Below are 57,671 nucleotides of genomic sequence, written 5' to 3'. Positions count from 1 at the left end.
CGGCTTTTTGCAAACCCACTCGGCGTATATAACACTGCCCAGCAGAGTTTGGACTTACAGTTTTCCTACAATGTATCTGAAGACTTCGTGTTGACCTTTGATGCGACGAACCTAACAGATGAGGAATTCCATAGCTACTATGAATATCCTGAGACTCACAATTTTGGCAACTGGCTTATCAGCCGTACCTTCGCTCTAGGCGCACGGTACTCCTTCTAAACTGGGGGCAGTTTAGTTTGAATAATGGGGGGAGCGACCACTTCGGTGGTCGCTCTGTTTTTGTGTAACTGTTTCATTTTTTGTTGAATTAAGACTCCGCTGCTTCGGTTTTTTGTGAGGTAAATTGCAGATAAAGAATAGGATAGGGTGATTTGGGTTATGTCTGTAAAAAGTAAAACAGTTTAGCAAAATATAAAACAGTTGACTTTAGGGTGTGTGGATGATGGTCTCCGAAACACTGAATCGTAAGATCGATACTCTTACCCCAACCGGTCGGATGGTGCTTTGAATCATCTCGAGGCCGTGACCATTGCCTAAGTCGTGCCATTCGAAAGCGGCATTGGTGTAACTAATAATAGGATACGGAACATGCTTTGTGCCGTGCGATAGCTATGCCTAATTTTTGCTAACAACTGAAACTAGAAAATCATGACAACCCCAAATCATACTGTACAGAAACGGTCACGTTCGGTGGCTTGCATCTTGGCCGGTGGACTTATTGCCAGCCAGTTAACTGTGGCGGTTAACGCTCAGGTAGAGGAAGATGAAGACGTATTTACTCTATCCCCATTTGAAGTGGTCGCTGCGGACGACCAAGGATATCGAGCTCAGAACACTCTAGCGGGAAGCCGCTTAAATACATCTCTTAAGGATACCGGAGCAGCGGTATCTGTTTTGACTAAAGAGTTTCTGGACGATTTGGGCGCGACAAGCATGAAGGATATCATGCTCTACTCGAACAACTCGGTCCCTGAGTATGGAGATTCAGCTCCTAACTTCAATGGTAACCCGATGATTGGGAATGAGGAGTGGCAGTTGCGTATCCGCGGATTACCGGCAAGTTATGCCCGTAATTACTTTGATTGGGAAACTTCGTCTGACTTCTACAATGTTGATCGCGTTGACCAGTCGCGTGGTCCGAATTCGATTCTGTTCGGTTTTGGATCTGCAGGAGGTATTGTTAACACAACTACAAAGAAGGCGATTCTCGGAGAAACCCAGGATGAGTTCTCCCTTTCTATTGGAAGTTGGGATCGCTTGCGTGGAACAGTTGATTTGAACCGTGTCCTCGTGGAGGACAAATTTGCCCTTCGCCTCAACGCCATGAAAGAGGATAGCGAAAGTTGGCGTGAATTCGAATCTTACGACGCGGAGCGTATTCACCTCGCTGCGACGTATCAGGTTAACGAAAAGAACAAGATTCGAGCCGAGTTCGAATCAGGCAACGTAGAGGATAACGTAGCACGACCATGGCTTGCTATCGACCAAGCTTGGGCCTGGCGCGAAGCCGGACGACCGACTTACGACGGAGCTCAGTGGGATTGGCCTGTAAGCGACTCGATTCGACAAACATGGAGTGAGCACCTCGTTTACATTGAAAATGATGGTACGCTTATGAACTGGCAAGGAATGCCCTTCACGTACCTTAACAATCAAAGTTGGGGCCACCTTGAGATGACCGAGGAAAACCTGCAGATTGTTCCAATCGAATCCAATCTAGGAGGCCCAGGCGCTCAGCGGGATACGGATTATGTAACCTACACCGCAAACTTCGAGTCGCAGATTTCTGACGATCTCACCCTAGAGCTATCGTTTAATCATCAGGATAGCGATTTTCGTGGATACGATCCAAATGCGGGGAACATGACTCGCTACGGCTATTTGGGAGATGCTACTAACATCTGGGGCGACGCTAGCAACTGGCTGCCAACTTGGGAAGCGAATCCGTATGCAGGACAGCTTTACGTGGAAAACAATTGGACCCGCCGTACCCAAATCACGGATATCGACAATCTTCGTGGTACTCTCGCATATAACTTTGAAACAGGTGAATTTGCTACACATCGCTTCGCTCTCATGGCTCAGCGTTCGTGGAGAGACTATCATAGCCAAGAGGATGCGGAGGTTTTTGTAGGAAACCCATTCGACAGTGCTGCTGAGTTTGACTCCAATCGCGTATTCCGTCGCTACTACTTCGAAGAAGGTGTGTCCTCCGATATCCGTGCGTCATCTTGGGAAACCGGACTCGTGGGCGTGACGGATCCTGTAACGGGTCAAACGCTGACCTCGGGTTGGGCTCCAAACCAGGAAATAAACAACTCGGATCAGGAGCAGGATACTCTGCTTGCCGCTTTACAGAGTCATTGGCTCGATCGCAAGCTCGTGACTACGATCGGACTACGACGCGACGAGTTATCCTACCGTAGTTTGGAGTCGATGCGTGACTCAAACGGAATGTGGGCTTTGGATCCTAACAACGTCACTACTGAGGATTTCGCGGCAAACACGCGTTCTCTCGGTGCTGTGTATCACATAAACGAAGCCGTTTCCCTCTATGCGAATCAGTCGAATAGTCGTCAATTGCCGAGCGTTAACCAACGCATTATCGGAATCGGTTTGCCTCCTATGCCGGAGGGAAGCGGAACCGATGTTGGTGTTAAGTTCGATCTTTTCGAAGGAAAGTTGTATGCGACTCTCAACTACTACGAAACCGATTACGACAATACTTCGGAGTGGGGGAACATCAACGCGGATATCACAAGCCGAAACAACCGCTTCTTGTGGGAGTTTTTCAACGACGGGTTGATCTCGGCTGCGGATCGTGACGCACGCATCCTCGATGCGAATGCGTACCTCGAAAACCGTTCCTCAGAAGGTCTCGAACTTGAGATGATTGCCAACCCGACGGATAATTGGCGTTTTGTCTTCAATGTTTCCAAGACGGATGTCGTGAAAAACGGAATCATGTCCGAAGTGGCTGCTTGGGCTGACGAAGCGACAGCGTATTGGGTCGATGTCGCTGGAGCGGACTACAACTTTGGTGGAGGTGACTGGGATACGCTTGGAAACCACATCGGTTGGATGATGGATTATGTGAACCAAGAAGTGTCGTTTAACGGGCTCTCGGCTCGAGGCGAACGTGGTTATGGTTCGAGTCTCTACACTAACTACACCTTCACCGATGGGGCTCTTAAGGGAATGTACCTCGGCGGGGGTGCGCGTTACCAGGATGAGAACGTGATTGGGACGGTTAATGGCGAGACCATCACAGGCAATAGCCTATTCCTTATGGATTTCTCAGCGGGGTACAAATTCGAGACTGAGTTTTTTGGAAAGACGACTGACGTGAGTATGCAGCTCAATGTGAGCAACCTGCTAGACGAGGACGAGCATCAGGTTTACACTGTAGCTTGGTGGGATTCCACCCGCCCAGAACGCATAGGCCTGCAAGAGCCTCGTAAGGTTGTCTTCACTACAAAGTTCTCCTTTTAATAACATCGATATGAAACCGGCCTAGAGGTTTGGCTGAAAGGTCAGCCTCTAGGTTTTTAAAGCATGAGCAATACGAGCACAGAATCCTCAAAAGCGTCGCAGTCAGCAAATGACGGAAGTCGCGTTGGCTTTTGGGAAAAGACTGCTTTAGGATCCGGGTTTCTTGCTGTCTTTTTCGGAACGGCAGGGGTGAAGGGCTTTGCAATCCCAGTTTACCAGATGACCATGGGGGTGAATCCCGCCTTATTGGGGCTCGTGCTCGCTTTGCCATCGTTTTGGGATGCGATTACGGATCCAATCGCTGGGTACGTTTCCGATAACCTGAAGACGCGTTGGGGACGGCGTAAGCCCATGATCGTGCTGGGGGCGGTGCTGCAAGCCATTGCCTTTGGCGCTATTTGGATGGTGCCTAGCGGTTTTAGCGAAACCCAGTCGGTCGTATATCTCGCGGTGACGCTGATCGCCTTCTACACCTGTTTCACGATCTTCTCGGTGCCGCTGATGAGTCTGACCTATGAGATGACTCCAGATTACAACGAGCGTACTCGAGTCGCTTCTTTCGGGGCGTTCTTCAGCAAGATCGGAGAGTTTCTCTACCAGGGGATGTTTCCGTTAGCGGGAATGCTAGTGGTGTGGGGTCTTGTATCGGAAGGAAACAGCGTTCTGGTCGTTGGTTGGCTCGTTGGTATCCTCATCTTGGGGACAGTCGGTGTGTTGCCCGGTTTGTTCGTAAAGGAACGCTATTTCAAAAAGGCGACGCAGCAAAAGAAAGTTAGGCTTTGGCCAAGCGTGAAGGCGACTTGGAAGAATAAAGCGTTTCTAGTGCTCGTAGGACTGACCTTGTGCCAAGTTCTGGCTGGAATGGTCGCGAGCAGCACGGACTACTACTTGTTGGTTTACTACATGTGCGATGGAGACATCGTGGTGGGGTCGAACTGGAAGTGGGTTTTATCGGTAGGGTATGCCGCCGTAGGACTCGCCTGGATCTATCCGATCAATTGGCTTTCTTCACGCTACGGGAAGAGTGTGACCATGGCGGTTATCTTCGCCTTGGTACTCGTGGGGGCGATCGTTAAATGGTACGTTTATACGCCCGGTAACATGTGGAAAATCCTGATTGATCCGATCTTTTGCGGTCCGGTTTGGATGGCCCTGAGCATTTTGACTCCCTCGATGTTTGCCGATATTTGTGATGACGATGAGCTACGCCATGGCTTCCGACGTGAAGGCATGTTCGGGGCAGTCTTCTCGTTTTTGCAGAAGTTCGGGTTCTCGTTGGCGTTTTTCGGAACTGGGTTAGCCTTGAATTGGGCTGGTTTCAACGAGGAGCTAGGGGGAAATCAGAGCGAGGAGACAATCCTATCGCTTCGGTTGTTTTTGAGCATTTCGACTGCAATCTGGGCTTTATTTGCGATCGTGCTTCTGTTTGCCTACCCAATCTCAAAGAAACGTGCGTACGAGATTCGAGCTGAACTGGAAGCTCGTCGCGGAACGATTTAGGAAATGGATACGAGTAGCGAAAAAGGAAAAGTTGAAGAGCGAGGATCGGGCAAGAAGGTCACTATCTACGATCTCGCCCGTCACACTGGCTTTTCTCCTGGTACAGTAAGCCGTGTCCTAAACAACAAGGATCGGGTTAAGGCGAAGACGCGCGAAATCATCTTGGCAGCTGCGAAAGAGCTAGACCTAAAGCCGCAAGTTTCTGCACGTTCGCGTCAGGTGGCGATTATTACGGAACCGAACTTTACAGACCGGATTGAAGGATACGCAGCGACGTTGAACGCGCATCTAGCCTTCGCCTTTTCGAAGCGTAATATTGGTGTTTCGATTCCCTCGGATCCTGTGAAGCAACTGCCCAGCATGTTTTTGGACGGCATCGTAGCGGTCACCTATGACGAGGAGACTCGGACTTATCTGCAGTCTTTGGAATCTAAGTTGCCGGTCGTCTACATGGATTTGTTTGAGGAGCGGAAGGGCGTGTATCGTGTTTGTTCCGATCACTACAAATCTGGTGTTTTAGCCGCTAAGCACTTCATCGAAAAAGGCAAGAAGCGCTTGGCTTTCCTCGGCGGTGAAGGGCACGCCTTCGAGGAACGTTTGAAAGGCTATCGGGATGCGATTGTTGAAGCGGGATTGGAGGCGGATGAGAATCTGTTTGTTCAAACTTCGGATGTTGCCCATACCTCCGTTGTTCCGCGTCTGGTTCGTCAGAAGGCGGATGCAGTTTTCGTCCCGGGCACCAGTTATCAAGCGCTGCAGTGCTTGCACCTTTTAACTTACATCATGAACAAGGACGTGCCGAGTGATATCGCAATCATTGGCGGTGAAAACGATGGTGTGTCCGAACTGCTTTATCCTCCGCTGACCACAGTCGCTGAGCCTTTGCGCGAAATGGCGGAATCAGCGGTCCAAATGTTGGATACGCTTACATCAGGAAAACGAGTGAAAGCGAAATCGGAGGTTCTTCCTGTTTCGCTGATTGAGAGAAATTCTGTAGTGTAGTTTAGAGAAAGCTGAGGGCTTTTTCGCGCACTTATTGTGTCAATACATGAGCAATTTGATAGAGAAAATGTGCTCATCGGGGCAGCAGACTGTCCCGATGAACGATGGTTGGACCTTTTCCCGTGACGATGAATCGGGGGAACAAACTGTAGATCTGCCACACTCGCCATTTGCGTGTGGTTTAAATGGCGAAGGACATTGGCAAGGGATTTGTCGGTACCGTCGTGCGATCGAAGTTGAACCGTTGGAACCAGGTGAGAAATTGTGTCTTCACTTTGGAGCGGCTATGCACACAGCGGTCGTACGAGTCGGTTCCCGAGTACTCGCTGAACACAAGGGTGGGTATCTTCCGTTCGAAGTAGATTTGAGTGAGGCGTTGGATAGGAATGGGAGTTGTGAGGTCGAGGTCGAGTTGGACAATCGTGATACGCCTGACGTCCCTCCTGGAAAGCCTCTAGCGGAGCTCGATTTTTGCTGGTACGGTGGTCTGTATAGGGAAGTCGAGTTACGTCGTTATCCGGCGGTGCGGATTACTGATGAAAACGCTTCAAACACGGTTGGCGGTGGCGGCGTATTTCTTCGTACGTTGGAAGCAAATACGGATCAGGCCCGTGTTTTGTGCCAGGTTGAAGCGGAGAATGCGAGTGCGGAACCCCGGGTCGTATCCTTGCGAGTGTTGTTTACCCACAATTCAGGCAGGAATCTTTTGGCGCAGGGGCACACTATTGATCTTCATCCAGGGAAATCCGAGAACTCTTCATTCGTTTTGAATATCGATAAGCCAAGGCTTTGGAGCGTTTCAAATCCGGAGCTCTATCAGGTTCTAATTGAATTACTGGACGAGGGGGGAAGGACGCTTGACCAACGAGAACTCCGTTTTGGTGTGAGGCAGCTGAAGATCTCTCGTAGTGGGGGGCTTGAACTCAATGGTGAGCGTATCCGTCCGAATGGTACAAACCGTCACCAAGATTTTCCAGGTGTTGGATATGCCTTGCCGCGAGCGGCCCAGTATCGTGATGCCCGGTTGATCAAAGAGGCTGGCTTCGATTACGTTCGTTTATCCCACTATCCACAGTCGGCACACTTCATGAATGCCTGCGATGAATTGGGACTGCTCGTGATGAATTGTATCCCCGGTTGGCAGTTCCTGGGAGGAGGTGAATTTCGCGATCACTGTTATCAAAATGCCCGAGAGTTGATTCGACGGGACCGAAATCACGCATGTGTGATCCTGTGGGAGCTTTCACTCAACGAAACCGAGATGGATTCCGAGTTCATGGAAACCTTGCATGCTATCGGTCACGAGGAATTCCCTGGAGACCAGATGTATACCTGCGGCTGGCAGGATTCGTGTTTCGATGTCTACATTCATGCCCGGCAACATGGGAAGTTACACAGTTGGTCGAATGGAGACAAAGCAATGGTGGTCTCTGAATATGGAGACTGGGAATTCTATGCGGCGAACGACGGTTTTGATCAAACGACAGGAGCGGGGCTGCTGGAGGATTGGGCGAATAGCAGAGCCTTTCGAGGTCATGGCGAAGCCAAGCTACGTCAGCAGGCGCTGAACCACGCGATCGCTCACAATGATACGATGGGATCGGATGCAATTTGTGATGGGCAGTGGGGATTCGCCGACTACCCGCGAGGATACCACAAGACCAGAGCGGCTTGCGGTGTAGTGGATTTCTTTCGTTTACCGAAGTACTCCCACGCTTTCTATCGAAGCCAGAGGCGAGTGGAAGAGGGTGCAGAGGATTTTGTGCAGATCGCAAGTGGATGGACGCAGGATGCGAATCGACGTGTCTTTGTGTTCGGAAATGGAGATGAGGTGAGATTGGTTCTTAACGGCAAGGAAGTGGCACGTCAGGAGCCGAGTAGCTTATGGTACACTCAACATCTAAAGAGTCCCCCGTTTGTATTTGAATTGCCGGAGTTCGAACCAGGCGAACTGTGTGCTATATCCTACCGAGATTGTTTAGAGGTGGCACGGGACATCGTAAGGACACCTAGCGCACCAGAGTGTTTGGCTTTGGATGTAGTGGTCGGCTGTGACCACCCCGCCAAGGGAGAAGCGGATGTTGTTGCGATTCACGCACGTGTCCTAGATGCAGGTGGAAACCTTTGCTTGGGCTTCGAGGGGCGTGTTCATTTCGAAGTGAAAGGGGCTGCGGAACTATGGACGCCCGCAGATGTTAAGGCTGAATCTGGGATCGCTTCTGTAAGCTTACGTTATCGGAAATCCGATGTGCCGGTTGCTGTGGAAGTATGTAGTGAAGGTCTGGCTACGGATAGAATTGAAATTGGAGGTTAATGAGGATGATTAGGTTTTGTAAGGGAATATCAGTTGGTTGCACATTGTTAGCCGGTATCGCTCAGGCATCGGCCGGAACACCGTTCTATTTTGGCAACGACTTGTCCTATGTGAACGAAATGGAGGACTGTGGTGCTGTTTTTCGGGAGAATGACGAGGTGCAGGATCCCTTTGCTTTGATGGCTGTTAAGGGAACCAACCTGTGTCGGGTGAGATTATGGCATGATCCCTACTTTCTGGAATCGGTTCCCAAAGTCAGTCCTGAGGTGAAAAGCCAATACAGCAATCTAGAGGATGTCACCAAGACCATCCGTCGTGCGAAAGAAGCGGGGATGGAAGTCATGCTTGGTATCCATTATTCGGACTTTTGGGCGGATCCGGGAAGGCAGGTTATTCCCCGAGCATGGCTGGAGCACGCTGCCAACGATGATAAGCTGGCGGAATTGATCTATGAATACACGAAAGAGGTTCTAGAGGGGCTCGAGGCCCAAGGGCTTTTGCCGGAGATTGTCAAATTGGGTAATGAGTCTAATGGAGGGATTCTTTTGCAGGACGAATTACACGTCACCGATAATGGGGATGGAACATTCGAATACGAAGGAGGTGGAACTTGGCGTGGTTCAGATGAACGACTTTCCAAGCTTTGGAATGCTGGCATCAAGGCGACTCGCGAAGTCGGAGCAAAATCAGTCATCGATCCGAAGATCGCTTTGCATGTGGCGGACCCGAAAGACTTTATTTCTTTCTATGATCGGATGGTGCGTATCGGGGTTACGGACTTCGATATTGCTGGCTTCTCCTACTACTATGCCTGGCATGGAGGTACTATCGAGAACACGGGTGATGTCATTCGAGCCTTCAAGGGAAAGTATCCACAATATGAGGCCATGATCGTTGAGACCGGCTATCTTTGGGATGACAAGAATATCGACGGTCTTGTGAATATCATTTCCGAGCCGGACCCGATGTATCTACCAGTTGGGCAGGAGACACAGTACCGCTACATGGTGGACTTGACCCAAGAGGTGATCGATGCCGGCGGCAGCGGAGTGATCTTTTGGGAGCCATTGTGGGTTTCGACTCCTTGCAGGACCCCTTGGGGAAGAGGGTCGTCTCACGAGCACGTCGCCTACTTCGATCATCGAAACAACAATAACCTCCATATCGGCGGAACTTGGATGAGTGCTGACTACACCGGTTTGACTGAAAGCGTACCGAGTGAAGTTAGCCTAGGAATCGATGAGGACTCCGGACGGTTATCGTTGTTGCTCGATCAATCGAATGGGACAGATTACACGGTGTTGAGTTCTGAAGATTTGAAGAAGTGGGAGTTGAAGCGTTCGTTCAGAGCTCGCGAAGATGGAGAGGTGTCAGTGCCTCTGGGATTTCTCTCTAATCGATCGTTGTTCGGGAAAGCGAGAGAAGTCACTCGGTAGTCTTCAACGTGTTGCCGCTGGAGAGGCCTAGGAGCTCGCACACTTTGAGGGCGTAGTCTGGAAGTGGGTTTTGTGCTTCCTCGCTTTTCTCCGGCCTCGTTTGAAATACATGATCGTTCCGGTGATACACAGTGCTGCTGGGCTAAATCCAGCAATGCACCAGAGGATCTTAGTGGTGAGCCCACCGAAGTTGCCGAAGTGGAGAGGTTCAAAGGTATCTGCTATTTTTGTCCATGTATGCGCTTTTCTTAGATCCTGCATATAGGTGACTTCACCTGAAATGGCGTCGACCCAGATGTGGCTACCGTAAGGACTGTTGAAGACTCCAGCCCCAGGGTGCTGCCCATAGAGGTAGAACATCGGCTCCTCTTCCCGAGGAAAGTAAATGTAGTTTAGCGAGTAGCCTGGGAGAGTTGTGTCGGCAAGATCAGGAAGCTCTGCTATCCGTTCGCGATAGGCAGGGTATTCGCTTTCTAGGTGATCGTGGTCCTCTTCGGAGTGTTCGATAATTTCGTGCACGAGGTGGGTGATGTTCCAATAAGCTCCGGTGAATCCGAATATGAAGTTCATTGGGATCGTAACTATTCCGATCGCTTTATGAAGGTCGGAAAAGAAAATGCGTGAGCTCGCTCTGATCCTGAGTCGAAAGAGAGCTTTGAAAAACGGTTTGTGCAAATAGAATCCGGATACGCTCAGGAACAGAAATCCCAAGGCGAAGATGCCTGCGATTGCCATCCCGATGTGGTCGGCGAAGAACGTGTAGTGAAGATCTACGAACCAACCGTAGATTGTTTGATCAGTCTTGATCGGAGCGTGTGAAGTAGCGGCCGTGTAGGGATCCACGTAGAGGAGATACCACTCTTCTTCCCCGTGCCTCATAACGTACGCCTTGTCACGCTGTGGAGAGTCGTAATTGAAGAGCCAGCCGCGTATCCAAAACTCAGGAAATTTTGATTCAACTGTCTCGCAAAGCCTGTCGATAGGGAGCCGTTGGGCGTTTGGTGCTGTGCTGGAGTTTAAGGTTTCTTCGGGGTAAACTGAGTTCGCTATTTCCTGATGAAACACGAGTACGCTTCCTGTTAGGCCGATGATGACGAGTGCAAGTCCGCAGAAAAGACCGATCCAGGAGTGGAGTTGCCAGAGCTTTTTTCTCATACTAACAAAAAAATAAGACCACCTGCAGAGAATGCAGGTGGCAGGTTTAGTAGTTCTAGGACTGAGAACTAACGTGAGGCTAGTATTTCCACTTGAGGGACAGCAGGATGTTTCGAGGCTCACCAAAATTGGCGTAATCCAAGTTCGCGAAGTAGATTTCGTCGAAAGCGTTCTTAGCGCTGAGTGTGGCTGAGAAGTTATCGCTGATTCGGTAGTTCGCGTGGAAGTTCGCCAAGAGAAACGATTCTTGTGTGACGGGGTTCCAGGAGCTTCCGGTGAGTTCACTTTGCCAAGTCAGTCCACCACCGATTGCGAATCGATCAAGCTCGCCTGGTAGTACATAGTGAGTCGAAAGCTGAACGAGTTGTTCGGGAAGGTTGGTCCAGATTGGATCGTCATCATGACGCGATGTATCGTTGTATGTGTATCCGAAGATTACTGATAAATCTTTCGTTGCTTTACCCGAGAGCTGGAGCTCAAAGCCCTCAGTCTTTGTTCCATCGACTGCTTTGTAAACGTCAGGAGTGTTCGGGATGCTCGGGTAGTCGAAATCGCGAACTGCGAAGTTGTCTTGCTCGGTTTGGAAAACGGCAGCCGTGAAAAGAGCCTTTCCATTTGCGAAACTGGATTTGATGCCGAGCTCCAAGTTGACACCATCGACCGCTCCGATGAAGTTTTGGTTAACGTCGAGTTCACTCTGAGGCTCGAAGATCGACGTGTAGCTACTGTAGAGCGTCGTGTTTTCGCTGAGATCGTAGGTGAATCCGATGTATGGAGTGAACTCCCTGTCGATGTCGTAGGTCGCGGCGGCTCCATAACGGTTTTGGTCTGTCTCCCAACTTGTGAGACGTCCACCGGCAATCGCCGAAAAACGGTCTGAAAGTTGGAAACGTGTGGAGGCGTAGAACCCTGTTTCATCAGTGATGATGAAATCATCTCCATCAATGTAGTTGAAATCGAATTCTGGGGCGTTTCCGTCCCAATCGTAGATGTTGGGAATCTCATAGGTCCAGGTCGACCCACCGTCGTTGCTCGGAGAGAGCATGTCGTACTCGGAGTGGCTCAGTCCAAAAATGAGATCATGCGAGCGACCGAAAGCACTGTACTTTCCATTGACGTAGATGTCGATGTTGTCTCGCGTGTCTTTAGAATCCCAATACGAGCCTAAGAGGCCAATGCCGCTGCCGTCAGTTTTGTCGAGACCAGGCGCTCCAGAACCTCCCCAGGTGTCGGCGTATACGCTCTTGCTGACTTCGTCACCGGTTGTGTGGTTGTAAGATGCTTTGAGTTGCCAGTTATCACCCAGCTTTTGCTCAAGGTTGACGAAGAGCGTGCTAGATTCCCGCTGCCACTTGGCCCAATTAGTAGCGAAGTTTGTAGTGTGTGGCAGATCAGCCGGTGTTCCGTCTGCGGCGAAGAGAGGGATCGTTCCCCAAACCGATGCAGTCGGATTGTTGTCCTGCATTTGCCAACCGACAGTCAGAGTTGTGTTTTCGGTTATGTCACCAGCGAAGGAGGCAAGGAAGGCGAGCTTGTCCTCTTGATAGCGCTCGCGGAAGCTCTCGCGATCTGTATACGCTGCCACGAAGCGACTGCGGTATTTACCTTCGGAAGTGAGGGGAACGCTGATGTCCGCTTGCGTGCGAAGGTAGTCCCAGGAGCCAAGGGATTGCGTGAATGAAGCGTCGAAGTATTTCTTTGGCTGCTTACGGTGAAAGTTGATGGTTCCGGAGGGTTTGCCGGATCCGCTTAGAAGCCCGTTAGCACCGCGAACGATTTCGACACGTTCATAAAGAGCGGTATCGTATTCCTGGTTCGTTTCATTGCTATAGGTTGGAATGCCATCCACTTGCACATCGGTGATTTGGAAGCCCCGAGAGAAGTAGAGTCGGCGTTGTGTGTCATATAAGGATACACTAACGCCTGTGACGTTTCTCATCACATCGTCCATCGTGAATAGGTTCTCAGCTTCTAGACGAGAACTATCGATCAGGCTGATTGTTTGCGGTGTTTGTCGCTCTGTTAGCGGCATTCGCGTTGCTGCTCCAACAGCTTCGTATTGCTGACCGAATACAGTGAAGCCTGAGAGTTCGAATGCATCGTCTTCAAGAGTAGGTGAGTCGACGCTGGTTTGAGCGGTAGCGGAGAAAGCGAATCCAAGTGCGACTCCAACTGTTAAGCCAAGGTTCTTGAGGGAATTTGAATGGTGTCGTTTCATTTGATTTGAAACCACACCATATAGCAAAGGACACCGGCTTTCCGCCCCGAGCGGGATTAGCAGCGCTCCAAGCGGGATTATGTTGCGGAGTATGAAAAAAGAAAAAGCGACCCGGGTTTGGGTCGCTTCGATTCTTTAGGTGCGTCGTATTCCTAGAGAGTTAGTTTAAAGAGTACGGAGCTAAGGGGCGGGGCTTGGAAGCCGTTTGCGAGGTCGACTCCTGTTTTTTCGTGGATGTCTACCTGGCGTTCTTCACCCGGTGCGTTGCGTGCGCGATGATGGTCTCCGGTGATCGTCCAACTCGTGGCTGTATCCGGAATCTCAATTCCTGTTGCCTTAAGGCTGAGAGTGGCCGCTTTGTCGGTTGGGTTGACGATACTAATTGTGATTGTTTTGCCGTCTTCGGAGCGGGCGGCTGCTATATCGATGTTTTTATCGAGTTCTGGCAGTTCAAGGGGTATGTCTTCCCATTCGGCTCGGTAGAGTTTGAGGGCGAGACCGGTGGTGGCGAATTCGGCCTCCGTCTTGGATGTTTTGATACAGCCGATGACATTTACGGTTTGGGCGTAGTTTGCGATCTTGATGAGGTCGCTTTGGCGATAGAATTCGTGGAGGGCGACGACGGTGCCGAGGGCGTCCTTGAGGTCGTAGACGCAGCCGAGTTCGCCGTATTCGTATTGGCGGTGCCAGTAGTTCCATTCGTCCATCGCGATGGGCATTGTTTTGCCATTAAGCTCCTTGATTCCGGGCTGGAGGCGACGGTGTTCGTCGGTGATGCGGCGAATCTCGGTTTTCATGAGGGGAACGTGTTCGAGTGGTTCACGCTCTTGGGCATCAGTCCAAGGTGTTTGGCCGGAGTAGAAGTGTTCGGAGATGAGTTCCATGTGGTCGCCGCTGCCTTCGAGCATGCCGACGGACCAGAGACGGTTTGCTTTCGCTTGGTCAGGGTCGTGGGCGGCATTGATCTGGTCAACAGCTCCTACGCCAATGAGCACGAGGTTCGGATCGGCAGCCCGCATGGCGTCAGCGACTTCGTTGTGCTTGAGGATGTATTGGGAGAGCTGCATGAAGCCGAGTTGCCAAGGACCCCACATTTCGTTTCCGACGCACCAGTATTTGACATTGAAAGGCTCGTAGTTGCCGTTGTCGACGCGCCATTGGCCGCCGATTGTATCGCCAGTGGAGTTACAGTAGTCGACCCATTGGGCTGCGGAATAGGCGTCGCCGAAGCCGGTGTTGGCGGCGATTGTAGGCTCAGCGTTGATGAGACGGCAGAATTCGATGAACTCATCCGTACCGAAGTCGTTGTGCTCGATGCCAGTCCAGGCTGGATTCTTACGAGGTGGGCGGCGGTCGCGGTCGCCGATGCCGTCGCGCCAGTTGTACCCGCTGACGAAGTTTCCACCAGGCCACCGATAGATTGGGGAATCGAGCTCCTTGAGAAGTTCCAGTGTGTCCGCTCGCATGCCTTGAACGTTGTCCTCAGGCATGAGGGAGAGGGTGCCGACGTAAACGGATCCGCTTTCGACCTTCACGGCGAGAGTGGCAGTTTCCGAATCGGAGGTTGCTTTAAAACTGTAAGGGAACTTTTGGTAGTCGCCAGCGGTGACGGTTAGGGTTTGGGTTTGAGAGCCCTTACCTTTGAGATTGTGAGCGAAGGTGACAGTAACTTCGCTTCGTCGCTCGGATGTGTTTTTGAGCCAAATGTATCCGTCGTAAGTTTTTCCGGATACGACTGCGAGGTCTCGTTGGCGAATGCCAGTGCCGGCGGCTAGACTTGGTGTGTATTGACCGACAAATGAATTGTCGGTCGTCATCGCGAGTCCGGCGGCGTTGTCGGTGATTTCCCATGGCGATGCCCCGACAACAGGAAAGGCCGTGTCTTGGAGTTTTTTGTAGGGGTCGTAGTCTTCGGTGACAGGGAAGTAGAATTTCCGGTCTTCGAGCATTTCCGCCCAAATGCCGCCGTAGATGCAGCGGCCAAGGTGTTCGATAAATTGACCGTAGATATAGGGGCTTATCGGTTCGCCGGTTTTTTCGAGATCCAGCGTGGCTGAGATCTTCTTCGCAGGTGAGAGACTGCTTGAGCTGAGAGCTAGCACGAGGGTCAGTATTGAGGTTGTCTTTAGCTTCATGAAACGTGGGATTTCGATTTCACAGTTGGGTGTAGTAAAGCTGTCCAGTTTCTGGGAGTGTGCAACTACTCGACGGAGTAGACGTTTAGTTCGAGGAAGCGGGAGTCGCCAGGTTGAGTACTTAATGGGGTTTCGATCTGGATCGGGCCGTTCTGGTTGTGATCATTAGCGCTTTCCCAGAGGAGTTCGGAATCTTCTGATCTTGGCGTGTCGCTGGTATGGACCTCGTACCTAAGTGCGGGATCGTCTATTTGAGTGAGTGTCCAAACGAGTTTGTTGGCTATCACTTCGATGTCAGAGTTGGGAGGGCTATCCGGGACGAGTGGGTTCGACCCGAGTGCGTACTCGACTAGGTTGCTATTTCCGTCCCTATCGGGGTCGTCACCATGTCCTGCGATACCTGGAGCAGGAGAGTCTCCGAAGTGACTTGTCTTCCACTGCTGGATACGGGTTGTGCGGAGTTGGTCGGTGGCGACGGTTATGTCGAGCGACTTAAGTGTCACGGTCTTACTATTGGCATTGAGCGGGTTGATGGCGAAGACCCCGACGCTTAGGTCACTTGCTGAGTCGAGGAAAGTCGCGTTTGCAACTTGTGGAGAGATGGAAACACCATCGACTGTGTAAGCCCACTGATTTTCGTTGCGGGAAATGCTGACAGTCAGACCGTCGCTCAAGTCGTAGCTGGACTGATCGAAGGTGGCGTTATTGTCATTGCCGTTTTGTGTGTGGACGGCGAGCCCTTCAGGATTTGCGGATTGGAAAATTCCCGCACGCGTCAGTGTCGTGGCTGAGGTTCCGACATAGACGCCGACTTGGTCGATGCTTTCAAGTCCTGTGATAGGTCCGAATTGTGCGGTGACATTAAAATCTTCCTCTCCAGTGTATCCTAGGTCGGATAGCTTCACGCCGATCGCAGATGTGGTGGTGACTCCTGCTTGTCCGTTAAAGTCGGCCTGGGTGGACTCTAAGAGTAGAGCAGCGTTACCTAGGTCAAGCGTTAGGTTTGGATCGCTTTGATTGTAGCCTATTCCTGTGCCGCTTAGGCGGGTGCTTAATCCCGTTGCGTTCCCGTGTTTGTCGGGCAAGCCTGATTGTGATGCTTGAGAGAATTCGATACTCGTTTCGGCCTGTTCGTATCCGCCGCCAATGTAGATTGTGAACTGAATTTCGTCGGATAGGTTAGGCTCGATGAGATCGTAGACCTGTATATGCACGTTGAATACTTTTCCCATTTGGGAAGGGGTGGGGATCCACGTGAGTCTCCCGTTGCCTGGATCGACTCCCATGCCGCCTGGTCCTTCGAGGACTTTGTATTCAAGGATGAGGTCAGGGTGGATGGAACCGCTCGCGACGATCAGATCAAGGTTTTCTCCCATTGGTAGTGCCATATCCTTGAGAGCGACGAGTTCTGGAGCGGGAAGGTCACCGCTACGGTTTACGATGGCGAGTTCGCTGCCCCAGAGGGATGTCCCATCGGGGGAAATAGCGGAAAAGCCTTTTACCCACATGCGGTTTTCGTTGTCCCAAAAATCGGATACGATTCCTTTGAAGAGAGTACCATCGACAGTGAGGCGGATGTTTTGCTCATCGATCATTTCCCAAGAGCCGCTAACGCCCACGAGACCTCCGTCTTCTTTTAGGCCGATAACGGTGGAAGTTTTTACGTCACCGACCGTGTCCTTGCCGTGGTTAATGATCTTGTAGGAGCCAGCGATTTCGGCGGTCGTGTAGCTGCCTTGGGTTTCGCCGGCGTAGCGATGCGGGGCCATGACGGGCCATCCATCCTCATTGAAAAAGAGCTGGTGAATACGGACTTCGTGTTGTTCGCCTCGTCCGACGAAGCGGGTGTGGAAAAAGTTGAACCACTTGCCTGTAGTGGGATCTTGGATAATGGAGTTGTGTCCGGGCGAGAGGTAGCCCGTAGAAGAGGTGGCAAGCTCTCCCTCGACTGGAAGGAACTGCCAGTTGCCTGCAAGCTTGAGACCGTGTGGGTTGATCGAGGAAAGGCTGGCGTTGAGAGGAGCGGTGGACATGTCGGTGCCCGCGGGATCACGGTAAGGACCGGCTGGATGTTCTGCTCGGAATACCCGCATGTTGTAGCCGTCTGCTGCGGCGAGTCCACCGTAGGAGAGGAAGAGGTAATAATAGCCCGTATCCGCATTGTAGTCGATGAATGGGCCTTCCATGACGGAGTGGTTTCCTCCATTTATACGGGTGCCGAAACCTTGGTTAGGAAGTTGGAAGCCGGTTTGGTCATCCATCTTCAGAACATAGATACCGCCTGAGTAGGAGCCGTATACCATCCAGAGCTCGTCTTCGGTGTCTCGGAAGAGCGTGGGGTCAATGGTGTTGGGATGGATGCGCGGATCAAAGCCGGATACGCCGGTACCGCCGCGGAGCATTTCGCCAAGATCCTCGTAGGGACCCTCGACAGTGTCGGAAACGGCGACTCCCATGTAGCTGCGGTAGTCCAGATGGTTGGTCCACACGTTATAGTAGTAATAGAATTTACCGTCGTCGAGTTGGTACACATCCGCAGCCCAGAGGGTGGTTGCATTGGACCAAGATATGAGTTCGGAGAGTTCGCTCTGAAAAGTGCGGAAATGGGGTGGGTTGCCTGTGTTGACGGTGAGGGCGACTTGGGTCCAGTTCATGAGGTCCTCGGTCCATGCTGAGGCTCCGTGAGAACCGTAGACGTAGAAGCGGTCGCCGACCTTGATAACAGAAGGGTCGTGTACCGAGGCGTTGCGCGTGAAGCTTGGGGTGGTTTGGGCTGCCAGCGGCAGAAGTGTGAACGCGGCTAGGGTAAAGCTTAGGAGAGTAGTTTTGAGGCAACTCATCGTTTGGAAGATGTTCGCATGTATGTTCGGGGTACCGTGAATGGGCCCAGCTTGGAGGCGGGGCTACTTGTACATGCGCGGTTTGGTGAGAGAATCCGCCAATAGATGAGCGAAAGGTGGGAAGAGTGGCTTTTCGCAGATTTGTGGCTATCGTGACGATGGCCGCGACCCGATGCGAATCGTCCTACTGCTCGACTCGGCGGAGGGCGATGTCGAAGAGGGCGGGAGTTGTTTGGTTTTCTTGGGCGACTATGCGGAGCGCGAGGCGAGGCCCGCTTGCGGATCTGATCTCGTCGGGGATGGGGAAGGCTTTTTCGACGAAGGTATCTGGGTGGTCGGCCTTGACGATTAGCTCTCCAATTACCCGGCCGTTAACTTCGATATTGCAGGCTTTGCTCCATTCGCCGCCGAAATAGGTGAGCACGAGTTCGACGGGGGTGTCTTGCTTGTTTTTGAGTGTGTATCCGAACCATTGTGACGATTCACGGAATTGGCGTCCGCCGAGGATGCCGGTGCGAGTGCCTTCGCCTCGGAAATCGTGTTCGACTTCGGGTTGTTGTTGGCCGGGGGCGACAGAGTCGATAGTTAACTTCTGAAGGGCGGTTTGGCGTTTTTGTTTGGCTACGAGTTCGGCAGCGAGCTGAGCGTATTCGGACTCGTCGGCGGTTCTCCAGTAGAGGGTGTAGCGGGAGTCGTGTATTTGGTAGAAGGGTTCGAGCTCGATCTGCGAGTCAGGAGCGGGACGGATGTCGCCGCCAAGGGTGAAGTGATTGTTTTTTTCGGGGATGGGGGTGAGACGTTCTAGGAGATCGTCGGGGGATCCGATGAGGAGTGGGTTTTTATCGACTGGGTAATAGCTGCCAGGGGCAATATGCTCCATGCGGCCGGGACCGGCGAAGAGGCCGGGAAGGTCGTATTCTGGCGACTGGTAGCGGGCAGCGAGCACTATGGGGCCCTTCAGGAAGGCGTAGTACGGGGAACCGTCGGGAAGTTGCTCGACGGAGAGTTGCATAGGGAAACTGACTTCGATGCGGTCGGAGTCTTTCCACTTACGTTCGATAATAGCGTATCCGTTTTCGTAGGACGTTTTGGTTTTCTTCCCATTGATGGTGATAGCGAAACGGTCGTCGGCCCAAGCGGGCTTGCGGATGCGGAGGGCGAACGTTTTGGGCTTGGGAGTGGAAACGGTCAGCGTACTGGTGGAGGTGCTAGGGAAGTCGGTGGTTTGGCTGAGGGTGATGCCCTTCCAGTTGACTTGGCTGGAGATGAAGAGGTTGACGGCTAGGCTGGAGTCGTCGTGGGCGTAGATGAGTTCGGTATAGCGGTTGGGATTTTCCATACCGGTGCCGACGCAGCACCAGAAGGAGGTTTCCGGCTGAGAGTAGACCCGGTAGTGGCGGGGACGAGCGGGAGTGAAATAGACGTAACCACCGGTTCTGGGGTGCTGAAGCGAGAGGATATGATTGAAGAGAGCACGCTCGTAATAGTCGATGTAAAGACTGTCGCCATCGTCCTGATACAGGAGGGTGGAGAGTCGAAGCATGTTGAAAGTGTTACAAGATTCCGGGCCTTCTCGGGATTCGAGCATTGGTGAGAAATCGTGCGTATCGTGGAAGTGTTCGCGTACACTGTTGCCCCCGATGGCGATAGAGCGTTTGTGAACGATGTTGTTCCAGAAGTATTCGGCGGCTTGACCCCAGCCTGATTCGGACTCGATCTGGGCGATGCGTTGGTAGCCGATGACCTTGGGGATTTGCGTATTGGCGTGGAAACCGGTGAGTTTGTCTTCGCGTTCCAAGAGCGGGTTGAGCAATTCGTGGTGGGAGAATTGCTTGGCGAGTTTGAGGTGAGCTGGGTCGCCCGTGTGTTGGAAGACTTCTGCGAAGACGTCGTTCATTCCGCCATGTTCGGCGTAGAGCATTTGCTGGATTTGCTCCTCGCTTAACTTGGAGACGAGTGAGCTGGTCCAGTCGCAGAGTTTGAGAAGCACGTCTTTGGCTTGTAGGTTCCCGGTTACGAGCCAAGCGTCTTTGAGGCCGGCGTAGCTTTTGTGAATGTTGTACCAAGGTACCCAGGCTCCATTGAGGTTGAAGCGCTCGGCTTTGACCTCGCCTTGAGCGAGTTTTTCCCACGCCGCTTTGCCTCCGGGGATTCCTCCAACGTAGCCGTCGCCGTTGGCTTCTTGGCAGAGGGCGAGCTCGTTGATCATGTAGTCGAGCCGTTCCTTGAAAATGGCGTCGCCGGATTCGGCATAGGCGAATGCGAGGGCGGAGAGATAGTGCCCAGCGGAGTGGCCGTCGAGTCCGGAGCTTTCCCAGTTGCCGTATTTTACTGCTTTGGATGGAAGACCGGCCTCGACAAGGAAAGGGGCGAGGAAGCGGTCGACGTTGTGGGCGAGCAGGTAGGATTTGTTGAGTTCGTGGGAGCGTTTGAAATCGCCCTCGAGGAGGTGTACGGAGTTGGGATGGAAGAGCTGCATCTTATCAGACGCACAGCTGGAAGGGGATTCAAGAAATGCGAAAGCTAGGGCTGCGAGTAGAATGCAAGGAGTATAGCTATTTTTAATACAAATTCGATCTAACATTTCTTAGTCAGGCTCGTGTTAATAGGAGTATTGTGGATCTAGTTTCATGAGGGTCGGTTGGTTGCGATCTACAAAAAGCTCTCCATCTGAGTATTGGAGTTCGACCACTTGGATTGAGCTTCGTCGAAGCTCGTATTCGTTTTCCTGCTCAGGTTTGGATCGTCCCGGATGGGTGAAATAGAACAGGTATGCTTTATCGCCTTGAACGAGTACGTCTGGGTGACCGCCAGTAACTCTATCATCCTCTCCATTGCCAGGCGTTTGCAGAAGGTTTTTTCCTAGCTGACGTTTCCAATTTAGAGCGTCATCGGAACGATAGACGCCTAGGCCCTCCCAGACGTCTGTGACCATCCAATAATAGCCTTTCCATTGGAAGACTTTAGGGCCTTCCCCAGATTTGTCCCCGACGGCTTTGCCTTTGATTTCCCAGTTGTAGAGGTCCTGACTGTCGGCGTAATAAACGGATTTTCCATCAAGCTCGTTATTGTACCACATGCGCCAAGTACTGGCGTTGAGTTGGTAGACGCAGGCGTCGATGATTTTCTCATTTTCGAGTTCGAGGGTGGATTGGTAGACCCAGTTTTTCAGGTCTTTGCTCGTTAGGTGGAGGATGTTCCTCGGGTGAGCCCAATCATTGAATATTCCAGGCACGAACGTGAGGTACATGTGGTATTCTCCTTTGGGGCCTTTGATTACTTCAGGGGCCCAGTGTGTTGGATCGGGGATGTCGAATTGAGCTGGGAGTCCGTTGATATTTGCTTTTCCGATACGTTTCCAAGTTATACCATTGTCCGAGGATTCCGCGATACCGATGTGAGTGCCGTGAACCCATTGAACTCCTGATGGTTCGTCGGCATTGGCTCGGCGGTTGGTGTAGAACATCCACCAGCGGCCGCGATGCTCGTTCCAAATAACGACTGGGTCGGCAGCTCCATCGAAGACAGGATCGCGGAAAAGTGGCTTGGGAGCAGTTTGAGGTTCTGAGTCGGGAAGAGGTACCCCGAAGTCAGGGAAGCCATCGTCCGTCCATATGAACTCTTGAACTCGGGCGTGGCGATTCCAATCTCGAAGTGAATAGACGGTGAGCTCTTTGTAGTTGCGAGCGTGGTACACGATTAGATCTTGTCCGTTTTCGCCCGTTGTGAATCCATTGTGTCCGGGACCGTAGATTCCATTTTCTTCGGATGTCATAAATACGCTGCCGGGAGATTTTTGCCAGGTACTGGTTGTGAGCAGATCACTGTCGTCGTCTGCCCAAAGGAGACCCATGCGGTAGTTTTGGTCCGTAGCGTTGACGGAGTAGGTGATGAAGATCTTGCCGTTTCTCTTCAGTACGGCGGGGCCTTCATTGACGCGGTACTTCATTTGTTCCCAAGCGAAGTCGGGTTTAGTGAGACGGATCTGTTTCCCTTTGAGTGTCCAGGGGTTCTCCATTTCAGAGAGGTAAATATTCGAGTTTCCTCCCATGTCGGGGTCTTTTTGCGCCCAGACGTAGAATAGTTTTTCGTGGTGCTCGAATACGGTAGCGTCGAGGGAGAATTCATCCCATGCCGCTTTGACTTCACCTTTCTCGATCCATTGGCCCTCGAGCGGATTGGGAGATTCGTTTTCGAGAACGTACATACGAATGCGCCAGATTTCCTCTTTGTCTCCCGCAGCGAAGTAGATGTACCACTTGCCTTGGATGAAGTGAAGTTCTGGAGCCCAAATATGAGCTCCCATGGGACCGGTGGAGTGAGCCTTCCAAATGTCTTTAGGCTCAGCAGCTGGGAGCTCGCTTATCGTGGCTGCTCTACGTAGTTCGATTCGCTCGTATTGAGGTGTGGTGGCGATGAAATAGTAGAAGCCGTCGCTGTGTTTGTGGATCCATGGATCTGCTCTTTGTTCGATTAACGGATTGGGGTAGACGCTGTTGGCATCCACCGCGGATACAGAGGCAATTACAAAGAATGTAATGAAGACGAGACGAAGCATTGAATATGGGGGCGCTAGATCGATTGGGTTTTAGAAGAAGTGGAACCTTTCTAAGAGTCTATGCGCCAAAATGCCTGATTTCCCGACAATCAATTGAGTGACCGTTCCCACTTGGTTGATTTATCCCTCCGTGTGCGCGGACGAATCGATTTTCAGCTAAGGAGACGTTTGGGTCTGGAAGGGTGAGGCTGGGAGCCCCTCCGAATTGTAAAGGTTGCCCTCAGGGACGTTGCTCCAGGCGTAACGGACGAGTTTCGGCTCCGGGACACGTTCACTTTCAAGTGTGATTTTCGATGGGTGTATCTGTGCTTTGGCGATGTGAAAGATGCCGTCGGGGCCAGCGAGTTCGAATCCGATTGCCTGGCCACCTGGCGCAACGAGTCCGTTGGCTGCATTATCGAAAGTAAGGATTGCTTGGGAGCCTCGGCGTGTCGCTTCAATCAAAGTAGGACCTGAGTAGATGATGTCATCTCCGTAGGCGAGTGACCGTGCGGCGAGGGCGAGGCGTTGGCCGACCGGTTCTTTGTTGGCAGGATGGATGTCCAGAGCGTCGCCGACATCGATGGTAACCGCCATAGCGGTGTTGGGCGTCGCTAGCTGGGCTAGGCGTTGAGCTTCTCGGATTTCGGGTGGCATGCCCTCGAAAGGCGCTATTTGTACGAAGAGGAAGGGAAAGTCGCCGAGTGCCCAACGCTTACGCCAGTCGGTGATAAGGGCGGGGAGGAGTGTTTGGTACTCTGTAGCGTTTCCTGCGTTTGCTTCTCCTTGGTAGAAGGCGACTCCTTTGATGGAGTAGGGAATTAGAGGAGCTATCATGCCGTTGTAGAGGACGGTAGCGGCTCCAGGGGTGTTGGTGGTATCTTGTGGGGGGCGAGGCCCGTCGGTGAAGATGTGGCTGAACTTGTAGTTCCACGAACCAGCTAGGTCGATGGCTTCGGTAGGATTGACCTTGGGAGATATCTGGAGTGGTGTTTGTGGATCCCAGATGCCTCCACCTCCACCTGTATCGAGAACGCGGACACGGATCGTATTGGAACCAGGTTTTAGAATTTGTGGTGCGATTTCATAGCGACGAAGCGTTTGCCAGCCGGTGGTACTGCCGAGCTTGTGTCCGTTGATCCAAGTTGTATCAACATCGTCGATGGCTCCGAGTTCGAGAACTAACGGTTGTTCAGCCCATAAGGTTGGAATCTCGAAGCGTTTTTCAAACCAAGCAATGCCGTCGATGCCGTCATGCCCTTGATCTTCCCACATGTTTGGCAATTGCATGCTCTGCCATTCAGGCGAGGTGGTGTCTTGCCACCATTGCTCACGTGTGCCGAGATCGTGTTGCTGGTACCAGGCGTTGACTGATTTTTCGTGTTCAGCTCGCGCTCTTTCCGGCTCTGTTGCGTGTTCTTGGAGTCGCTTGCTTTCAGCAAGGTAGTGAGGGAATTCGGACAGTCCTTCCTTTCCGGTCCAGGCCTGAGCGGGAGTGCCACCCCAGGAACTGTGAATAATCCCGATGGGGACATCTTGCGATAGGTGCAGATCGCGAGCGAAGTAGTAACCGACAGCGGTGAAGTCTTCAACTGTATCCGGAGAACAAACACGCCATTTGGCATCAACTCTCGTCTGAGGAGTATGACTGAGGGTTTGTTGCACGTATAGCTCGCGAATTTGTGGGTAGTTCGCGGAGGAGGCTTCAGCCTGCCAGTTATAGATGTCTGGTTGACCAGAACGAGGGCCAAGTTGGCGTTCCATGTTGGATTGCCCGCCGCAAAGCCAAACATCGCCGACGAGAACGTCGAGCAGGGTGATGTTGGTCTTGGATTGGTTCCCTGATACGGTGAAAGGTCGCCCCTCGGGAGATGCTGGGATTGGGGTGAGCTTTATTTTCCAATCTCCGCCGGCGTCGGCCCTTGTTGATACGTTTTGGTTGGCGAAGGTTACGGTTACCTTTTCGCCCGGTGCGGCGGTACCCCAGATGGGGAGTCGGATCTGGCGTTGAAGGACCATGTGGTCGCCGAAGGGACTAGCCAGTTCGAGGGCGTGTAGAAGCGGGCAGATAGTTGTGGCAAATAGTAGGAGGAAAGCTTTCATGGATGTTGGAAATTAAACTTTGCCGCGGATAGCTTCGAGTTCAGAGCGGAGGGTGGCCATGTTCTCGCGGGTTAGAGGGAACTTGTAGAGGGCAAATAGGGCTCCGAGAAGAAAGATAACCGGTACGCTAGACAGGAGGAATCGTATCCAAAAGATGGCTTCTGCTGGTTGGTTGCCGCCGAGTTCTGAGTCGAAACCAGTAGCGGCAAGGATCCAGCCGGAGGCTCCCGCTCCGAGGGCGAGGCCGACTTTCATGATCCAGGATTGGCAAGCGGAGAAAGCCCCTTCACGACGCTTGCCGCTTTCGAGTTCATCGTAGTCGATAACATCTGGAAGGAGGGAATTGTAGAGGGTCCAGAACCCTGCTCCGGTGAAAGCGACGAAACCGGTCGCAAATATTTGCAGCCAGGGGAGATTCGGGTTGTAGAGCCACCAGTCTCCAATGAAGGCCATGATGGCCATGATGAGCACGAGGGCCATGGCGTGACGTTTACCCCATTTTTTTGAAATTGTAGTGTAGAAGGGGATACCAAGGAATCCGAATACCATACCGGCGATTCCCATCTTAAAATTCCATGCTGCCCCAAGACCTAGATCGCCTTGGCAAACGTAATAGATCGTGTTGTAGTAGCCAAGCGCTCCAACCATGCTAGTGCCAATGGCATAGGCGAGGACCATAAAGAGGAGATTGCGAAAGGGCTTACAGCTAAGGGCTTGGTAGATGGTCTCGATGATTTTGACCTTCTTCTGTTTTCGTTCGACAACGTTTTTGTAGTAGCGTTCGCGGAGAAGGACGAACATGAGGATCGCGCAGAGCACCATTATGGCGCCGAGGATTGTAGTGTAAACCTGGGCACCGAGGAGAATGTTTTCACCTTTGCCCTTGGCCCAGGCATCGGAACTGGTGAAGAGGAGAAACAGCCGCTCTGAGAGGTTTGTCATGTTTGCACCGTCCCAGACAGCTAGTGTGGTGAATTGTCCAGCGAAGAACATGGCGAGTTCGGGAGCCTTTTGGATGGCGTTGCGAACCCCCATGAGCAGTGTGCGTTCATTGTAGTTCGGGGTCATCTCCATGCCTAGGCTGGCGTATGGCATCATGAAGGCGCTCGTGATGCAGATATATACCCCTGAGCTCAAAATCATATAGAGGAAGTACTGGTGCGAGGACCAGCCTTCGCCGACTGCATAGAGCAGCGGGAGGCCAACACCTGCGAGCAAGCCCGCGATCAGGATGAAGGGGCGTCGGCGACCGAAGCGGGATCGGGTATTATCGGAGAGCCAACCAAAGAGAGGATCGGTGACCGCGTCCCAGAGTCGGTTGATCATGAGGACAGTGCTGACGAGACCTGGGTTGATTCCGAGAAAGATATTGAAGACCTGAAACGCTAAAGAGTTATAGAGCCACTGGCCCCACATGTCCACAAAGGAGCCGAGGCCGAAGCCAAACTTTTGGGGAAGAGGAACGCGATCTGAGGGCGAATTGACTGTTTCTTCGGTTTGGCTAGATAATTGAGTGCTCATCTTTTTTTTGGCGGTAGTGGAATAACTAGTACAGATAGATTGTCTTTGGTACAGATAGGTCGCTTGAAGACTTTCCTATTTCGATTGAGTAGGTGCCGGCGTCGACGCGCCATGCGTTTGCTTCTACGTCCCAATATGCGAAGTCTCTTGGAGTGAGAGTGAATTCGATGTTGGTCGTCTCTCCCGGCTGCAGCTCGACTTTTCGGAATGCTTTGAGTTCACGAATTGGGCGTTGGACCGCTGCCTCAGTTGATCCGAGGTAAAGCTGGAGAACCTCGGAGCCAGCTCGGTTACCCGTGTTGGTGACTTTAGTTCTGATGGTTAGGTTGGAGCCGTGGGGTATTTCGGTTTTATCAAGCTGTGGCGGGGAAATTGAGAAGGTCGTGTAGCTCAGCCCGTGACCAAATGGGAATAGTGGCGGGATTTTCTTTTTGTCGTGCCAACGATAGCCGATGAAAACACCTTCCTGGTAGTTGACTCGTTCCGGCCCGTAGTTGCCTAGGGCATGAGCCGGGGTGTCTTCGAGTTGTCGTGGGATTGAGAAGGGCAGTTTACCGCTTGGATTGGCTTCGCCGAAGAGTAATCCGGCGAGTGCTGCTCCACCTTCCATTCCGGAGAACCAGTAGTGCACGAGAGTGGGGGCGGACTTTATCCACGGCATGGATACGGGAGATCCACTTTGAGTTATGACTACTGTGTCAGGGCGAGCTGCGAGAAGTGAGGTGATAGCTTCATCGTCCCCTTCTGGTAGAGCCATCGAGGGTCGATCGCTGCCTTCGCCCTCATGAGCATGGCCTGCTCCGAGTTGATTCCCTGTAAAGAATAGGACGGTATCTGCGCTTTGGCTACGTTTAACAAGCTCTTCTGGTAAGGTTGGATGGAGGCAGGAGGGAGTGCGCCAACCGAATTTTAGATTTCCTTTATTTTCGAGTGGCGAATGTTCGATTGTGAGCGTGTACGTTACCTTTGAGGAAAGTTGTGCGGTACAACTACTTGTCTGTGAACTCTCGGAACTCCAAGCGTCGATGTAGAGATCACCGTCGATGTAGAAACATACTGGACCATCATGCTCAATTTGAAAGCTGTAGACACCGTCTTCAGGTGCAGTGATCTCAATGGACCAGCGTGATGAAGTGTTCGGAGCTTGCGCATGATTACACTCATGGTGGTAGACCGTGCTGACTGGAATGCCGGTGAGCTCGGACGTTGGGAATGTGACGACCTGCCACCCCTTTTGAGCGGCTCCGTGATCGAGGTCGTTTGTATCGATAGTCTGGATGTACGACTCGGGAAGCTGAGAGTGGATTTCCTTGAAGGGGCCGGGAATGTATTCAATTTCCGCTGTGTTGCCCAGATAGTCGCGTAAACCTTGTAACGGTGTTATTTCGTAAGGTGGTTTGCCTTCTGCGCTCCAACCTCCTCCAGAGTGCTTGATGTTTGCGTTCGAGCCGAGGACGAGAATGCGTTTGGTATCTTTTCTCTTGAGGGGGAGGCGATTTGAATCGTTTTTTAGCAGTACGATCGACTCGGCCGCCACCTTGCGGGCGAATGCTTGATGCTCGGGAGTGTTGCGAGCTCCCTTCGCTCGACGGTAGCCTCCCAGTTTTCCGAGTTGTGCCATGACGTAGAGGACGCGGAGTGCCATGTTGTCTACGGTTTTCTCTGGAACCTCTCCAATGTTGACCGCATCGATGAGCGGTTCGCGGAAGTATTGGATGGCATCTCCAGCGTGCATTTCGACATCGAGGCCGCCAAGAGCTCCGGCGACTGTATCGTGGACGCCGCCCCAATCGCTGACTACGAAGCCAGGGAAGTTCCACTCCCGCTTGAGAACCTGATTGTTGAGATAGTCGTTGTGACTGCAGAACTCCCCTCTGAAGCGATTGTAGCCATTCATTACGGTGAGGGCTCCACCTTCGACGATTGCCATTTCGAAGGGCAAGAGATAGAGTTCACGGAGGGCACGTTCGTCTATCTCCGTATCGACCGAAGTGCGTTCGAGTTCTTGCTCATTACCCGCAAAGTGCTTCAGGCAGGCGGCGACATTTTGAGACTGGAGGCCGTGTACGTAGGCAGTGGCGAGTCGTCCAGCCAGGATGGGGTCTTCGCCCATGTACTCGTAGTTGCGACCGTTGAGAGGGGTGCGGAGTAAGTTTACCCCAGGTCCGAGTTGGACGTCTTTTCCTCTATGTCGGGCTTCGCGGCCTAGGGTTCTGCCGAATTCTTCCGCAAGCTCGGTATTCCAGCTAGCGGCTAGGGCTGAGAGCGTAGGAAGCACAGTCGAATGATCGTCATCTGTATTGGCGGGATTGAAGGTGGCACGATCAATCTCGGGGCGCACGGTATGTGGCCCGTCGCTAAACCAGAGTTCATCATCCTGACCGACTTGTGGATGAGCGGCTATGGTCATTGTGCCGTTGCCCGCCAGAAAACTAACCTTCTCTTCGAGAGAGAGTTTGGCGAGAACCTCTTTTGCTTGTACAAGGGCGGAGGCGTCGATCTTCGCCTTTGGGGCAGACAGAAATCGGGTTGTATCGTTAACTGTATCCATTAGCAAGAGACGGAGATCTCTATTTGTGTAGACCCTTCGGGGATCTTGGTGGCGTTTCCTCCTGCTATCTCGAAGGTTGCGTTGTCGAGCGTTCCATCAATTTGAACGAGGATCTTTCCTGTCTTATTGGTCGCGGTGATGCGGGTTGTTTTCTGGCCTATGGAATCGTGCAGGGTGCAGTCGGTAGTTTGCCCCTCTGGGAGCTCGAAGAGTTTTAGGGTGACGCTTTCGCTGTATTCATAATCTGGACAGTCTTCATTCGCTCCGAACGGGAGAAGGGTGCCTGGGCTGACGTAGAGCGGGAGTGAGAGGTAGTCATGGTTTTCTCGATACCACCTGCCGCCTTCTTTGACTTCACCGGTAAGGAGGTGAGTCCAACGCCCAAGGGGGAGATAGAAATCCGTAGTACCGTCTTCGCTAAAGACGGGAGCGATGAGCAGGGAGTCGCCGAGCATGTATTGGCGTTCGAGGGAATCGCAGGCGGGATCATGCGGGAACTCGAGCATCATGGCTCGCATGCTTGGGATGCCGTCTTGGTGAGCTTGAAGCGCGGTGGCCCAGAGGTAGGGCATGAGGCGACATTTGAGTTTTGTGAAGCTGCGGACTACGTCGCAGGCTTCTTCGTCGTAAGCCCAGGGGACGCGGTAGCTGCTGCTGCCGTGCAGGCGGCTATGGGAGGAGAGTAGCCCGAAGGCGGCCCAGCGTTTGTAGACGGATGCTGGGGCGGTACCTTCGAATCCTCCTATGTCGTGGCTCCAGAATCCGAATCCGCAGAGGCTGAGGGAGAGCCCGCCGCGCAGGCTTTCGGCCATGGACTCGAAGGTGGACCAGCAGTCGCCGCCCCAGTGGACTGGGTAGCGTTGGCCGGAGGCGTAAGAGGAGCGGGCGAAGAGGACGGCATCACCTTCGCTGCGGACTTCTTTGATGGTGTTAAAGACACACTCGTTGTAGAGGATGGTGTAGAGGTTGCGCATTTTGACGGGATCTGAACCGTCGTGGTAGACTACACCCTCGGTGGGGATGCGTTCGCCGAAGTCGGTTTTGAGGGCATCGACGCCCATCTCGAGAAGGCGTTTAAGGTGGCCGGCGTACCAGGCGGTGGCCTCGGGATTTGTGAAGTCGACAATGGCCATGCCCGGTTGCCAGAGGTCGGTCTGCCAGACGCCGCCGTCCGTGCGTTGGATGAAGTAGCCTTTTTCGGCTCCTTCGGCGAAGAGTTTTGAGCGTTGGCCGATGTAGGAGTTGATCCATACGCAGACTTTGAGGCCGCGTTGGTGGAGGCGATCGAGCATAGCTTCGGGATCGGGGAAGACGCGGGGATCCCACTCGAAGTTGCACCAATCGAATTCGCGCATCCAGAAGCAGTCGAAGTGGAAGACATGCAGCGGAAGATCGCGGTCACGCATGCCGTCGATGAACTTGGTGCAGGTGGCTTCGTCGTAGTTGGTGGTGAAGGAGGTGGAGAGCCAGAGGCCGAAGGACCAACTAGGCGGAAGGGCGGGACGGCCGGTGAGGGCGGTGAGGCGTGAGAGAACGTCTTTGGGCGTGGGGCCGGCGATGACGAAGTACTCGAGGCTTTCGCCTGGGATGCTGAACTGGACGCGGGAGACTTTTTCGGTGGCGACTTCGAATGAGACGGGGCCGGTTTCGTTGACGAGTACACCGTATCCTCGGTTTGTTAGGTAGAAAGGGATGGCCTTGTAGGCTTGTTCGGAGCCAGTGCCGCCGTCCTTGTTGACGGTTTCGACGGTTTGGCCGTTTTTGACGAGGGCGGTGAAGCGCTCGCCGAGGCCGTAGACGTTTTCGCCGACGCCGAGAGCGAGCTGATCGTGCATGTAGGTCTCGCCGGACTCGTGCTGGGCGTAGCCCATGGCTCTCCAGCCGCTGCTGGTGAGGACCTTGCCTTCTGACTCGAAGGAGATGCCCCAGTTGTCGCCGGTGCTGACTCGGGCCGAGAGGGAGCCGGATGCGAGAGTCGTGGAATCGTCGTCTGTATTTATGGATACAGGAATGTCGCCTTCGGTCTGCAGGGGGATGCAGGGGCTGTTTTTTGTGCCACCGGTGTAATGCTCGAGGCGTACGCGGATGATGCCCTCGAGCGGCGAGCTAAGTTTGACCGTGAGGAGAGGGCCTTGGAGGGTGTCGCCACGGTGGTTGATCTTTTGTGTGGGAGCGTGGATGACGAGGCGGTTTTCCTCAGCTGAGACATCGTATGCCTCGGCAGGGTAGTGCGCCTTGATTCCCGGCTGGTGGAGCCATTGGCCGTCTGTGAATTTCATAAAGTGGTAGTGGTTTGGAGTTTTCTTTCTCTTGTCCCAGCTTGGTTTGGAGCCCAAGTTTTTGGATACCTCTTCGAAGATGACTCGAAGATTTGTGCGGTACTCCTGTGATCCGTGTTTAGCGTTTCTTTATCTGGGTGGTAGCGCTTTGTCGGGAAACGTTTACCTCTGGGTGGTTTGAGAATTCTGAGATCCAGAGGATGTTTGGAGACGCATATGAGAGATCTAACCCCCTCTAGAGCTGTGGCCCTCGTTGCCCGTTGTGAAGGTATGGCGCTATCCGTGTTCGTCGGATGGCTTTTTTGCTTCCTTGCGGTTTCGCAAGTTGGAGCGCGGGAGCGTGTGTTGTTTAACGATGACTGGCGGTTTGCGCTCGGGCACGCATCGGATCGGGATGCGGACATGGGGCATGCGAAGGGATATTTTTCGTATCTCGCGAAGACAGGGTACGGGGACGGACCTGCGGATCCCGTTTTTGACGACCGTCATTGGCGGAAGGTGGATTTGCCGCACGATTGGGCGGTGGAGATGGATTTCGACCCGACTGCCAGTTTCAGCCACGGTTTCAAGAAGGTGGGGCCCGGCTTTCCGGAGAACTGCATCGGTTGGTATCGTAAGCGCTTTACCGTTTCCGAGGTGGATTTCGGGAAACGAATCTTTATCGAGTTTGATGGAATCTACCGTAACGCGGCGGTGTTTGTGAACGGTTTCTTCGTGGGGCAGGAGCCGAGCGGTTTCGTTTCGCAGAGGTACGATATCACCGAGTATTTGAAGTATGGTGACGAGAACGTATTGTCTGTGCGTGCGGATGCCTCTACGGAAGAAGGTTGGTATTATGAGGGAGCGGGGATCTACCGCCATGTGTACCTTCTTAAAACGGACAGCTTGCGCGTCGCTCGTTACGGGACGTTTGTGAAAACAAGCGTCGAGGGCGGTCGGGCTCACATAAAGGTGGAGACTACGGTCGAGAATGATGGTCGCGAGTTGGCGGAGTTTAAACTGCAACATGCCATCCTCGACGCGAACGGTCGGGAGGTCGCAAAGGTGGCGGTTGCTGAGAGTTTGAAACTAGAGGCGGGGGAGAACCTTGTTCGAGACGATGAGCTCTTTCTGTCACGGCCGAAGCTGTGGGATTTGGATACGCCTTATCTTTATACTTTGAAAACACGTCTGGTTGATTCGACTGGTGTGACGGTCGATGAGTACGACACGACATTTGGCGTTCGTGAAATCCGTTTTGATCCGAATAAGGGCTTTTTCCTGAATGGGCGTTCGGTGAAGCTCAAGGGAAGCAACAACCACCACGACCATGCTGGAGTGGGAGCGGCGTTGCCGGATTCGCTGAAGGAGTTTCGGATTCGGAAGCTAAAGGAGATGGGCAGCAACGCGTATCGCGTTTCCCATCACCATGCCTCGCCGGCGTTGCTGGAGATTTGCGATCGGATGGGGATGCTTGTAATCGATGAAACGCGTTTGATGGGTATCAACGAGTACCATTTCGATCAATTGGAGCACTTGATCAAACGCGGCCGTAACCACCCAAGTATCATTATGTGGTCGATCGGGAACGAGGAGTGGGCAATCGAAGGGAATATCTTCGGGGCTCGAATCACGACACGAATGCAGGATTTCGCGAAGAGGCTCGATCCGACGCGTCCAACGACCGCTGCGATCAGTGGTGGTTGGGGAGGCACGTCTACGACAGTTGAGGCAATGGGGGTGAACTACATCCGTCATGGAGATGTAGATAGGCAGCATGCTGAGTTTCCGGATCAGATCATTCTCGGTACTGAAGAGACAACTACGCAGCAGACGCGCGGAATCTACGTCGAAAACGCGAAGCTTGCTCATCAACCTCCGATTGAGGATGGCTCGTCGGGCGGCAATGCTGAGCTGGGATGGCGGTTCTATGCAGAGCGTGATTACACCGCAGGCGTATTCTTCTGGACCGGTTTTGACTATCGCGGGGAGCCGACGCCATATGAGTGGCCAGCGGTTCTGTCGCAGTTTGGAATTCTGGACAATTGTGGGTTTCCAAAGGATGGATACTTTTATCTGAAGTCGTGGTGGAGCGATGAGCCGGAGCTGCATATCTTTCCGCATTGGAACTGGCCAGATCGCATGGGGGAGACCATCGAGGTGCGTGCTCATAGCAACTGCGAAGAGGTGGAGCTCTTTTTGAATGGAGAATCTCTAGGGAGAAAGACCATGGTGAAAAACGACCGCCTAGCTTGGGATGTTGTTTACGATCCCGGCGAATTGAAGGCAGTCGGTTTTCGAAAAGGAAAGGCGACGCTGGAGAAAGTCATTCGTACTACGGGTACGGCGGTTGCGTACGAACTGGACGCGGAGCGGTCTGAGATCTTCGCGAATGGGGAGGATGTTTCCGTGGTTACGATGCGGATACTTGATGCCGCTGGCGATGTGGTGCCAACGGCGGACGACTTGGCACGTTTCGAGATCGAGGGACCTGGTCGAATTATTGGCGTTGGGAATGGGAATCCGTCATCGCTCGAGGCGGACCGTTTTGTGCCGAGCGTTGAGTCTTTTGATCTTGGGGAGTGGGATGCACCTGCTCCTTGGGACGAGCCGAAACCTTTGAGGTTTGAGGCGGTATTCGATGCTCCTAATTTGAAAGTTGGGCAGAGCGGGCGGCTTTATCTGAATGTGATCGGTCGCGATCAGGTGGTACATCTCAACGGAGAGGCGCTTCCTGAAGGCACGGAGTTCGCGCTGGCGAATCTCTCTTTGAAGCCAGAGGGCAATATGTTGACGATTGATGCTCAGCCGTTTGAGGAATGGGGAGCGAAGGAACGAGTCGCGAAGTTGAAGCCAGCGTTCGTGGGCGTATTCACTCCAGCGGAAGGTTATCGCCGTAAGGCGTTTAATGGGCTGGCTCAGGTGATCGTGCAGAGCAGCGGTGAAGCTGGAGAGATCGTGCTTAGGGCGGTTGGCGAGCTTGAAACAGCGACTGTACGCATCAAGGCGAAGGAGCACTAATCATGACTTTTAAGAAATTCACTCTTCCCCTTGCGGTTCTCTGCTTGGGGGCACGGTTGCTATTCGCGGATTCCTTGTATCCGAACTACAATACGGATCCTGAAGAGCCGGATTTTCGCGGAATGGGGAAATCGGCCGTTGAGATCGCTGCGGAGATCAATCTCGGTTGGAATATTGGCAATACGATGGAAGCGATGGGTGGCGAGACCGCGTGGGGAAATCCGCAGGTTTCCGAGGAGCTGATCCAGCTTGTGAAGGCGAGCGGTTTTGACGCGGTGCGCATTCCGTGTTCGTGGGACCAATACGCCAATCAGGAGACAGCTGAGATCGATGCGGAGTGGTTGGATCGGGTAAAGACGGTTGTGCAATACTGTTTGGACGCGGATCTGTACGTGGCTCTAAACATCCACTGGGACGGTGGCTGGCTCGAGCGGAACATAGAGACTGAGACGCAGGAGGCGGTGAACGCGAAGCAGAAGGCGTTTTGGGAGCAAATCGCTACGCATTTCCGTGAGTTTGATGGACGTCTTTTATTTGCGAGCGCGAATGAGCCGCATGTAGAGAATGAGGCCCAGATGGAAGTGCTGATGAGCTTCCATCAGACATTCATCGATACGGTTCGGGCGACGGGAGGGCGGAATGCGTTTCGCGTTTTGATTGTCCAGGGACCGATTACGGATATTGAGAAAACGGATACCTTGATGGACCAAATGCCGGTGGACACGATTCCAGGGCGTCTGATGGCAGAGCTGCACTATTACACCCCCTACAACTTCGCGTTGATGCAAGAGGACCAGAGCTGGGGAAAGCAGTTTTATTATTGGGGTAAGGACTTCCACTCGAATACGGATGTGGAACGCAATGCGACTTGGGGCGAGGAGGAGACGCTTCTTGAGTTGTTCGCTACGGCGAAGGCTCAGTTTGTGGACAAAGGGATTCCGGTTTTACTTGGCGAGTTTGGGGCACAGCTAAGGATGAGTCTGCCGGAGGGGGCGGATTTCGAGCTGCATCGTAGATCACGTAATCACTATTTGAATTATGTGACCAAACAGGCGAATGCCCACGGATTCCTTCCTTTTTATTGGGATACGGGGACTCTGGACGGCTTTGCTTCTGGACTCTTTGACCGTGATAGCAATGTGATCGGGGATCAGGAGGGACTCGATGCGTTGTTGGAGGGGGCGAAGGATCAGTATTGGGCGGAGCTTAGCAGTAGCGAAAAACAGGCTTTGAAGAACTCGGATGGAGACTGGGCGAATGATCGCTTTGAGTTTCTGGTGGGGAGCGATGCTTCGAGTGTCGAGTCAGTCCCGGAGCGGCCTTCTGTGTCGGTCGACGAGCTAGGGCGTCTTGTCTTGTCGGTTGCGAGGATCTCTCCTGTCCGGTCGGAACTGGAGTTGTGGCGATCTGGTAATTTGTTAGAATGGAGCAACCTGCCGGTTGAAACAGATTTGGAGTCGGATACAGTTTTGCGGCTTTTGACGGTGGATGCTCTGAGCCGGGAGGAGGCTTCGTTTTTCAAACTAAGGATCCCTGAGATGTAGGAGGGGAGAAGATGGTTGGATTCGATATTGGTCTTCAGGGGTGCTCGTTTTTCACCCTTTCGGGCGATGGTTATTTTCGGGCAAAGAGCTTATTCTTGCGGCTCGCTGATCTGTTTATCCCCCGAAAATCAATGAGTGTAAGAGTCATCGCAAACGAACTCGGCGTCTCGCCGTCCACAGTTTCCCTTGCCCTGAGAGATAACCCCAAGATTTCCGCCCGAACTCGGAAGAAGGTTTGGCTGGCGGCGAACCGGATAGACTACCGTCCGAACGCGAAGGTGAATGAGCTGATGACGCATGTGCGTTTGAGCTGTAACGAGAGCAATCATGCGTGTCTGGGGGTAGTGTCTTTGCAGGGGACGCGTCGTCCTTGGGAACGTTCGCGGCACATGCAGCTCGTGTACAAGTCGATGTGCCAAAGGGCTGCGGAGCTCGGGTATCGTCTGGAGTCGTTTTCGCTGGATGAGTGTGGGATGAGGCCCGCTCGGTTCCGTTCTATTTTGGACGCTCGCGGTATCCAGGGACTGTTGTGCCTGGGCGATAGTGGGTTGGAGCTGACCCTGCCGGAGGAATTGGATGAGTTCGCTGTCGTGACGGTTGGGAAAAGCTTGATTTCGCCGGTGCATCGCATTGTTGCTGACTCCTTTAACGATGTCTCTGGTGTACTGGAACGTATCCACGCGTTGGGCTATCGTCGTCCCGGCCTGGTATTGGGAAGCAAACTGTCGAAATCTTGCGCCCGCTTGTGTTCTGGTGCGTTTTTGTCTTGGGCTGAGCTGCTTGAGGATGAGATCGAACGAGTGCCTGTGTTGCGTTATGACAAATCGAATACAGGTTTGCTTTTGAGCTGGTATGAACGCTCGCGTCCCGACGTGTTGGTGTGTATTCAGTCCTCTGAGGAGATATTGGAACTAAAACGGTCCCTGACAGCGTACGGTTATAGCATCCCGGCGGATACGGGTATTGTTGCGGTGAGCGAGACTCTGGAAGGGACTGGAATCACAGGGGTCCAGCAGGACCAGATAACGTTGGGCGAATGGGCTATTGAGTTGCTCGTTTCGCGAATCGTAGATCGAGAGTTTTCTTTGCCGAGGTCTCCAAAGACTGAGTTGGTTGAGGGAAAGTGGATCGAGGGAATGACCCTCACGAAACGGGCCTAAATTTTTTGTGAATTATTGTTCTATGTGTGTTGTGAAGGCTTTGTATAGGAATTGCAGATACGGTGTTGTGTTTCTCTCTGTTTCGGGGGTGCTGGGATGTGGCTTAGAAGCGACGACTACTGTACTCAAGTACGATGAGCCGGGCTATTCCGAGCCGTTGACCGAGGCGTTGCCGCTGGGGAACGGGAGTCTGGGAGCGTTGGTGATGGGACGAACTGCCGAGGAACGAATCGTGTTTAATCACGATACGCTGTGGGCCGGTTCGCCTTATGATCCGAGTTATCCGGAAGCTCTGGAGGTTTTGCCTGAGATTCGACGACTGATTTTCGAGAATAAGCACGAGGAGGCGCAGTCGCTGGTACAGAGCTCTTTTATGGGGAGGCCAATGTACGGAATGACTTACCAATGCATGGCTGACTTGCTGCTCACGTTTCCTGGCCATGAGATGGTGTCGGGATATCAGCGACGATTGAATCTAGAAGATGCAGTCGCTACGGTAGAGTATGAGCTAGATGGAGTTCGCTACACTCGGGAGCATTTTGCGAGTAATCCGGATGGAGTCGTTGTGATCAGACTACAGGCAGACAAGCCAGGAATGATTGATGTGACGCTGTCTCTGGACTCCCTTCATGAAAATACGCGGCGCTCGATCTGGCCGGATGGGCTTCGTATATCCGGGAAGAATAGCGAGAATGTCGGCATTCCGTCAGGATTGGATTGGGAGATGAAGGTGTCTGTTGAACAACAGGGCGGCTGGATTCTTACTGGTGACAATTATTACAAGATCCGTGCTGCGGACAGCGTGATCCTTCGGGTAGCGGCAAGCACCAGCTACGTCGATTGGAAGGATGTTAGCGCGAGTCCGAGTGAGCTAAATGCGGAAGTGTTGGAGCGTGCGGAGAAGAAACCTTTTGCGGAGTTGAAGGCGAGGCATGTTGAAGATTACAAATCGTTGTTCGATCGAGTGACGCTCGATATCACGGCGAAGGATCCGCGACTTAGTGATCGAAATACGGATGCGCGCATAGCGACTTTTTCCGATGACCAAGATCCGCAGATGGCAGCGATGTATTTCAACTTCGCTCGGTACCTTCTGATTTCTTGCTCTCGCCCTGGAACGCAGCCTGCGAACTTGCAGGGGCTATGGAATGATAAGATCTACGCCCCGTGGGGAAGCAAATACACGATCAACATCAATACGGAGATGAACTATTGGCCGGCGCATGTGACTCAGCTCGATGAGTGCGTTGAGCCGCTTGCATCCTTGTTGCACGATATCTCGGAGTCGGGCAGACGTACGGCACAAAACATGTATGGGGCAGATGGCTGGGTGACTCATCACAATACGGACCTTTGGCGGGCGACGGCTCCTATCGACGGAGCCTTTTGGGGAATGTGGCCAACGGGTGGTGCGTGGTTAAGTATGATCCTCTGGGAGCGGTTCGAGTTTAGTGGCGATGTTGAGCAGTTGCGAGTCGACTACCCGGTCCTAAGAGGTGCGGTGGCGTTTTTTATGGATGCTCTCGTCGAGGATCCGCGTACTGGGTACTTAGTTACGAGCCCCTCGATTTCTCCTGAAAATGCTCACCACGAAGGCGTATCCATTTCGGCAGGACCGACGATGGATAACGCAATCTTGCGGGATCTCTTTTCCGCGGTTTTGAGTGGCGGCGAGATTCTGGACGATGATCCAGCCTTCCTAAGGGCGGTAGAATTGGCTCGTGACGGTTTGCCTCCATTGAAAATTGGTGAAGCCGGGCACCTGCAGGAGTGGCAGTTTGATTGGGATTTGGGAGCTCCTGAAATGGGGCATCGCCACATCTCCCATCTCTACACGCTCCATCCAAGCAACCAGATTTCTCCCATCAGCACTCCAGAATTGGCGAAGGCAGCCCGCAAGACGCTCGAGCTAAGAGGAGACGAGGGGACGGGGTGGAGTTTGGCTTGGAAAGTCAACTTCTGGGCCCGCCTACTCGAGGGGGAGCGTGCACATGATTTGCTCAGACAGCTGATTAGCCCTGGCTTTTGTTACACGAATATGTTCGATGCACATCCGCCTTTTCAGATCGATGGCAATTTTGGAGGGGCAAGTGGCGTGGTGGAAATGTTGTTACAAAGCCATCTCGAAGATGAAGAGGGCACCTTTCTGGTACACCTGCTACCTGCTTTGCCGACGGCATGGCAGAAGGGGGCGTTTAGAGGATTTCGGACGAAAGGCGGATTCGAAGTGGATGTCGAATGGACCGGCGCTAAACTTGTCTCGGCACGTGTAAAGTCTCTGAATGGAGGATCGCTTGCCTTAAGACACGGGGACGAAACGAAGTCGTTCGATACCGAGATCGGCGATATCTTAGAATTTGATGACTCTTTGGAACTCGTGGGAACGAAGTAAGTGATGCCGGTTGGGCTAATTCACCCTAACGGGTGATGGTTTTCGGCTCATAAAGTCGGTATACTCGTCGCTGAACTACAGAAGTAACGACTAATCACATTCGGAGCGGACAATGCCGTTCCTGTTTGCCCCACATCCACCAAAAAATCATGCGTCACGCGTTTGTTTCCTCTCTGTCTATATTTTGGTGAAGTGTATCCACAAATAAAAGACAAGTAGAGATTTTATCCCAATGCTAGGAGCTCATGCGAGCACCAAGACTTTTTTGCTGTAGCCTATTCCAGGACTGAACCCCTCACATTCGAATAATACCCTAACCCTATACGAACTACATATGAATAGATCTCGAATTAATCGATCGGGAAAGCTCACTGGGCTTTTTCTGCTGACCAGTTCGCTCTCAGTTGCGACTACTGTTGGCTATGCTCAAGATGACGAGGATGAGGAAATCTTTGAATTGTCTCCGTTTGAAGTTACAGCTGATGATTCTACTGGATATCGTGCAACAGCTTCTCTTGCTGGAACTCGCGTAAAAACGGACCTCAAGGACATTGCATCCTCGATCAGTGTCGTGACCAAAGATTTCTTGCGGGATACGAATGCGACCGACAACCAGTCATTGCTGACTTACACGACCAATACTGAAGTTGGTGGCGTTGGAGGTAACTATGCCGGCGTCGGAAACACCTATATCGATGGTGTGAGCGAAGCGGCGAATTTCGCATCGCCTAATAACAATACACGTGTACGCGGCCTCGATTCTGCAGACAATACGCGTGACTACTTCCAATCGGACATTCCTTGGGACTCGTATAATGTCGAGCGTGTAGAGCTTCAACGTGGTCCGAATTCTATCCTTTTTGGTATCGGATCCCCAGCGGGTATTATCAATACGGGAATTAACCGAGCGAACTTTGGAAACGACAGTCGCGTAGAGGTTGGTTTTGGTAGTTTCGGCTCGATGAGAGCGACATTCGACACGAACAAGACTTTAATTGAAGATGAGCTAGCTGTCCGCGTTTCCGTTTTACATGAGAACCAAAAGTACCGTCAAAAGCCGGCTCATGAAGATGATCAACGTCTTTTCATGGCTCTCCGATACAAACCTAGCTTTTTGAATACAGACTCTACTAATACGCTGATTCGGGCGAGCTACGAAGACGGTGATATTAAGGCGAATCGACCGCGCGTATTGCCTCCGCAGGACCGTATCACGCCTTTCTTTGATCCAAACGCAATCAATAGGCAGACTTGGGATCCATCTTACGCTTGGGAGGCTGGTGTTATCGGATACCAAGGCGACACTATTGACGGAGAGACTAAGAATTATTGGACTGTCCAGTACCCGGGCCCAAATATTCAAGCGACCTCTAATCCGGTGTTTGTCTTTGATTCTGCCGGTTCTTCCACGCCCGCCAGCTGGATGCAAGCGGGAGCGACTACGAACTGGGGTGTGAACGCGGAGGGCAATCACGATGCTGGTATCGACGGATTCCCCTACGGTTCCAATATCGGTATCGCTTCCTTCAATGAGTTTGCACTAAATGCGAACTACAATGGGGAACCGGGTTACCCAGCTGCTGAGTCCGGTTTCTATAAGACAAAGGCACTGACAGACGACAGCATCTTCGATTTCTACAATGTCCTCATCGACGGGCCTAACAAGAAGGAGTGGCAAAACTGGGACGCCTACAATCTCGCGTTCGAGCAAACCTTCTTCAATAACAAGTTTGGCTACGAGGTCGTAATGGACCGCCAAAACTATGAGGACGGGCAGACTCGCAATCTAAATGGCTCCTACGTCTCTGTTGATATTCGTGAGAATCTCATGTACTACCCATGGGCCTACGAGAGTGAAGGTGTTGTTGTCAAGAACCCGAACGCAGGTCGGGCATTTGTTGGGTCTTCGACTCGCGGCACGAATTCCGCCCGTTTTACCGAACGTGAGAACGATCGTTTTACTGCTTTCGCAGATCTCGATTTCCGAGAAATGATGAGTGACAATCTACTCGGTCGGATTCTGGGCCGACACACTGTTAATGGTGTCTATTCAGATACCTCTTATGAAAGTGAGTCCAGAAACTGGATACGTTACGCTGTGGATCCCTCTTGGTCCGATGCTTATGGTAACGAGAATGGTGGTTTGGTTAATGCTGATGTAGTTCTCGATTGGATGACCTATTTGAGCGATGACCTGCGTAGCCTCTCTTCGGCGAGTGGTCTTAATCTCCCAGGGGTAACGGGTATTCAGAACATCTCTGGAAGCTATGATATCCCGTATTTCGATTCGACTTGGAATGCTACTGTCGATCCTGGTGCACCGTGGACCGATCCGACAATCATCAATGGTGAGTCACAAGATAGTACTCAATCCGAGAACCCGCTGAACTATGTAGGTTGGGTAAGCCGTCCGTTTAATATTCTCAATGCGGATGAAGGTGACATTGACCAGCTCTACACGGGAGTATCCAAAACACTAACGACTACCCGGTCGAAGGGCATTACTTGGCAGGGACGTTTCTTTGACGGCGTTGTGGTGCCTACTTGGGGATACCGTGAGGACACTCAGACTTTGGCGGCCGGTAGCTCAACCGCTGCCTTTGAGCCCGATGGCATAGCCAAGGTAAATCCTGCTTATGACGACGACGATTTCCGCGTTTCTGGCGATAGCACAAGTTGGGGCGTCGTGGTTCACACTCCTTCGTTCATCGCTGAGAAACTTCCTGCGGGTACCGCTATTTCGCTCCATTACAACGAAGGAGAGAATATGCGTGTTCAAAACCGTTTCGGTTTTGGTGGTGAGGCCTTGCCAAACGCAGCAGGTACTACTGAAGACTATGGCTTCGCGATTTCTACGCTTAATGACAGACTGACGTTCAAGGCTACTTTCTACGAGACGAAGGTCAAAAATGCGAACATCTCTGCTGTATCCAGTGAAACTGCTACCTTGGGTAACAACACCTACTACCTTCGTAACCTCGAAGCTTGGGGTACTGCCTCGGCGCTTCTTGACCTCGCTGGCCGTGATGTTGCAGCAGATCCTGAAACCTACTCCGATTATACAGGAGTGCTTGGTTGGGGCTGGTACTGGAACTGGGCTCTCGTAGACGGTAACTCCGTTCCAGGTGCTGAAGAGTTCCCTGGTGGCTGGGATGGAGCTTACAACGATGTAACGTCGGAGGTGTTCACAGACCATCCTTCGACCATTTCTCAGACAGAGGCTATCAACTCTTGGTTGTCTCAAATGAACGACCAGTCTTGGTTCGACGCGTACGGCTTCCCTGTCGATGTCGCAGCGGTACAAGCTGGCGATTGGATCAACGGTATCTCCGGATGGACTCCGACAGCAGGTGTTGGCGGTGTGCAACCAGCGGGCGGTGGGCGTATCAACGGCGTTTGGCCGACCGGTACGGTTGACTATGTGTCCAAGGGTGCTGAATACGAGTTGGTTGGCAATATCACCGATAGCTGGTCTGTTTCCTTGAATGTCTCCAAGACCGACGCGTACCAAACGAAGCTTGGCGACGAGTTGATCGACTACATCGAGACCGCTTACGAAAAGTATCAGAGCCCTGCAGGGGATCTTCGTCTCTGGTGGGGTGGTGACAACAATGTTCGCGCCTACTTCACTAACAACATTTGGGCGGCCTATCAGTTCCAAGTGCAAACCAACGGTAAGCTCGCAGCCGAGCTCTCTCCTTGGTCCGCAAATCTGGTGACTAACTACAACTTTACAGATGGGGTGCTCAAGGGGCTCAACATCGGTGGTGGCTACCGCTGGAAGGACGGCAAGATTCTTGGATACGGTCTGAACGACGCTCAAGACAACCTTGATATCAACAAGCCGTTCTGGAGCGAGTCGGAGGATCACTTCGATTTCTGGGCGGGCAAGGACTTCCAGCTGAATGACAACATCGAGTGGCGTGTTCAGCTGAATCTACGAAATGTCGGAGAGAATCCAAAACTAAAGCCATTGTCGGTACAGCCTGACGGCAGCCCTGGGAATTACAGTATCCAGGAAGGTATGACATGGAATTTGACTAATACGTTTAGTTTTTAGCGGTAGCTAAAACAACTACTACAATAAATGGCCTTCCGAATGGAGGGCCATTTCAATTTTCGTCATTCCAACTCGACTCGGTGATTTTTGAACTGGAATCAATCTCGAGTTAGTCGAGGTGCAGGATGCCGCGGCGGATTGCAGTGACGACAGCTTCCGTGCGATCTCTTACTTCGAGTTTGTGAAACAGTGTCTTGAGGTGCGTTTTTACGGTATCGATAGAGATGTAGAGGGTACTTGCTATCTCCTTGTTGCTGTGACCCTTCAATAGAGCTTCCAGCACCTCGCGTTCTCGTTCGGTAAGTGTTTGACGGTGTGAATGCTCGTCGAGTCGAGTTGCGACGGTTTCGGGTATTGATTCTTCACCCTCGTTGATTTTCCGAATCGCGCTGCAAATTTCAGGGATGGACATGTCTTTGAGGAGATAGGATTTGGCTCCTGACTGCATCGCGAGGTGAATATCCTCGTCGGCGTCGTAAGTCGAGAATACGAGGATGTTGGCTTCTGGGTGCGATTTGCAAATGGTCATAATCGCTTCAACTCCGCTCACATTACCAGGCATGCGGAGATCCATTAAAGTAATGTCTGGGCGTTCTCGCTCGTATTGCTGGATCGCTTCTTCCCCGTTACTTGCGGTGGTGACGACCTGCATGTCGTGCTGATTGTCTATTACGGATTTCATGCCGGCGAGCATCGATGGATGGTCGTCTACGAGCATTACTTTTATGGATGAATCCGAAGGCATTCTGTTGTGTTTTCTTGGAAGTGGAGAGGAGTCCGAAGGTAAGTTTGAAACTTCCTGAGGCAAACCGGAAATCGACTTATCCTGTGTAGGCTAAGGTAATTTTTGTGCCTGACCCAGCGTTGCTTTCCACGCTGAGTTGAGCTCCGATTTTTTCCGCTCTCTCGCGCATTCCGACGATGCCGAAACTCTGTTTGGAGGCGGCCGGTTTAGACGCGTCGAATCCGGATCCATCGTCACTGATAACCATGATAATCTCCTTTGTGCGAAAAACGATCAGTAGTGATATGCAAGAAGCCTTAGCGTGTTTCGTTGCATTAGAGATTGCTTCCTGGCCGATGCGTAGCATGTTGTTTTCTACTGATGCGGGCAGACGTCTTCGTTCTCCGATGACCTTGGATTTGGAGGAGAGCCCCGGCTGATCGGTCAGTTGTTTGAGAATGGAGGCTAGCGCATCTGGCAAATCTGATTTTTCGAGGATTTGAGAACGCATGTTCCAGATGGATGTACGTGCTTCAGAAAGGGAATCCCTAACGATTTTGTGCGCCAAGTCTAGATGATGTATTAGTGCCTTGGGTACGTCAGAACAGTGGCTGCGAACGAGTTCGAGTTGCACAGAGGTCGCTCCTAAGCCTTGAGCTAAGGTGTCGTGAATACCTCGAGCAAGTCGATTCCGTTCGTTGAGGATTGCGGAGAACTCAGCTTCGGCCATCTCTCTACGGTGAGCTTGTTCATTAAGGCGGTGTCGCGCAGCGAGGAAAATTCCGAGTGAAGTAACAACGGCAACAGAAAGCAGAATTAGCAGGAGCCAGAGAATCGTTTTGCTGTTCCAAAACGGAGGAGGGTGGATGAGAGCGAGGTCGCTAGTAGAACGCAGATAAACTTCGAAGTGGCTTGGGATTAGTCCTCCGCTAACGCTAACTCCCTCTTCGGGAATGACTGAACAAATTCCCGTGACCTCGACTACTGAACCAATAGGGGGAAGCTTTATGTTAGGGATCCCGTACGTTGGCATTGATCCCGTTGTTAGAGTTCCGTCCGCATCGAGCCATTCGAATCGCAGTGCGATGCCATCTCGCTGGGGGCGCTTTTCGATAAGTTTTGCTTGGAAACGAATGAGGTCCGCGTCGTGTGAAAATGAAGCTTCTGGGTTAGAAAGGACTATGGGAGTCGTGTCGATCGCTGCAGCTCCAGTGACATCGAAAGACGCATCTTCTAGTCCGGGGGAGAACGCCTCTCCATAAAGAAATCCGGTGACACTAACTTGGCTGTTTTCAGGGATAGGCTGGTCTTGTTTTGTTCGAATTTTAATCGCTCGCGTGTGGTCGCGTATCCAAATCGCCTCTCCCGGTATTGAGTGTAGAATCGCTCCCTGCACATGGACCTGATGGTGGAAATCAATATTTGGAGAGAATCCAAGTAGTGAGTTTATGGGGACTGGAGTTGATTGGGAAGCTGGTTGGTGTGGACGTCGAACTACAGTGATTTCGGTACCGAGTGGTACTAGGAGAGCGGGGCGAATGAACTGCCGGCTAGGATTGTGCTGATTTACGCAAATCGCCCGGAAACGTATTTCAGCATCGATCAGAGTCTCTGGATCTATGGGGTACTCTATTTGTACGCCGACTCGTTCATTACCAAACGCTACGTCAAGCTGAGTGCCAAGGCCTCCCGGTACTAGTTCTTCGACGATGCGGCCGCTCCGAACTATGCCATATGTTTCGACCCATCTCGAATCTAGCCCGCCCGCATTTAGGTCCGACAGTGTTACCGATATTGGCGCTGGCAACTGTCCATCACCCAGCAGGTCGATCGATTCTATGGCTACAAACGGAGCGTATCCACCAGGATCGCTGTAACCTTTAACAAGAACCTTCTGTCCAGTTCTCGCAGAAACGTAAGGTTCTTGGAGATCTACTGCGTAAACGCTGTCACCCTGGTTGTCTACGAGAATGAAAGAGCGATCATAGGGTTCCGCGTGGCCGAGTACGGTGCCTTCAATTTCAACCTGCAGAGCCTGCGAAGCTTGCGATTCGCTTAAGGAGCGAACTTCTAAGGCGGTCGTCAATGGCTCACCTTTGAGTGCGAACGGCACGAAGGCTGTGCATAGGAGACCAATGAAGAATGGTACGAAGAACCTTGTTCTCAAATGAAGAATGGAAGTGAGAAACATTAGGTACAATTTGATTTCTCGCTCTGGTTATAGCGACTTCTAAGTTTCGAGTTTTATTCGGGGGAAGACCAGAGATTTGAACAAGCTCACCTGTTTCGAAACAAAAGGGATATGTTGTTATCTGAATTGAGTGGTCTTTTTTTGTTTCAGCACATTGTGGGCTGATCTGGAAATTGGAAAAAAGGGTTCGTTTGGGTGGAAGTCGCGGGCTGGTTCTGTTAAGTCAAAACGCCATCTGTCTTCTGGTTCCACATCCAAAGGGGGCTTTGCTGGAGTGGTGTGCCGAGAAGGGATAGAGATTGAGGGCGAAGGTGTCTAGTCTGGCGGAGATACGATGGTGAACGCTCGGGGATTGCTAGTTTAAAGAAAAAGAAGAAAGCTGGCGAAAGAAGAAAAAGAAAGCGCTCGGGGAAATGAAAAGACTGGGCAATTGAGTTTTGCCCAGCCTCGCTAGGATCAGTTGTTCGGGGGATCACGGTAGAAGATGCCATCAAGCCATTCGGTTCCAACAGTGCTCGCCAATTGCTCCGTGTGAGCGTCTTTGCCGGCGTCCTGTTTGTGGCATTGGCGAAGAAGGCTGTTTACTTGATCTCATTCCTCGCACAACGCCTGTATGCGCACCATGAATACGATTAAGTGTGGATCATCAGGCCATACGGAAAGTGCTTTGTCCACGCGCTCTAGCGTTTTTTCGTATTGGCGCGAAGAAGCGAACCCTGTGATCATTCCGATCCAGACGTTTGCGTGGGCTACTTTGCCCTTCTTGATGAGAGACAAGGTAAGCTCTATCAGGTTTGTCCAGCGGCGTAGGCGGAATCGAATCCGAAGTGTTCTTGGAGGTTTTCTCGGTTGAGGTACTATGATCTTCTCTCATCCTAACTGACTTAAAATTGGTGAACTTCCTCTTTTTTCTGGAAGTTCATCTGGTAGGATGTACTTTGTAAGAAATCGTGCAAAGTACACAATAACAAGTGAATAGAAAAGTCAGATGATGAATCGTAGTAGAAAAGACGGGGGTTCGAATCCCTCCTTCTCCGCCACGTTGCGATCAGTGGCTTGAATGAGATCTGGTTTGAATTGTGTGCTGATGCTCGGAGGGATGAGAAGCCCCGGAGGGGTGTTCGACGAGGCGAGTGGAACGAGCTGAGATGGGGCACGCGGAGCGTGAGTCCGAAGGACTTGAATGAAATTCAACCAATCCCTCCTTCTCCGCCATATTGCGATTAGTGGCTTGAATGAGATCTTGTTTGAATTGTGTGCTGATGCTCTGAGGGATGAGAAGCCCCGGAGGGGTGTTCGACGAGGCGAGTGGAACGAGGTGAGATGGGGCACGCGGAGCGTGAGTCCGAAGGACTTGAATGAAATTCAACCAATCCCTCCTTCTCCGCCATATTGGGATCGGTGGCTTGAATGAGATCTTCCAGTCGTTGTCGCTAGTTCTGGGAAGCTGTATTGAGTGCGGCGGTCTGTGTTTCGAGTTTACGGCGTAAACGATCGAGGGTGTCGGCATAGCTCGGATCGTCTGCGAGGTTGATCTGCTCTTTGGGGTCGCTCGCCAGGTGATAGAGTTCTTCGGTGGGCTCTTGATCGATATAGCGGAAGTATTTCCACTCTTCGGTACGGATACCTTCGCTCTTGGGGATGAAGGGGAGTTCGTAGAGGTGTTCGCAGATGAACTCGCTTCGCCAATGATCGGGAGCGTTCCCTGTGAAGGGACGTAGACTCTCGCCTTGGGTGAGGGCTGGTGCCTCGATGCCTGCGTAGTCTAGGATGGTGGGGGCGATGTCTATGTTTAGCCCGATCTGGGAAACCGTACCCTCTTGCGACGCGCTAGGATCGTAGACGATGAGGGGGACATGCAGTGAGTTTTCATACATGAGCCATTTTCCGGAGAGCCCACGTTCGCCCAGGAAGTAACCATTGTCCCCGATGAAGAGAATGATGGTGTTTTGGGCGAGCCCCTTGTCACCGAGGTAAGAGCGGAGTTGACCAAGGTTGTCGTCGATGGTCGAAATCATTCGGTAGTAACCTTTGACCATGCGCTGATATTTTTCGGGCGTATCGAAACGCCACTTGTGGCGGATACGGGCGAGTGTGTCCTCAGCTTGTACAAAAGCTGGGAGCTTCTCGAAGTATTCGGCAGCGTGTAGCTCGTCGTATGGGATCTCTATGTCCTGGTAAAGGTGATCATTGCGCTCGGGCCAAAAGAACTGGAGTGGGGTGGTATCGTCAGCATGCGGCGCGTTATAGGATAGGCTTACGCAAAAGGGTTGGTCGGTCGGAGTTGCTTCGATGAACTCGATCGCTTTTCGTGTTGTTCGATCCGTGAGGTGCTCGTGTTCAGCCCATCCCTCGCCGTGTAGTCTAAAGTAGCCCTTGGGGCTGGTGTCGTAGAGTTCGTCAAATATTTCCCGCTGAGCGTTGTTCTCGAATCTAACGCCCAGTTTTCCGAAGAGACCAGTGCGATACCCTGCATCTCGTAGGAGCTTTGGAAAACTGATGTCGATGAAACGTTCGGCGAGCGGTGGCGTACGGAAGGTAAAGTCGTGCGTACGTTCGTAAAGTCCGGTGAAGATGCTGGCCCTGCTAGCGGCGCAGATCGGAGTCGTGACAAAAGCGTTTTTGAAATAGATGCCTTCTTCTGCCAGCTGATCCATATTAGGGGTATGAATTATCTCATTCCCGGAAGCGCCAATTGCGGAGCCTCGTTGATCATCGGTTAGGATGAGGATTATGTTCGGCCGATTAGAAGCGTGTAGTGAAACCGTTACTACGATTGCCAGAAACAGAGAGGATATGTGCATGTTTTTCTAGGAAGAGTCAGACCCGCTAGCCTATTTCAATAGGTAGGCTAGCAGGTCTAGGACTTCGTCTTCGTTGAGGGAGTTTAGGAGGGCCGGTGGCATCGTGGAGACGGGGAAGGGGGAAAGGTCGGAAATCTCGGAGTTGGGAATACTGCGGGTTTCTTGAGGTTTCAGAGCGTTGGGCGCTACGGTGGTGAATTGGGAGTCGCGAGCGATGATGCGAGCGGATAGGGAATCGCCTGATTTGAGCGTGATTACAGTGAGTTGATACTGGTCAGAAATCGCTTTGCTCGGAAGGATTATTGCTTCGAGTATGTCCTTGGGGGTGAAACGCTGGGAAAGGCCGTTGAGGTTAGGTCCGGATAGTCCTCCTTCACCCTTGTAACTGTGGCAAGTGATGCAGCGAGCAGCGGCGTACATTGTCTTGCCGTTCTCGATATCTCGGCCCACCAGGCCGGTTGCCATTTTCTCAAGCAATGGATCGACTTCCCAAAGTCGCCCAGGACCTTTGGGGGAGGGCAGCTCTTGAGGCTTGTCGACCTCAGCCCAGATATGGGCAAGCTCTGATTGGAGAGATGTCGGGAGTGAACCTCTTGCTGTATCCAAGATTTTACGCCATGCTGGGAGATATCCGTCTCCACCTTTACTGGTGGTGATTGCTTCAACGATGAGCTTGAAGTAGCGAATACGTTGCGGTTGTGTCCACCCATCTTCGATACTCGTGAGCATCTGAGCATGATGGAGTCGCTCTGTCATGGGAGCCGCTTGCATCATGTCGAAGAGAGCGGAGGCGTATTTGAGATTTCGTGACGTGAGATCCGATGAGACCGTGAAGGGTGTCCCTGTATCACTCTCCATGAGGTCGAGCAGTGTTTCGATCGAAGCCTCGTCCCGCAAAAAACACAGTATACGCGATAGCTCGCGGTTCACTAAGTGGGAGTCATGCGGTAAGAGCGGACGTAGACTTTTGATGAGTCTTGTCTGCGTTTCCTGATCTAGATTGGGAGTGCGGGCAACTAGCAGCTCGCAAATCCGTAAGTGCCGGAGAAGAGCCTCGGTATCGAGAGTTTTGGTTTCTTCGGAGAGGATGATCTCTTTCAGTGATGCCAGATCGCTTGGGCTGCCCTTACGGACGAGGGCAAGCTGGGCGGTTTGTTTGGCGATTAGCTGCGTTTCTGCGAGGGCAGCTGTGCTCCATTGGGAAAGCGGTAATGCTTCGAGGGCGACGCGAGCGGTGTACCGTACGTGACGATCAGCACTATTCAGATTTGGCCAGATTTTGTCTAAGCTTGAGCTCTGTGATGGTGAATGGGGAGGAGAGGAGGAAGCTGCGAGCGACGGATATTTTTTTTCCGGATACGAGACGCGGAAAATTGCAGCCCCTAGCCGTCGGCCGCCTACTGAAAAGTAGAGAGAGCCATCTTTACCGATGATCGCGTCTGTGAGAGGTAGACCAAGCCCAGTCAGAAACGGCTCAGCGGACGCAGTGTAGCTCGCTCCTTGTGGCTTGAGGTGGATGGCGTAGAGAGTGGCAAAGGTCCAATCGAGAGCAAAGAGCGCTTTTTGATATTTGGGAGGGAAATGGGTGTTGTGTCCAAAGAGCATTCCGGTGGGGGAACCGGGGCCGATGTCGATGACTGAGCCAAGACTGTCTTCGTAGAGGGCCGGCCATTTGCGAGGACCATCTCGCCAGCCGAAGTGAGCTCCAGAAATGACGTGATTGATCCGAGTAGGGCGGTACCACGGAAGTCCGAGATCATACTCCATGTCTGAGTCGAAGGTGAAGATTTCTCCCTGAGGGTTGATGGCGAAATCGTAGGCGTTTCGAAGTCCGGTGGCGATGAGCTCTGGGTTTGAGCCATCAGCTTCGAAACGGGCGATCCAGCAACCATCAGTATAGCGGGAGGATTCCACGCTACGGGTCATGAGATGGTCGGCCCCTTCTGATGAAGGAGTGAGGTTTTTCTGGATACGATCTGGTACTGGGGTGAAATTGCCAGATACGATGTAGATGTAGTCATCTGTTGGGGAAGCGACGAGCGCATGGGGACCGTGTTCGCCGTTCCCATCTATGGGAAGAATGAGCTCGTGACTGTCGAACTCGCCGTCTCCATCTGCATCGGTGAGACGGTGGACTCCGGTGGCGTGGAAGTCATTCTTTTCCGCTACCGTTACGTATAGGCTGTCGTGTGCGTAGAGGAGACCGTGGGCCCAGCCAAAGGTCTCTGCTGCGCCTCCAAGGGCTTGGGGCGGGACCTGTGGATTTTCGGGATCGAACTTGTAGAGCCCTGCCTTGTGCTGGGTAGCGAAGAGAATTTGGCCATCCGGCGTGGTTGCCATGCAGGTAACCGACCCGATCGATTCCGGAACTTGTAGCAGCTTCTCAACCTGAAACCCAGGCAAGGTCTCGATAGCGGCCGCTTCCGCTGGATTGGTTGGGTGACCCGGTTTGTACCATTCTGGGGAGCCGTCGTAGGGATTGATCTCCTGTGCGGAGAGCTGCGGGAGACTCAGGCAGGAGAGGGCCAGAGTTGCGAGAATAGGAGGGAACGGGAGGGGCTTTTTCATGGGGTGCGTTTTGAGCTCTTAAAGTGAGTAGGGAGATCGGACGCTTTCCTAGCAAAGTATTGCCTCGTGCGGGAGTATTGGAAATGGCCCGGTCCTGAACACGTTCAATTTTAGTGAATCCGTTTGCGACGTCTTTTGCACTATGCGAATTTCTATTAGAGATGCAAAGCAGAGCGTGTGATCTGGCGTGAATACAGAAAGGAAATGGCTATGGCGAAAGCATGGGAAGTAACTGAACTGAAGTTTGAAGCTCAAAGAGAGTACGGGCACGCGTACTTAGAAGTCGAGATGTGGGCTGAATTCAAACACAGCAATGGCGACGTCCTTAAGCGGCCTGCCTTTTGGGATTATGACAATGTTTGGCGTATTCGCTTTGCGTCACCCTTGTCCGATGGAAGTTGGAGATGGGAGAGCTTTGCCAATGTCGAGGATGAAGGGCTCGCAGGAAAAACCGGTTCGATCGAAATCGAAGGAAACTCGAAGGATCCAGGTCTGTTGCGTATGAGCTCCGGTGGGCGGAACGCGGAATACTCGAATGGAACCGCTTGTATGTTGGTGGCGGATACGGCTTGGGCCTTGCCGTGGCGGGCAACCTTGGCAACCTGCCGCACCTACGCGGAAGACCGGCAGCGGAAGGGGTTTAATGCGGCTCTTTTGATGAGTGTGCAACCGGACATGCATGCGGTGGGACCGGAGGATCGTGAAGCTGAGGGAGGTTTCGCTGTTGGTTTTTCTGACTTACCGCTCGGTCATATCAATGAGCTGAAGCCAGAGTATTTCCAGTACTTTGATCAGCTGGTGGAGATATTGCTCGAACATGGGATTGTACCAGTTTTTCAACCAGTGTTTCAAGGCTATGGCTGGAAGGGATTGTCTGTTGCCGGTCAGGTGATTTCAGGTGACGAATACGCTCGTTATTGCCGGTATCTAGTCGCTCGATACGGAGCCTCACGTGCCATATACCTCGTGGGAGGCGATGGATATGGTACGGAGCCTGGAGTCCGACCAGGTGGTAAGGAAATTGAGACCTGGGACTGTTACTCCCAGCCCGCAGGAATTCACTACAATCCGATGTCTGCGAATCGCACCTACCAAGAGGACGATTGGCTTGATTTTCAGTGGTGCCAATCTGGCCATGATGGGGAACATCGTCCCGATAAGGTAGCCGACATGTGGCGCAACGAGCCGAAGAAGGGAGTCGCTAATGGCGAGCCAACCTACGAGGAGATTGGAAGCGAGGGCAATGGAGCCGGCTGGTGGCAAGGTCATGAAGCGTGGATAAATCTGTGTGCCGGCGGGACGATGGGAGTCTTCTATGGAGCGGGTAGCTTGTGGAATTGGATTCACGGACCTGATGAAGCGGGACATGAGCGCTGGTGTAAGGCTGCTAATGCCGGCTGGCGGGAGGCCCTCGCCTTTGAAGGGTCTAGCTACATGAAAGTGGTTAAACAGGTTTTCGAAGGTCAGGATTTCGCGGATATGGAACCACGTCCTACCTGGACCCTCGGTAAGCGTTGCTTGGGCAAGCCGGGGAAATTCGCGGTTGTCTATCTCGAGCGTGGTGGGAGTCTCGCTTTGCTTTCCGAAGAACTGCCTGAGCATTACGCTCTTCTCGACGCGAAGACCGGTGAGCAGATCGAAGAAGGGAAGCGTGGCGAACCTTGGAGCCGAATCGAAGCTCCCCGAGGACGCGCCTGTGTGGTTGTCTTCAACTGACCAGTTGAAACGCGGGGCCGAAGTTTCACGAAACCTGTTGAACGGGATTGAGAGGGGAGGCATCGCCCTGTCTATTGGCATTAGCTTTAAGAAATGAAAGTGAAGGTATGGAAGCATCGCATCATCTCGGCGGTTTTAGCCTCAATTGTTCTGCAAATGTCGACCGCTGCTGAGGAACGTCCCAATATTCTCTGGATCGTAGCCGAGGATATCTCTCCGATGTTTGGGTGTTACGGCGATAAAGACGCCTACACGCCGAATGTGGACCGGTTCGCTGAGCGATCGTTCTTGTTCCAGAATGCGTTCGCGACCGCTCCTATTTGCGCTCCTTCTCGATCGAGCTTGGCGGCGGGGATGTACTCAACCTCGTTGGGAAGCCAACACTTGCGGACGAATGTCGAAATCCCTGGGTCGGTTCAGCCTTTGATGAAGGTTTTCCGAGACAATGGTTACTGGGTATCGAATCGAGGAAAGACAGACTATAACTTTAATCCCGATGGTCTATTCGACTACTGGGACGAGAACACGACGCCGTGGAGAGAGCGACCTGAGGGGACGCCTTTTTTCTCGTTTCTCAATCTTGGGGCGACTCATGAGGGATCAGGCAACATTTCGGAGAGAGCCCGAATCCCGCTTGCCCATCTCGATGAGCGCGTGAAGAAGGATCCGAGCTCGATCGAATTGCCTCCCTATTATTTGGATACGCCCGAGATGCGTCGCATTTGGGCCCGTTACCATGATTTGATTTCGGTTTGGGATATGGAAGTCGGCAAGGTTCTGTCTGCTCTTGAAACAGATGGGCTGCTCGAGAATACCATCGTTTTTCTGATGGCTGATCACGGATTGGGCATGCCGCGTTACAAACGATGGCTTTATACCACGGGCTTACGGGTGCCATTGATTGTGCATATCCCAGAGGCGTATGCGAATTTTCATCCTGGTGGAAAGGACCGTTTCGTGGATGAGAGAATGGTTTCCTATATCGATCTGCCTGCGACTGCGTTGACGCTAGCTGGTATAGAGGTGCCGGATACGTATCATGGTGAGAGTTTGTTTAAAAAGGGCAGTGCAGATGTAAGTCAGCGAGAACACGTTTTTGGCACGCGTGATCGAGCGGATGATATGTACGATCTTTCCCGCTGTGTGTTTGATGGTCGTTATCTGTATATTCGCCACTACATGCCGCATCTTCCTTGGATTCAGGAAGGTGTCATTTTCAATCCAGAGCGGAAGGAGTCGGTAAGGGAATTGCATCGGATACGAGATGCAGGAGAGGATACGGACTTGTCTAAACTGCTTTGGGAGGAACGCCCGAGAGAAGAGCTATACGATTTGCAGGAAGATCCTCAGGAGTTGATCAATATCGCGGATCGGGATGAGGTTAGGGGTGTTAAAGAAAAGCTGTCCCATGTATTGAGAAATTGGATTTTGGAGACTCGAGACAGCGGTTTCTTAAATGAGGCAGAAATGCAGAGACGGGCTCGTGAAGCGGGGCTGACTCCGTACGAAATGATGCAGGACGATTCTCTCTATCCAATTGAGGAAATCCTCGCTGCAGCCGAAGACGCTTCAAATGGAATGCTGCCGAGCAGCTCTTTTGATCATCAGGATCCTGCGGTTCGCTTTTGGGTACTGATGTCGGCGATTATCGCGAAGGCTGACGACTCGGCAGCACGCGAACTCTTTGTCAGAGGATCGAAGGACCAGAACCTAATCGTGCGAGCTACCGCAGCGGAAGGGCTAGGGAGAATTGGGGAGACTGAATTGGCCAAGGCTGTGTTTCGCGAGCTATTGCAAGAGACAGAGCTCACACTCGCTCTCTACGTGGCCCGTTGTTTAGCTCTCTCGCTCGATGATGCCAGTGATCTAGAAAAGGAGATTCGCGAAGCGAGAGAACGTTTCATGGCGCCTCCAGGCTCGAGGCGACCTTGGAATGATTTCGAGCATTCAGCGTTCACGGCTTGGGCTCTCGAGTGGGCCTTGATCAAATCAGGATTGAATGAATACGGCGACTTCGAGGGATGGTAGAGTTGTTTGAAGGTCGGAGTTCTTGAATATATTTTTCTTATGAGAATGGGACGTTTCGTTTCTAGTATCCTCGCAGGGTTAATCGCTCTTTCAGGATCATACGGTGCCGATCTTGATACTTCGGACTGGTTCCCGTGGAATCCGGACAACGATCATGATGCGGATAGCGTTATCGCCATGAATGAATGGTTGGAAGCTCCTGCGGGCAAGCATGGTAGAATCGTCCGGGAGGGGGATGAGCTCTTCTACAATGGAAGTCCGATCAAACTCTGGGGCTTGAATCTTTGTTACACCGGCGGAACCGCTCCCAGCAAGGAGATCGCGACACGCCGGGCTGCTCTCTATGCGAAGTATGGAATCAATAGCGTAAGGCTGCATAAATACATCGATGGTCCGATGTGGGCAGGGATCCAGAGCATGAATAGTGTGGTTGAGATGGATCCAGAAAAGTTGGATCTGTTCGATTTCCAGGTGGCTGAATTCAAGAAGCGTGGGATCTTCGTAAAGTTGTCACCGAGTTTCGGAAGCCCTCGCTTAGGGCCAGCTGAGTTGGAGGATGTGTCCTATTGGGAGGAGTTTGGCGAGATTGATAAAAGAAACAACCGGCTCGCTCTCGGACATGGATCTGTCTATTCCGCAGATGAACTCCAGGAGGTTCAGATCGCTACGGTATCGAATTTGCTGAGACACGTGAATCCGTACACAGGAATGAGCTATGCTGAGGATCCCGCAGTGGCGGTGGTTGAGATTGTTAACGAAGAGAGTGCCTTGTTTCATGGTACAATGCGTGTGCTCAAAAAGTCGCCAACGCTTCGGAAGCGTATGTCAGAAGCGTTTTGTGAATGGCTTAAAAGCGAGTATGGCAGCCATGACGCCGTCTTGAAGGCGTGGGGCGGGGCCGGTGCGTTGAACGTCTTTCGGGATCAAGGGTTTGAAGGCGAAGAAAGTCTTACACAAGGAACGGTCGTGCCATTGGGGAATCCTTGGTTTTACGATACGGATCAGTTGGAGGGATCGCAATCGCACATCCGTCAGCGTCTTCTGGATACCATGGCCTTTTGGCACATGAGGCAGAATCTGTTCTATGACAAAGCGGTTGAAGCGTTTCGAGAGGCTGGCTACGAGGGTGAGATCATGGCCTCTAACTGGCAGGCCGGAAGGAATATTAGCCACTACTACAACCTGCACAGTGACTACCGGATTGGTCTGATCGACCGGCACAATTACACGGGTGGAATGAGCAAGGATGGCGTGATTCGTAATACGAGCAACTTGTCGGTACCCGGCTTAGGAGTTCTGAGTTCCGGGATGCAGCAGATCGTGGATCGCCCGTTTATGTTATCGGAGTGGATCCATGTGAACCCAACACAGTGGGCAGTGGAAGGGCCTGCGATCATTGGTGCGTACGGCATGGGGCTGCAAGGTTGGGATGTTTCCTATATGTTCCAGAACGAGGATGGCGGAGTGTTTGATCAACGCCTCGACCCGAAGAATGGTCGCTGGAAAGTGGCGCGACCGAGTGTGATGGGAGTGTTTCCTGCAGTGGCTCGACAGGTGCTAAGAGGAGATGTTAGCGAAGCTGAACCAATCTCCGTGCGGAATGTGCACTTGGCCTCTATGCGTGAAGGAAGGCTTGGTTTCAGTGATGACGTGGAGCACGCCTTGTATGATGAAAAGAGCTTTTCGAGCGAGCAGGTATCTCATAAAGCCTTAGCGGTTGGGCGAGTTGTGACTTCGTTCACAGATCGATTTGAGGAAACGAAACCTTTTGAGGTTAAGAAGTCCTCGATTGATGGCTATTTGCATTCCGCAACGGGTGAGTTGAGCTGGATGTCTGGTGAAAACTCTACCGACGGTCACATAGTGGTGGATACGCTGGGGACTCAGGCTGTGGTTGGATTCGCGGAGGGTGAACAAATTGAACTGAAAGACGTGACGATCACCAGTGATACGGAATTTGCAGCGATCTATGTCTCTGCTCTAGACCGGTCCGATACGATTGAAAACGCTGAAGAGCTTCTGGTCACAGCCATTGCTAGAACGAGAAATAGTGGCATGAAGATCTCCGAGGATATGCACCTTGAGGAAGCTGGCGACGCTCCTTTGCTCGTTGAGCCAGTTACGGCAACGATCGAGCTGAAGCGTCCTGGATATGTGGTTACAGCATTGGATCACGATGGACGTGTCACCGATGCGAGGTTACCCGTGACACAAGGGCAGTTCGAGATCGACGGTGCAGAATACCAAACGATCTACTATTTGGTGCGATTTGAGGATTAGGCGGGACGCTTTCTTTCGGTCTCGTTCCAAATCCAAGAGTGCACTTATGGCATCTAGGATGCTGTCTTGTAGAGTGAGAATTCAAAAGTGGGAGCGTGCTTGTCACGCGATTAGCTAGGGG

General features: G+C 52.3%; 28 protein-coding genes and 1 tRNA gene (1 of these 29 running past the window's edge). 15 read left to right on the top strand and 14 right to left on the bottom strand.

Annotation, left to right across the window (positions count from 1 at the left end; translation table 11 throughout):
• The 6 genes from JIN87_RS15850 to JIN87_RS15825 form a co-directional block, all read left to right on the top strand.
• Positions 1 to 219 carry the end of a TonB-dependent receptor gene (locus tag JIN87_RS15850; protein ID WP_200356567.1) on the top strand. The gene continues 2,529 nt to the left of window position 1, outside the view, so 219 of the gene's 2,748 nt are visible here — the last part of the coding sequence; the start codon falls outside the window, past its left edge; it ends in the stop codon at positions 217 to 219.
• Between the two features lie 429 nt (positions 220 to 648).
• Positions 649 to 3,492: a TonB-dependent siderophore receptor gene (locus JIN87_RS15845; protein ID WP_200356566.1), complete on the top strand. Its 2,844-nt coding sequence runs from the start codon at positions 649 to 651 to the stop codon at positions 3,490 to 3,492.
• A gap of 63 nt (positions 3,493 to 3,555) precedes the next feature.
• Positions 3,556 to 4,992, top strand: a complete 1,437-nt coding sequence (locus JIN87_RS15840) for an MFS transporter (RefSeq protein WP_200356565.1) — start codon at positions 3,556 to 3,558, stop codon at positions 4,990 to 4,992.
• 3 nt (positions 4,993 to 4,995) lie between these two features.
• On the top strand, positions 4,996 to 5,994 hold the full coding sequence (locus tag JIN87_RS15835) for a LacI family DNA-binding transcriptional regulator (RefSeq protein ID WP_200356564.1): 999 nt from the start codon (positions 4,996 to 4,998) through the stop codon (positions 5,992 to 5,994).
• Positions 5,995 to 6,280: 286 nt separating this feature from the next.
• On the top strand, positions 6,281 to 8,308 hold the full coding sequence (locus tag JIN87_RS15830; RefSeq protein WP_200356563.1) for a glycoside hydrolase family 2 TIM barrel-domain containing protein: 2,028 nt from the start codon (positions 6,281 to 6,283) through the stop codon (positions 8,306 to 8,308).
• A 5-nt stretch (positions 8,309 to 8,313) separates the two neighbouring features.
• Positions 8,314 to 9,744: a glycoside hydrolase family 53 protein gene (locus JIN87_RS15825; protein ID WP_200356562.1), complete on the top strand. Its 1,431-nt coding sequence runs from the start codon at positions 8,314 to 8,316 to the stop codon at positions 9,742 to 9,744.
• A gap of 27 nt (positions 9,745 to 9,771) precedes the next feature.
• Here JIN87_RS15825 and JIN87_RS15820 read toward each other — a convergent pair whose 3' ends face one another.
• The 10 genes from JIN87_RS15820 to yicI all read right to left on the bottom strand — a co-directional run bounded on the left by JIN87_RS15820 (position 9,772) and on the right by yicI (position 31,083).
• Positions 9,772 to 10,899: a PepSY-associated TM helix domain-containing protein gene (locus tag JIN87_RS15820; protein ID WP_200356561.1), complete on the bottom strand. Its 1,128-nt coding sequence runs from the start codon at positions 10,897 to 10,899 to the stop codon at positions 9,772 to 9,774.
• 79 nt (positions 10,900 to 10,978) lie between these two features.
• The gene (locus JIN87_RS15815; RefSeq protein WP_200356560.1) at positions 10,979 to 13,117 is read right to left on the bottom strand and encodes a TonB-dependent siderophore receptor; all 2,139 of its coding nucleotides are present in this window, start codon (positions 13,115 to 13,117) and stop codon (positions 10,979 to 10,981) included.
• 152 nt (positions 13,118 to 13,269) lie between these two features.
• Positions 13,270 to 15,252 carry an alpha-L-arabinofuranosidase C-terminal domain-containing protein gene (locus JIN87_RS15810; RefSeq protein WP_200356559.1) on the bottom strand — a complete coding sequence of 661 codons (1,983 nt, stop codon included), beginning with the start codon at positions 15,250 to 15,252 and terminating at the stop codon, positions 13,270 to 13,272.
• Positions 15,253 to 15,317: 65 nt separating this feature from the next.
• Positions 15,318 to 18,092: a glycoside hydrolase family 43 protein gene (locus JIN87_RS15805; RefSeq protein ID WP_200356558.1), complete on the bottom strand. Its 2,775-nt coding sequence runs from the start codon at positions 18,090 to 18,092 to the stop codon at positions 15,318 to 15,320.
• 184 nt (positions 18,093 to 18,276) lie between these two features.
• Positions 18,277 to 20,571: a glycoside hydrolase family 127 protein gene (locus JIN87_RS15800; protein WP_200356557.1), complete on the bottom strand. Its 2,295-nt coding sequence runs from the start codon at positions 20,569 to 20,571 to the stop codon at positions 18,277 to 18,279.
• A gap of 123 nt (positions 20,572 to 20,694) precedes the next feature.
• Positions 20,695 to 22,650, bottom strand: coding sequence for a family 43 glycosylhydrolase (locus tag JIN87_RS15795; RefSeq protein ID WP_200356556.1), 1,956 nt, complete (start codon positions 22,648 to 22,650; stop codon positions 20,695 to 20,697).
• Between the two features lie 156 nt (positions 22,651 to 22,806).
• Complete coding sequence (locus JIN87_RS15790; RefSeq protein ID WP_200356555.1) at positions 22,807 to 24,732, bottom strand: sialate O-acetylesterase; 1,926 nt, start codon at positions 24,730 to 24,732, stop codon at positions 22,807 to 22,809.
• 12 nt (positions 24,733 to 24,744) lie between these two features.
• A complete protein-coding gene (locus JIN87_RS15785) occupies positions 24,745 to 26,253 on the bottom strand; it encodes an MFS transporter (protein ID WP_200356554.1) in 1,509 nt (502 codons plus the stop codon).
• Positions 26,254 to 26,278: 25 nt separating this feature from the next.
• On the bottom strand, positions 26,279 to 28,804 hold the full coding sequence (locus JIN87_RS15780) for a beta-glucosidase (RefSeq protein ID WP_200356553.1): 2,526 nt from the start codon (positions 28,802 to 28,804) through the stop codon (positions 26,279 to 26,281).
• Positions 28,804 to 31,083, bottom strand: coding sequence for an alpha-xylosidase (gene yicI / locus JIN87_RS15775; protein ID WP_200356552.1), 2,280 nt, complete (start codon positions 31,081 to 31,083; stop codon positions 28,804 to 28,806). The genes JIN87_RS15780 and yicI overlap by 1 nt, the downstream gene beginning before the upstream one ends.
• A gap of 270 nt (positions 31,084 to 31,353) precedes the next feature.
• Here yicI and galA point away from each other — a divergent pair, with 270 nt between their 5' ends.
• The 5 genes from galA (at position 31,354) to JIN87_RS15750 (ending at position 43,239) form a co-directional block, all read left to right on the top strand.
• On the top strand, positions 31,354 to 34,083 hold the full coding sequence (gene galA / locus JIN87_RS15770; protein ID WP_200356551.1) for a beta-galactosidase GalA: 2,730 nt from the start codon (positions 31,354 to 31,356) through the stop codon (positions 34,081 to 34,083).
• 2 nt (positions 34,084 to 34,085) lie between these two features.
• Positions 34,086 to 35,627 carry a glycoside hydrolase family 5 protein gene (locus tag JIN87_RS15765; RefSeq protein WP_200356550.1) on the top strand — a complete coding sequence of 514 codons (1,542 nt, stop codon included), beginning with the start codon at positions 34,086 to 34,088 and terminating at the stop codon, positions 35,625 to 35,627.
• A gap of 131 nt (positions 35,628 to 35,758) precedes the next feature.
• Positions 35,759 to 36,787 (top strand): LacI family DNA-binding transcriptional regulator, encoded by a 1,029-nt coding sequence (locus JIN87_RS15760; RefSeq protein ID WP_200356549.1) that lies wholly within the window; start codon positions 35,759 to 35,761, stop codon positions 36,785 to 36,787.
• Positions 36,788 to 36,854: 67 nt separating this feature from the next.
• Positions 36,855 to 39,179 (top strand): glycoside hydrolase family 95 protein, encoded by a 2,325-nt coding sequence (locus JIN87_RS15755; protein WP_200356548.1) that lies wholly within the window; start codon positions 36,855 to 36,857, stop codon positions 39,177 to 39,179.
• A gap of 334 nt (positions 39,180 to 39,513) precedes the next feature.
• The gene (locus JIN87_RS15750) at positions 39,514 to 43,239 is read left to right on the top strand and encodes a TonB-dependent receptor plug domain-containing protein (RefSeq protein WP_200356547.1); all 3,726 of its coding nucleotides are present in this window, start codon (positions 39,514 to 39,516) and stop codon (positions 43,237 to 43,239) included.
• 109 nt (positions 43,240 to 43,348) lie between these two features.
• On the opposite strand, the gene JIN87_RS15745 is transcribed toward JIN87_RS15750, so the two are convergent.
• Together JIN87_RS15745 and JIN87_RS28825 are read right to left on the bottom strand one after the other, a co-directional pair.
• Entirely contained in the window at positions 43,349 to 43,984 is a 636-nt protein-coding gene (locus tag JIN87_RS15745) for a response regulator (RefSeq protein ID WP_200356546.1), read from the bottom strand.
• Positions 43,985 to 44,060: 76 nt separating this feature from the next.
• Positions 44,061 to 46,076, bottom strand: a complete 2,016-nt coding sequence (locus JIN87_RS28825) for a sensor histidine kinase (protein ID WP_200356545.1) — start codon at positions 46,074 to 46,076, stop codon at positions 44,061 to 44,063.
• Between the two features lie 991 nt (positions 46,077 to 47,067).
• Between JIN87_RS28825 and JIN87_RS15735 the strand changes: the two genes are divergently transcribed.
• Positions 47,068 to 47,194, top strand: a tRNA-OTHER gene (locus JIN87_RS15735).
• Between the two features lie 393 nt (positions 47,195 to 47,587).
• Here the strand turns inward: JIN87_RS15735 and JIN87_RS15730 are convergent.
• Entirely contained in the window at positions 47,588 to 48,958 is a 1,371-nt protein-coding gene (locus JIN87_RS15730) for a sulfatase family protein (protein ID WP_200356544.1), read from the bottom strand.
• 30 nt (positions 48,959 to 48,988) lie between these two features.
• Positions 48,989 to 51,526: a c-type cytochrome gene (locus JIN87_RS15725; protein ID WP_200356543.1), complete on the bottom strand. Its 2,538-nt coding sequence runs from the start codon at positions 51,524 to 51,526 to the stop codon at positions 48,989 to 48,991.
• Positions 51,527 to 51,730: 204 nt separating this feature from the next.
• Here JIN87_RS15725 and JIN87_RS15720 point away from each other — a divergent pair, with 204 nt between their 5' ends.
• The 3 genes from JIN87_RS15720 (at position 51,731) to JIN87_RS15710 (ending at position 57,550) form a co-directional block, all read left to right on the top strand.
• Entirely contained in the window at positions 51,731 to 53,242 is a 1,512-nt protein-coding gene (locus tag JIN87_RS15720) for a glycoside hydrolase family 140 protein (protein ID WP_200356542.1), read from the top strand.
• 93 nt (positions 53,243 to 53,335) lie between these two features.
• The gene (locus JIN87_RS15715) at positions 53,336 to 55,270 is read left to right on the top strand and encodes a sulfatase-like hydrolase/transferase (protein ID WP_200356541.1); all 1,935 of its coding nucleotides are present in this window, start codon (positions 53,336 to 53,338) and stop codon (positions 55,268 to 55,270) included.
• Positions 55,271 to 55,309: 39 nt separating this feature from the next.
• On the top strand, positions 55,310 to 57,550 hold the full coding sequence (locus JIN87_RS15710) for a hypothetical protein (protein WP_200356540.1): 2,241 nt from the start codon (positions 55,310 to 55,312) through the stop codon (positions 57,548 to 57,550).
• The last annotated feature ends 121 nt before the right edge of the window (positions 57,551 to 57,671 follow it).

The organism is Pelagicoccus mobilis, from assembly GCF_016595505.1.
Taxonomy (GTDB): domain Bacteria; phylum Verrucomicrobiota; class Verrucomicrobiia; order Opitutales; family Opitutaceae; genus Pelagicoccus; species Pelagicoccus mobilis.
This window is presented reverse-complemented; position numbering and strand designations above follow the sequence as displayed.

What these genes read in the sequence shown, in the direction of transcription:
- JIN87_RS15710 (WP_200356540.1), top strand. Translation starts at nt 55,310, where the DNA reads ATGAGAATGGGACGTTTCGTTTCTAGTATCCTCGCAGGGTTAATCGCT.
- JIN87_RS15730 (WP_200356544.1), bottom strand. Translation starts at nt 48,958, where the DNA reads ATGCACATATCCTCTCTGTTTCTGGCAATCGTAGTAACGGTTTCACTA.
- JIN87_RS15790 (WP_200356555.1), bottom strand. Translation starts at nt 24,732, where the DNA reads ATGAAAGCTTTCCTCCTACTATTTGCCACAACTATCTGCCCGCTTCTA.
- JIN87_RS15750 (WP_200356547.1), top strand. Translation starts at nt 39,514, where the DNA reads ATGAATAGATCTCGAATTAATCGATCGGGAAAGCTCACTGGGCTTTTT.
- JIN87_RS15795 (WP_200356556.1), bottom strand. Translation starts at nt 22,650, where the DNA reads ATGCTTCGTCTCGTCTTCATTACATTCTTTGTAATTGCCTCTGTATCC.
- JIN87_RS15845 (WP_200356566.1), top strand. Translation starts at nt 649, where the DNA reads ATGACAACCCCAAATCATACTGTACAGAAACGGTCACGTTCGGTGGCT.
- JIN87_RS15765 (WP_200356550.1), top strand. Translation starts at nt 34,086, where the DNA reads ATGACTTTTAAGAAATTCACTCTTCCCCTTGCGGTTCTCTGCTTGGGG.
- JIN87_RS15825 (WP_200356562.1), top strand. Translation starts at nt 8,314, where the DNA reads ATGATTAGGTTTTGTAAGGGAATATCAGTTGGTTGCACATTGTTAGCC.
- JIN87_RS15820 (WP_200356561.1), bottom strand. Translation starts at nt 10,899, where the DNA reads ATGAGAAAAAAGCTCTGGCAACTCCACTCCTGGATCGGTCTTTTCTGC.
- yicI (WP_200356552.1), bottom strand. Translation starts at nt 31,083, where the DNA reads ATGAAATTCACAGACGGCCAATGGCTCCACCAGCCGGGAATCAAGGCG.
- JIN87_RS15715 (WP_200356541.1), top strand. Translation starts at nt 53,336, where the DNA reads ATGAAAGTGAAGGTATGGAAGCATCGCATCATCTCGGCGGTTTTAGCC.
- JIN87_RS15805 (WP_200356558.1), bottom strand. Translation starts at nt 18,092, where the DNA reads ATGAGTTGCCTCAAAACTACTCTCCTAAGCTTTACCCTAGCCGCGTTC.
- JIN87_RS15720 (WP_200356542.1), top strand. Translation starts at nt 51,731, where the DNA reads ATGGCTATGGCGAAAGCATGGGAAGTAACTGAACTGAAGTTTGAAGCT.
- galA (WP_200356551.1), top strand. Translation starts at nt 31,354, where the DNA reads ATGGCGCTATCCGTGTTCGTCGGATGGCTTTTTTGCTTCCTTGCGGTT.
- JIN87_RS15830 (WP_200356563.1), top strand. Translation starts at nt 6,281, where the DNA reads ATGCACACAGCGGTCGTACGAGTCGGTTCCCGAGTACTCGCTGAACAC.
- JIN87_RS15760 (WP_200356549.1), top strand. Translation starts at nt 35,759, where the DNA reads ATGAGTGTAAGAGTCATCGCAAACGAACTCGGCGTCTCGCCGTCCACA.
- JIN87_RS15835 (WP_200356564.1), top strand. Translation starts at nt 4,996, where the DNA reads ATGGATACGAGTAGCGAAAAAGGAAAAGTTGAAGAGCGAGGATCGGGC.
- JIN87_RS15745 (WP_200356546.1), bottom strand. Translation starts at nt 43,984, where the DNA reads ATGCCTTCGGATTCATCCATAAAAGTAATGCTCGTAGACGACCATCCA.
- JIN87_RS15785 (WP_200356554.1), bottom strand. Translation starts at nt 26,253, where the DNA reads ATGAGCACTCAATTATCTAGCCAAACCGAAGAAACAGTCAATTCGCCC.
- JIN87_RS15800 (WP_200356557.1), bottom strand. Translation starts at nt 20,571, where the DNA reads ATGCAGCTCTTCCATCCCAACTCCGTACACCTCCTCGAGGGCGATTTC.
- JIN87_RS15780 (WP_200356553.1), bottom strand. Translation starts at nt 28,804, where the DNA reads ATGGATACAGTTAACGATACAACCCGATTTCTGTCTGCCCCAAAGGCG.
- JIN87_RS15725 (WP_200356543.1), bottom strand. Translation starts at nt 51,526, where the DNA reads ATGAAAAAGCCCCTCCCGTTCCCTCCTATTCTCGCAACTCTGGCCCTC.
- JIN87_RS15840 (WP_200356565.1), top strand. Translation starts at nt 3,556, where the DNA reads ATGAGCAATACGAGCACAGAATCCTCAAAAGCGTCGCAGTCAGCAAAT.
- JIN87_RS15810 (WP_200356559.1), bottom strand. Translation starts at nt 15,252, where the DNA reads ATGAAGCTAAAGACAACCTCAATACTGACCCTCGTGCTAGCTCTCAGC.
- JIN87_RS15815 (WP_200356560.1), bottom strand. Translation starts at nt 13,117, where the DNA reads ATGAAACGACACCATTCAAATTCCCTCAAGAACCTTGGCTTAACAGTT.